This is a genomic window from Sporosarcina gallistercoris, from assembly GCF_050459885.1.
Taxonomy (GTDB): Bacteria; Bacillota; Bacilli; order Bacillales_A; family Planococcaceae; genus Sporosarcina; species Sporosarcina gallistercoris_A.
On record NZ_JBCMNO010000002.1, the window covers coordinates 1 to 57,671 of the forward strand.

A 57,671-nucleotide genomic window follows, 5' to 3' on the forward strand; every position below is an offset into this window, starting at 1 on the left:
TTCCTCGGCTCGCTTTTTTGTTTGTTGTATGTTACTCGTCTTTAAGTTTTAAAGGGATAGTTACACGCTGTTTTTCTAAGAAAAAATATTTTTAGAATAAGTTGTCAAGATTTGATAAGGTTCCTGTATATCCTGGCTCTTATGCAGAACAGCTTCAGCAAGTAAAAGGAAATACTTACTTTCAGAGGTCCTCGCTATAAAGCTGACGTTTCACATTTTGCAAAGAATACAGAAATACGGCTTATGGAATTGATTGTTGTTCCCTTGTTGAAATCGATCACCTTGGAAAGTTTCGGAATCCAGCGTAAAGCCACTGCCGAACAAAAAAATATTCCAATAGTAGACCTTTCGCCCATCGTATGTAAGAGCCTGGATTATGAGTAGTATTTGTTATTTATCACTACAATCTTAAGGGGCGGGAACAAACTTGGAATTTATATCAACTGCCTATACACAGCAATTACAAACAAATACCCCCCAAAAAACTTTTGGGGGGTATCTTTACTCTATCACCATTGGTTGAAGGATTTGTGCTCTGAGTAATGAAGGAATCCTTGTTGTTGGGAGAATTTCATGCTTTTCGCATGTTGTGAAAATGAAACCGTGAATACCTTAAAGTTATGCTCTTTTTGCAATTGTTGAAGGGCATTAATTTGATTTTTGGACCACTGATCTGTGGAAACCGTCTTATACTCAAAGTCCTCCCACATTATTGCGTCCATATAGGCGGCGGTTTCCTCTTTAAATAGTTCAATACCCCAGTTTTGAATCTTAGAAAGATCGGGGTGTTCACGTTCTAACTCGTCCAGGAAGGTAATGAAACCTTTCGTTTGTGCCTTATATTGTTTCGGATCTTTCACGAAAAACTGATCTTCCATATCTCCGACTGTATCAAAGAAGACTCCATCAAATCCTTTGGCAACGACTTGGGTTTTGATGTCGTTCATTAAAACGGATCGGTAGTGGGAGGATGTCATATCCATCAAATAGGAATCCCATTCTTTGAAATGGATGCGTTGCCCATTTTCAGTAAAGAAATCCTGAGGTTGCAGTGAATTGACGCGTACGGTATTCCAAGTGTCCGATTCCATTACCGATACATATGCATACAATTTTGTTCCTGACTTTTGTAACTTGGATACAAGATCTTTTGTATAAAAGGCTGGTTCTACAATAACCAGGTCATATTTTTTCATTTGACGTTGTACTTTTGGGGTAGGCTCATCGTAAAAGATTTTATAAGATTGAATGTGGTCTACCGGCGTAGGTTCCATTGAAGCAAAGGTCTCCTTTCCGGAAACAATAGTAACGACCAAGAGGCAGAGGAACAGGACGGGGAAAATTTTTCTAAACACAAAAAGCCCTCCTAGGCTATTAGAAGGGAAGGGAGGTTAGCAGATTGGCGATCGGTATGCTTCCACTAGAAGCATCGACGACCCATATCTTTGCGCCCCTATTTTTCAATAGGTTTGCCCTTCACAACCCTCTAATGGGTGGTTTTAGTTAGCCATCGGCTCCTATCATCACTATAACTGCTGAAGTTTTGTCAAGTCAATTTAAAATTTAAAGTATAGGAATTATAATCCTATAACGTTGACGATATCGACACACAAGTCATCTTCAATCTAATTAGAAAAGGTATCGTTATCTCTTTGATAAAGTCTTTTTGTTAATATCGTGAAGAATTTCCCGTTTTCAGGCGGATGTGAGTTTTGAAAGGCATGAGCATCGATAGTTTGTAGAAGTTTGGCGAGCCGATACCCTGCAAAAAGGAATGCACTTGCTGCACCAATACTAAAACTCAGACCATACGCCCCAGTCCCGAGAGGCAGTAGAGCAATTGTAAGTAACAAGATACCAAAGAAGAAAATTAAGGAAGTATAAAAAGCTCCTTTATGATCTTCAAAGTATAGCAATAGCAGTTGGAACACCAGCATACCTGCATTTGCAAAAGCACCTAACAAAGTTAGTCTGAATATGGAAACAAACTCTCCGTCCATATGGATAGTATTTCCAATCCACCCTGCTAATAGAATGAGCAATCCTGTAATCAATGCCTGATTTCGTAACATTCTGTAGAGCATCTGTTTCAAAACACGTTGCATTTGAGATTTGGATGTCTCTATCTGCTTTAAACTTCCTCCTTTGTTGATAAAGCCGTAAAACGTTCTGTATTTATCGTAAAATCGAGTTTCAACAGCAATGACAAAGTACATGAGCATGGGGATAATGGATAAAAAGCTCCAAAATACAGCTGTGTCGTAAACGGTGTGATAACGGAAGAAGCTATATAACTCTGAGGATCCTTCACCGGACCAGATCACCCAATTTGCAATCCATAATCCGGAAGTATAGAAAAACCCAATGCCTACAAACATCGGGTATTGATCAAACGTTTGTAAATAGGAAAGGGGATATTCGCATGATTTTACTTCAAAAGCTCTTGCAATAGAAGAGAAGATCATTAGAAGCGTTGTTGTCATCCCAAAGATGAATGGCAGCAATAAGTATGCAGATGCTTCTACTGTGGAAAGTGTCTGAAAGGAAACAAAACGAGTGAATAGAAATACGCCGAGTCCTGCAATAAGTCCTCCAGTAGCAAAAGACCATGCAATTTTTTTGTAGTTGCGCAGTGCGGATACAAAGAGAAAGCAATTCCAGTTCAATAGCATGATGTAAAAGAAGATAATTGTCAGTACTTCAAAGTAAAAAGGTAGCGATGACATTATGACAAATAGAATTGCGGGAACCGTGCCAGTTAAGACTGAAGTTTTAGTTAGTCCTAAAAATGCTGGGAACAGCTTGTGATACCGTTTTCCGAATAACTCATTTGCTACGTATCGTGTCATGACGAGTTGCTGAATACTGAACAGCACCTGAGAGAAGATAAAACAGTAGGCAAGTGTAATATTAAAAAGGCTCGCTGTTTCAAAAGAGATAGCTAATGTGTTACGTATTAACCACTGAGTGAGGGTAATTGCAGTGATAATCGTTAACCATGGACCGGAAGTGACCATGAGAGAGAACCCATATGCTTTTAGTCGAGATGAATAATGATCCTCCTTAAACAACTTTTGAAGTTGAAACCCGATCCCTGCCATTAGTAGGTCACTCCTTTTTTATAGAGTATTTGATAAGCAGATAGCATCTGAGTCTGCAGATATCTTTTGGAAACACGTTGTCTAGCAACTATCCCCATTTCACATCGCAGTTCTTCATGCTGCATCAAATGGATGATTGCTTCTGCCATCGCCTGCGAATCAAGAGGATTTACAACGATGCCAGCATCTCCAGTTGTGTCAGTTAACGTTCCTTCAATTAACTCCCGGCATGATCCAACGTCAGTTGCGATACATGGAACGCAATAAGAAAATGCTTCAAGTATCGACAAAGGCTGTCCCTCTGAGAGACTTGAAAGAACCATTAAGTCAAAAGTCGGAAGATAATCCTTAACATTTACTTTACCGGTAAATATGACATCTTTACTTAACTGAAGTTGATCAAGCAATTCCAGACATTCGGCAGCGTATACAGGATTTTCAGACATTGGACCAAGAACCTGCCAGTTGAATAGAATACCGCGATCCTTCAATTCGCGTGCTGCATAGAGCATCGTTTTAATATCTTTTATCGGAACGACTCTTAGAACCGAGCCGATCTGAAACGTTTTGGATTCCCTTGTCACTGAAGGTTTACCTGCTGGCAGCACAACTCCATTCGGAATAATGGATAGTTTTTCAGTGGGGGCGCCGTTAGCTTCCTGAAGTCGGGAATTCTGCTCAAATAATGTAATGACAGAATGAGCGTGTTGATATGCATACATTCCAAGATGTTGAAAAAAACGTATCCAACCAATTTTAAACGACTCAGGGATCCAATCACTTAACAGAATGTCCTCTTCTCGTTCACGTGTATAAATACCATGCTCAGTGAGCAGGAAAGGTATCCGCTGATCAGTTGCAATCCGAGTAGCGAGTAATCCGGCATAGCCAGTGGAAACGGAATGGATGACATCTAACTTAGGCATCGGTTGCTGTAAAATCGTGAGTACGGGTAAGTACATGCCCTGCAGCATATAATAGTATTCTATGAAGTTTGCGTTTTGTTCTGCTTTACTACATCGCTTAGCAATCTCATAAAAAATATCACTCTGAAAAAATGAGGATGGAGAAACGTCTTGCAATAATGCATGCAGCAAGTGCAGTACTTCGGCAGATGGATTGTTGCGTTCGAAAAAAGAGGCGATCAGGTTGAATTCATCATCAGTCAGTGAAAAGCTTGGTTTTTTAACGCCTGATCTCCGCTCGAATTGAATCGGAATATCAATAATAGTATCTACATTAGGGGGCAACTTGTATTGGAGTACTTGGTCTTCCGCCGCAGGGATGATTGCGAGGATGGTGAATCTGTGTTCAGGCATCCCTTCAATAAGTCCTTGCGTCCAGCTGGAGACACCCCCGCTTACGTAAGGATAGCTCCCTTCACAAACTAAACCGATTTTCATTTTGCATCGACTCCTTTTGAGATTGGTAAAACCACAGGTACTTTCCTGATCTCGAGTTGATAGGTTGAACCATCATCCCCTATAGGATAAACCGTAACGTCACTAGATTGTGTGTGCTCCAACTGTTCGCCGTCATTCAAGCGGATGAGTAGGCGCATCGGAGTAGGCATATCGGTTGCACCGATCGATATTGAGTCCTCCGTGTGCTGGATGGATACGGTCCCTTCTAAGAAACTTCCTAAATAAGCAGTAGCTTGTGTAGCAGTGTAGGGAGAAAGTATAGGGTATGCAGTTTTAAGTTCCGCCAGAAAAGAAGTAAACTCGACCTTTAGCTGTTCCCACATGAAACCATTCGAACGGGAACTGATCAGATCGTCGGGATGGACGAAATGACTTACCATTCCCAAGTGTCCAAGGGCATCCACCGCCCCCAGCCTATTGGATTCATCCACATGGAATCCACTCGAAAAGCGCGGGAGGTTGAATAGTTGAGGGTGCCTGTTATCCATCCCTATTTCTTGGATATAGCTTCCTGCCACTTGCCCGTCATATACAGAAGATATCGTACGCAGATCCGGAAGCTGTGATTCAAGAGCGGAAATGCCCGTTTCATCCAATATGTTCGATGGCGGCACATATGTTTTAAAACTCGACGTAGGATAGTACTCTTTCAGTAGATGCTGCATGTACTTTATTCCTTCTGCCATCGTTTCCTTGTTCTCCCAAGGTGTGTAGCCCAGGGTTCCATCAATGGCCTCGCTGCCTAGCAGTAAAGGCTGGTGATTGTATCCGTGTAAGCCGACCTCGTGTCCGTGGTGATAAGCATCACGGGCGTAGTAAGAAAGCTCTTTCCGATTTTTTTCAACCAATTCTTTACCACTTGCGTTAATTTTATCTTCATAAGTTCCAATCATGACAGTGGTATAGAGAAGATCTTCTTCTGATGCGATATCCTTCATATCTGCCCACCAAACGTTTTGAAGAAAAGATTGTGGTGACATGGCGTAGTACTCTTGATAGGCAGTTTGGTCGGCTCCCCATTTTTCTGGAAATGGTGCTGGAAAGTCATCGATGTACACCACTTCAACACCTGTAAGAGCAACTACAAAACGCTGAGGGACGAGTTCCAACGTTTGTAGGAATAGGCCTCGTGAACTTTTGGATGAAAGCCAGGTTCCATTAAAGAAGCCCACTCGTCCATCACCATAAGAGTTCGTCCAAAACAATGGTGTGCCTTCACTTTCCATGTACAGCTCTGATTCGTCTGCAATTGTCACTTTCATGCTGTTATTGACGATAGCTTCAACAGCCGGTAACTTTTCATAAATCGTATTCCATGGTTTCGTGATATCAATTCCATGAACTGAACTTTGTGAGAATCCTTCGTTACTTTTAATGCCTGCCAACGCATTGAATTGGTTTTCATTGAACCGTTTTCCAACATATAGATTGCCTCCGTTTTTTACAAAGGAAGCGATGTACGTTAGCTGAGAAACCGATAACTTTTCAGTAGCGGTGATCAGCGTGTGGTAAGGGGAGGGTTTTAGAGAGGCGAGCTCTCTCTCTCCGATGATCGTATAGGGAAGTTTAGCGTATTCCAACGTTTTTACGAATTGATGGAACTGTCCTTCGTTGGCTTCGTGAATGTCCAGAATATAATAATGTGGTATCTCAGCTCGTGAATTTGCAGTCGCTGAACCCGTCAGCAAAGAGGACTTCTGATGTTCCGCAGCTACGTCTTCTGATAACTTCGGGATGAGCCGCTGAGGGTGGTTCCGGGAAAACTGGATGACTATGATTGTGAGGATGAGAAGCACTCCAGTCAGCAACAACAACTTTTCTAACTGCTTATTTGGGGAGTCCATAGTGATCGGATAACCTCCTGAAACTTCTGTGTTGTGGCACTTAACTGGTCACGTTCTTCCAGACTGGCAAGTAGCCGGGTTGCCTCTTTCCAATTGTCTTGGTATATCAACGTTTCAATCAGTTTCTCCTGGAAGACAAGTAGGTCGGGAAATCGGAAGATCGCTCGTCGATAATGAATCATTACCCGACGACTATTCTTATCCTGTATTGTAAAAACTTCACCGAGTTCACGGTAGGCATCAGAATCATCAGGGTCAATTTCAATAAGTCGTTCTAGTAGTCGTGTTTGCTTCTGAAGCAATCGCTCTTGCTCGATTTCACTTAGTAATTCACTGAGCCAGTATGCGCGATAAGCCTGGTACAAGGATGTCAAATGCTGATGCTCGTCCGCAACTGGACGACTTTCCAGTTGCTGAATCCGTTGCAGATGACGATCATTCAGTAAGTGGTATGTCGTGGAGGCATAGTGTGCAAGCTCAGGTCGAGTACTGGCATTTTGCACCGCTTTTTTTAAATACGTCCCTTGTCCTTTTGTAAGCAAATGAATGTGCCGAATGATCAATTCCCGGCTGACATCTGGTCTTCCGCTTTCTATGCTAAGTGCAATCGGCATCACTGTGATAGAATGTGCCGCATCGTTGCGCCATTCATCATAAGGAAGTACATCGAAACGAAGTGTTTCCTCATAGTCCAGCAAATCGGTCGCATCCGTCTCCAGTGAATAACGGAATAGGAGAGCACTTCCGACTAGGCCAAGAATGGGTACGACCAAGGAGACGATGGTCAGCCAGTCTAGAACTCCGTAGGCCTCAACCGGAGTCAAGGTTTTCGCGCCCCAACGAACCAGTAGGACAATCACAGCGTATAGGATATACATTATGATGATTTGAGATGCGTCCATTCAGATCGCCCCCTCTAGAAGGGAGTTGGCAATACGTGACTGAATGACATCGGCATATCTTATATCCGTACCGGGCAGCAGAAATAGTAATTGATGTGTAGAGGGATTCCAGCATATGATATCCATTTCACGTAATTCATCTCTCAACAGTTCATATATTTTTTTCAGATTGATAGGTTTTTTAGGAAGGGCGACGGTAAAGGTCGAGTATGGTTGGTTGAATCGATATTTCCGCTCTTGATGAATGGCGAGCATATCGCTGTAATAAGAAGATGTATAAAAAGGTGTACCGGGAACAAGCATGTCTTTTCGCCTTACTTCCTCTTTCTGTAGGGCGTCCGTGAGGGGGTCAGCGACAAAACGAAGAATCCATTTAAGTGTTTCGAGACCGTCGAGTGTCACTCGGAACAAATCAACTTTTCGTATTACCAATACATATTTCACGGTGGTTCCGGTATAGATGGGGGCACAGATGAGTGGACCAGAGGCTTCAGGGTTATCAAGTGATCGCATATACAGCTCTTTTTGTGTAAGGACCCTTTTGAATAGAAAAGGATGATCTTCATAAAAGTAAGAAGACGGCATATATTCTTCATTGGAGCTTCGATGGACTTTAAGACGCCAAACTTTGCTGGAATGATCAACATGGTATATACCAAAAACTTTTGCACCATAGTGTTCCTGGATGATCCGTATTGCTTCGTTCAGTATTTTTTCAGAATGTCCTCGATTCAATAAGTTTGTAATGGCATAGATACTTGCGAGGTTTGTTTCATTTTCGACTATTTTTAGCTTGAGATGGTCATTCGCCTCTCGGAATGCTGTGAGGGTATCGCCGGATTGCTCATACTCTTGCTGTAATTCCTCTTTTTCGTAATAGAGATCCTGATACCGTTCGTTCAGTGAAGTCCGAAATGTTCCGCTTAACAGACCGATAACAATCAGAGATAGTGAAAAGCGGAAAAAATCAGGTTCATAAAAAAGGATAATGGGATCATTGCCAGCCTGGGTGCCATAAAACAAATAGAGGCAGCCCCCCCAAACAATAGCAACTAATGAATAACCAATTCCGTAGCGGATACCGAACAAAAACGCAGTGACCAGTAAAAACGTTCCAATCCATTCAAGATTCAGCACCTGGTAACTTGCCGCAAACACGAAAAATAATGAAACTACAACGAATTCTATCAAGATAACCCAGGTTTTTTGGGGGCCATAGATGATTGACCGTTCACTTCTCATACCGTTTCACGTCCTTTCTGGAGACCTCTCCAGTACTCAGACACTCCATCTAGAAAACTATAGCGAGGTGACCAATTGAGTTGTTGGACCGCTTTACTATTGTTTAAGGTGCTATGTTCCAAATCACCTAGCCGTTTTTCTGCGTATTCTACTGTCATGGGGAAAGAAGTATGTTCCAGGCAACGGATAACTTCTGAAATTGCGGTTTGAATTCCCGTGCCGATATTCAGCGTAACGTTCTCCTCGAGCTCCATGGCGGCAATATTTGCAGCGACAAGATCTTTCACATAGATGAAATCCCGCGTCTGATGACCGTTTCCAAATACCGATACTCCACGACCATTCAACTGCCGTTCTGTAAAGATTGAAATGACCCCTGCTTCCCCGTTACTGTCCTGACGTGGACCATAGACATTCGCATAGCGTAGAATGGAATGGGAAAGATGATGCTGGGTGCAGGTCAGCCGAATATAAAGTTCACACGTTTTCTTCGATAAACCGTATGGGGATAGTGGTTCGAGAGCATGCTCTTCTGAGATGGGCAATGACGTCGGTATTCCATATACAGCCGCGCTTGAGGCGAATACGAATTTTCGTACACCCACATGGACACATGCGGTTAACATGTTTAATGTACCCATGACGTTGATGGCGGCATCTTTTACTGGATCCTTCATAGAGACGGAAACTGAAGTTTGTGCTGCGAGATGATAGACTGTGTCTGGAAGAAAAGATTCAAGCAAGGACATGATGTCGTCAGTTTGTAGGACATCCAGCTGAGCAAAAGAAGCGTACGGATTCAGATTCTCCCTTTTCCCTGTTGATAGATTGTCAATAACCAGTACTTGATGGCCAAGTTCTAAGAGTCGGTCGGTTAGATGGGAGCCGATGAAGCCAGCCCCGCCAGTCACTGCAATTCGCATGTGCAATCTCTCCCTAATAGTGAATTTTTTTGAAATTTTCAATAGGGTCATAGAAGCGGAAGATTGGGCCCAGAGCATTCGACAAATGACAACGTGGTTAGCAAGTGCTTTGGCGAAAATCGGTACAAACGAGAGGGAAAGGTCTGAAATCTAGATAATATGTTGAGTATACATCTTTTGTGGGATAAAGTAACTAAATATTTTAAAAATAATCAAAATAATAGATTGAATATAATTCTTACGTCATAGTACCTAGTTTGAAAAAGGGGGTTTATTATGAAATTGGGACTTAAGATATTTGAGCGATTTGTAAAAGAACGATTTTTTGACCAGGCTGCTCAGACTGCCTATTACTTATTGTTATCCATGTTGCCATTTTTCATCTTTGTAATATCGCTGCTGAACTTATTTCCGGTAAATGAAGAAATCCTGTTCCGGTTTTTACGCCCTTTCATCCCGGAGCAATCATTTGACCTCATTGAAGACAATGTGCGTGAAGTGTTGCGAAACGGTAAAGGGAAATGGCTGTATTTCAGTTTGGCAGGGGCCTTCTGGCTATCGTCTGTCACGGTACAGTCTTTAGCACGTTCACTGGACTTGGCGAACGGGTATATACGTAGAAGAGGGTTTTGGTTATCGCTAGTTCGTGATCTGGGTGTTACGCTGCTGTTCATGCTGGTTGTACCGCTCTCGATTGTACTTCCCTTCATTGAAAACATCCTCCATCAAGTAATTGCTTATTATGATCGGATCGATGATTGGAAAGGCTGGCTGTTTTTATGGCCGAAAATTAAATGGGGACTGGGCACGTTGTTTCTGTTTGTCTTTTTCCTACTCTTCTATAAAATTGTTCCAAGTGGTAAAGTAATGTTGCGACAGGCGGTTCCAGGCGCATTGCTATCCACGATCGGGTGGCAGCTGTTTTCCTATCTGTTTGGCGGGTGGGTGACAGCTGTGGATTACACGCGGTTATATGGTCAGTTAGCCGGAATCATTATGCTTGTGATTTGGTTTTACATGACCGCTGTCATCATTTTGTTTTCCGGATTGTTGAATGCAGAATGGAGTAAGTCTAAAAAAGGAAGTGGAATGGATGTTAACGATTTTAGCGGTCGATGATGACCCGAATATTCTAGAGCTGGTACGCATTACCTTATCAGCAGCCAGCTATAAGGTGATGAAAGCGAAAAATGGGCAGGAAGCGCTTGAAATTATGGAACGGGAGGTACCGGATCTTGCGGTGGTCGATGTCATGATGCCTGAGATGGACGGCTATACACTGACGAAGAAATTACGTTCGGAATGGGATATTCCTGTTCTTTTGCTCACGGCAAAAGGGGAATTGGAGGATAAGGAAAAGGGATTCCTGGCAGGATCTGATGATTATCTTGTGAAACCATTTGAGCCGAAGGAATTGCTGTTCCGCATCCGTGCCATCCTGAGACGGTATGAAAAAGCGGTCGATGTCTTTATCCAAGCAGGACCATTGGCCATCAATCGTCAAACATACGAAGTGTCTATTGGGAAAAAAGTGTTGCTGCTGCCTTTGAAGGAGTTTGAACTGCTGTCGGTTCTAGCGTCGCATGCAAATCAGGTGCTGACGCGTGAAGTTCTACTGGATCGAGTGTGGGGATACGACTATGAAGGGGACGAACAGACGCTGAACGTGCATATTAAGCGATTGAGGGACAAGTTGGAAGGCCTGCCGGAACAAGTGAGCATCGTGACCGTACGGGGTGTCGGCTATAAGCTGGACACGGGTTCTGTATGAGATCGCTCTATGGAAAGTTTCTGCTTTATACAGCAGGGATCATGGTGTTCAGTGCGCTCACAGCGTTTTTATCGGTCAATACGTACTATCATCAAAACTTAAAAGGCTCCAATGATGAAAAAAATATGACTATCGTGCGACAGCTTGCGAGATACATCGAAGAAACGTCGCCTGAAGATTTGAATCTGTATTTGAAAACCCAAGCGGCAGCGGGATACAAGTTGTTGCTTGTTAACGATGACTTAACAGGTCGGCGCTATGGCCAGGCTTTTCGTCTCGATAACTTAGATGAAGAAGACGTGATGTCCGTACTTCGAGGAAAAGACTATCACGGTATGAAAGACTATCCGACAGAAACGTTTGTCACCGGCTTCTTTTCGGATGAAACCGCGAATACTGTCGGCGTCCCCTTTACTTATAAGGGAAAAGAGTATGCCTTGTTTTTGAGGCCGGACATCAAGCTGCTCTTTACAGAAGTGCATTTCTTGTTAGGTGGAATGGTCATAGTGATGGCGATTGCGAGTCTACTTGCGATGTTGATTGTCGCAAAGAGGCTCATCCGCCCGATTACACAGCTCACGCTAGCGACCAAGAAAGTCGGGAAAGAAGAATTCAGCGGCATATTGCACATTCATCAGAAAGACGAAATCGGCCAGCTCGCAGAAAGTTTTCAAAAAATGACTGAGCGGCTAGGAGAGAATGACTTGATCCGCAAGAAGTTCATCAGTGATGTTTCCCATGATTTTCAATCCCCTTTACTGAACATTAAGGGATATGCAGGTTTGCTGATGGATGAATCGCTTCCGGCTGATGAACGTGCGGGGTATGCAAAAGTCATCCAGTCAGAGACCGATCGATTATCTTCTTTAACGAAGCAGTTGCTGCTTTTGACATCGCTCGATCAGATGATGAGCCCTTTGAAACCTAGTAGGTATGACGTGAGCGAACAGCTGAGAGAGACTGTGCGCAGATACCGTTGGCTCCTTGAAGAAAAACAGATTTCACTCTCCATGGAAATTGAGGATGCAGAGCTGATTGGAGATCCTGCGTTTCTTGAGAAAGTATGGGAGAACTTAATGTCCAATGCACTGAAGTATACGCAGGATTATGGCACGATTGAAGTGTCCTTAGTGTCGGATGAAACCTCGGTAACTGTAGAAATCGGCGATTCCGGAATCGGCATTGCAGAAGAGAACCTGACGCATATCTTCAATCGTTTTTATCGGGAAGACGATTCCCGGACAATTGCTGCTGAAGGGACAGGTCTTGGATTATCGATTGTCCAGCAAGTGATTGAGCTGCATAATGGCACGATCACGGTCAGTAGTGAAAAAGGGAAAGGGACCACAATCAAGATCGTCCTGCCCAAATTGTAACATGCTGGACATCTTGCGTTCATGTTGAGAAGGTATGATGAAGATAATCAGAACGACACAGGAGGAATGCAACATGCAGGAGAAATGGAGTATACGATTAATACGAATTGCTGCGATATTCGGGTTGGTTGGAACGGTGCTTGGTTCGCACATGGCGGGATCAGGATCCTATGCATTCAAACCAGTCCACGCACACATTTTACTAGTAGGCTGGCTATCCGTATTTTCATGGGGCGTGTTTTATAAAATTTATCGCGTTCGCGCAGCAAAACTAGTAGCAGTTCATGGCTGGACAGCAATTATTGGATCAATTGGATTGACTACAGGGATGTGGCTCCAATTCCTCCGTCCGTTTGACATTAATGAGACATTCGCGCTTGTCTTTTACATCGTCGGCGGCACGATTCTATTACTCGCTTTTGCGCTTTTCGTAGTTATGACGTTCTTAATAGATCGTACGGAAAAACGATAAGTCAACCTATTTGGCCGCCCCTATTTGCTGGGGCGGCTTTTTTGTACGCATAGGCAAGGGGGAGTCTCACTGTTATCAGGCCCATTTAGGTCCGCCACCCGCTCGTAACACGAGGGAACCCGCCCGTTTCAGTCCGCCCCCCGCTCGTAACGCGAGGGAACCCGCCCGTTTCAGTCCGCCCCCCGCTCGTAACACGAGGGAACCCGCCCGTTTCAGTCTGCCCCCCGCTCGTAACGCGAGGGAACCCGCCCGTTTCAGTCCTCAACACGCTCATTCCCAAAAATCTATCCAAAATAAAATACCTGCGGATCTATCATCAAACAGTGACAGATCCGCAAGTATTCATCTATTCATTTATTCACGTATGCGGTAAACTCACAGCCCGCGATATCCGGTTTCCGCCTTGAAACGAACTTCTGCATATGCAACTTCAGCTTCTTCGTGACGTTTTGCTCCAATATACGTCCCGATGATAGCAGCTAGGAATCCTGCTGGAATCGAGATGATCGCGGGGTTCACGAACGGGAAGAGTGGATCTCCCACGAAGAACGCAGCTCCTGGAACAGGGTTAATCACGTTAGGGCTGACCGCAACGAGTACGAGCGCGGTGATCAGCCCTGTCAGCATGGAAGCAACCGCACCCGTCGTATTGAATTTGCGCCAGTAGATCGTCATTAAAATCGTAGGTACGTTTGCGGACGCAGCGATACAGAAGGCAAGTGATACGAGGAAGGCTACATTCAGTTTTTCAGAACCAAGCGCCAACAAGATCGATACGACCCCGACGCTGATTGCGGCGATACGGGCCGCTTTCACTTGTTGCTTCTCCGTCACTTTTCCTTTCATGATAATTTCGGCGTATAGGTCATGGGCAATAGCGGAAGCACCCGATAACACGAGTCCTGCCACTACTGCGAGAATGGTAGCGAATGCAACAGCCGCAACGAACGATTCTAATGCATCCCCGCCCAGTACGCCTGCAAGCATCGGGGCAGCCATGTTACCAGCAGCGTTCTCTGCAATGATCGCTTTCGATCCAACAAACTTCGCTGCACCAAAGCCAAGGAAAATTGTCAGCACGTAGAAGATTCCGATAATCCATACAGCATAGACAACTGACGAACGCGCAGTCTTGGCATCTTTCACCGTAAAGAAACGCATCAGTATATGAGGAAGCCCCGCAGTTCCTAGCACAAGTGCAAGCAACACGGAAATCAAACCGATCGGATCTTTATATACAACTCCTGAGTGCAGGAATGACTCCCCATGATCCGTCGCGTTCCGCATAATATCAAACATGCCCACAAAGTTGAAGTCGAACTTCATCAGCACGAGGAATGAAATCACAATCGTTCCGATCATCAGCAAAATGGCTTTAACAATCTGAACCCAGCTAGTAGCGGTCATTCCTCCGAACAGTACATAAATAAGCATCATAATGCCCACAATGAGAACAGAAATCCAATAATCGATGCCGAACAATAACTTGATCAGCGCGCCTGCCCCTACAAGCTGTGCAAGCATATAGAACAGAACGATTGTAATGGTATTCAATGCAGCAGCTCCGCGGACTTTTTTCGCCCCAAATCGCGAACCGATCATATCTGCCATCGTATATTTCCCCAGGTTGCGCAACGGCTCGGCAATTAAGAACAAGACAACCAGGTATGCTGTCAAGAACCCGACACTGTAGTAAAACCCATCAAAACCATTCAGTGAAATTGCACCGGCAATCCCAAGGAACGAAGCAGCAGACAAATAGTCACCAGCAATGGCCATGCCGTTCTGCCAGCCGGTCAGTGAACCGCCTGCGGTATAAAAGTCACTGGCAGTCTGCGTTTGTTTCGCAGCCCAGTATGTAATATAAAGTGTCAATAAAATTACAGCAAAAAAGATTGCAATGGAAATAAAACTCATAAACGGAATCCCCCTTAGTCCCTAACGTGTTTTTTGATGATCTGATCCACATCTTTATCGAAATCACGGGCTTTTTTCACATAGATTTGAGTAAATACCCACACCATCACAAACAATCCGAATGCGTACACCCATGTCCATGTCATCCAGCCGACAGCACGTGTTTCTAGAATCGATGTGTATCCTGTCAAAATAGGCAGCATGAGATAGATTGCGAAAAATGCAATGACATAGGGTGTTAAAAAACGATTCTTCTTTTTGATCAGATGCTTAAACTCAGGAGTTTCTATGATTCGTTCATAGTCCAATTTCCCATCCGCCGTGCGCGGCAGCTCATGTTCACTGCGCAACTCCGTTTCTTTCAACTCAATCGTCAATTCTCCATCCCCTTTATGGATTCAATTGAATTAGTTGGATGTCTTCAGAACTCATCCCCCAATGAATTCCAAACAGTGAATCGCTTTCCAACAATCCTGTCCGTCCAACGTATCAAATAGACAGAAAATAAGCAATATTATTTTTATATAAGGTGGGTGTCTGCCATCAGATAAGAGAGTTAAAAACCGTGAATGCCTTGGGAAAAGGGATTCACGGTTCTATGAAAAAAATAACGTGTCACTTACGAATAAAATCATTCGCTTATTTAAGGATTTTGGGGACGGAAGGTGATTAACGAAGCATCAGTCACTCGTAGCCACTGACCCATTTTCAGTTTCACTGTGCTTTCGGTGCGGCCTATCGTCCCGCCAATCAACTCATATAAAATCGTATCCTTTTCTTTCTCGAGTATTTGTAAATACCCATAGCCGTGGTCCAAAGATATCGTATAGGTTCCGGCTTGGATGTCTGTGCCTACTTCCCATACGCCGGCAGTCAGTTCAGTAAGGAGAGACGTGGGTGAAAGAACAACTTCTACAGAGTCATACCCTCCGTCCGCTTGAATAGTATAGGACTCTTCCACAGAGACTGTCAGGCTTCTAGCACCTGCATAATCTCCGACAATCTCCCGTAGAATCAGCTCACCTTCAGAATCGAAAATGGAAATATTACCAGTAGGATAGCCTGAAATCATGTAACGGCCCGTCTTTAGTTTCAAAACCTTACCGGACTTAGGGACAACAGGAACCGATACTGCCTGTGCTTCACGATTGTTGCGATCCACAGTCGTAAAGATTGCAGGGTTCACTGATTTGATCAGTTCTTCTTTCTCATCACCTGTCACCTCGGAGTTCTGTTCATATCGAACTGTTTGTTCAGTGGCAGGGGTCTGTTTTGCCTGACAACCCGCTACCAACACGCAGACAAATAACATCATGCCCCCATTACGAAAAATATTTTTCATAATACTCCACCGTCCCAAGTGGTCCTACAGTCAGATTATGCCGATAAAGGCCAAGTATTCGCTCAATCCATCGTGTTTGTTCAGATAAGGTTAGACTGTCCATAGGGATACAGAGTAAATGCTCTGCAATGTACATATGTGCATCGGGAAGTTCAATTGTAGTCTTCAGTTCATGGTAATCAGAGGGGGTCATGTGTGCCTTTAAATAGATTTCACGATCTTCTGTAAAACGCTGTTCGTGGACAATTTCACCTTCTTTTAAGAAGATGACCCGGTCTGCATATAGATCGAGATTTTCCAACAAATGTGAGGCGACGAAAACTAATTTCCCTTCTTGTTTCATGTCCAGCAAGCACTCTGAAATCAGGGCGACATTCGTAACATCGAGTCCATTCATCACTTCATCCATCAGCATCACCGTTGTATCTGCAGCCATCATCATTGCAAAGCAGAGCCGCTGGCGCATTCCGAGTGAATACGTTTTTGCTTTCTTTTTTACGTAAGGGCTCATTTGTAGTTTATCGATGACGGCGGGAACGTGTTTTGACGTGCCATTCCACATGGATGCATACAGTTTCAAATGATCGGTGCCAGACAGTTCATCAAACAAATCCTTCTGTTCAGGAAACGTCGTCAAGTGTTTGTGGATTAAAACCTCTTCCTTCTCATTCCGGTACGTATATTTCCCGTCAAAAACTACCTGACCGGTATCGGGTTTCGTATAATTCGCGATAATATTGAATAATGTCGTCTTTCCTGTACCATTCGGCGCAGCGACTCCTATGATTTCTCCCTTTTCAGCATTGAGATTCAGGTGATTCAGTACAATTTTGTTCTGATAGGCGATTGATAGATTTGTAAGCTTCAGCAATGCCGTCCCTCCTTTTTAGTTCGCATTATCGTGTCCTGATCAACGGGGGGTGTATTGTAGTTTGTTCTTCATGTACAGCACAGCATTCACGGCGAGTGTGAAGCCGAAGAACCATAAGAAGGCATGCTTATAGTCCATAGATGTGCTTGCGAACCTCATAGCAGCCTCTCCGCTTAAAACAGCACCGATATCAATCATGGCAAGCGGTCGCAGCCAACTACCATCAATGCCTGCTGAAAGAAGCAGGGAGGGCAGCAGTAACAGGAAAACGATGAATAAAACGGTAGTGTACAGGTTTTTGGTTATTCTGCTTACTAAGACGGAAGCAACTAATAACAGCAAACTGATGAGCAGAAACGCTAGTAGTTGTAAAAGTACGTAATGGACAGTTGAAACGGCTGTGAAATCACCACTTGAATAGAGGAGAACTGGTGAGGTGAAACTGCCCCAACCAGTTTTCAATCCCACATACAGGCTGCAAGCGCCAATTCCTGCAACGAGGAAAGCGAAGATTAGGAACAGATGAATGACCACTTTGCTGACCACTTTCTGTAAGAAGGAAACAGGCAGGCCTATCATTAAAGAGCGATTCTGCTGGTCGTGTAACAGCATACTGCTGCCGATTAGCAGGACAATGAGACCGAATGGCAATCCGCTGATTGTATCGAGTGCCGCTGGAATGTAATTACTTGCAACGAACGGATCGGGAACGATGGAAATATGATGCTTCTGGTAATAGTCCAACAACGCCACTTCTTTGTGGATCTCTTGTTTCGGGACAATGTAATTTGGATGGATCCCTTTGTTTCCAGCTTCGTGCATGTCAAGCCGGAGTTTATTAAGCCTAAGCCCATCCGTAATGTATAAGTCGTTGTCTTCTTCATCCCAAAGATAGAAGCGTTGCATGTTGATGAGAGAGGCTTGCTCGGTAAGGTTATCGTAAATCTCCTGCCCCTCTTTCGTCTCTCGCATCTCTTCAGGAAAGGCTTTGAAAATAGAGTGGAATTGCTCTGCTTCCTCGTTTTTCTGATCTTGCAGCGTTTTGATATCAGTTTGACTGTATTGCAAATAGTAAATCGGGAAGAAGAGGATCAATGCGATTCCGAGTAACCAATTCTTCCGATTGTGCACTAACATTTTTATTTCAAAAAGGATGTAGTTCCATCTCATAGTTGTCTCATTCCTTATCAGATGATTTCATCGAGATTGATAGAGCCTTCGTTTGTTGACTATACGAGAGAGGACAAATAGAACTGCTTCGATGATTGCAGCTGTTACTAGGAGAACAACAACCCCTTTAGCCAAGCTAATCGTCTCCGTGTTTAATAAGAAGTTCTTTTCTCCCGTCACAATTTTTCCGAAGTCAAAATACGTTTGCGGAAAATAGCTGATATCAATTCCTAAAATTTCCCGAGTCGTCCTGGCATCGAAAAGACGCTCCGAAAAGATCACTAATGTGCTAGACAAGAGTACGAGCCATTCGTTTTTCATGAGCAGGCTGAATATCACGTTGAGACGTATGAAAAGAAATAGTAACAGGGGGAGGGCGGAGAGGGATATACCAACAAATTTCCCCAGGCTTATTACGTCATAGTCATCAGCAGAGAATGTACTTTGGGCAGTCATAATGGGAACGTGCAAATTGGAATAGCCGAATCCAAATTGAGCGGATAAGACTAAAAAGCCTGTAAGAAGCACAGTTACTAAAACGAGAAGTGTATAAGTAAATGCAGCCAGTGATTTCAGATTCAACTGTCGATACCAGGATAAGGGCAGCCCTTGTAACACCGTCCGATGGGAGCGATCGCGTGACAAAATATCACTGCTGAAGTAAACTGCACAAAATAAGAAGAAAAAAAACCCGTACGTATGCAGAAATGTCTGCAGCGATTGGAACCCTGTCTTTTCAAATAGCAGAGCTTCCGTAATGCGCCGATTATTCATCAAGTAATCTTCATAGCGGAGCATCGTCTGATGATAGAGATGCTCCCGGTCTTTGCCGGGATATGGAGAAAGTTTGAACAGGTTTTCGTCTTGCAGATAAACGGAAGGATCAGACTCAAGATAGTAGGCGCGCAAGTGGAGATAGCGAAGATAATTACGATCTTCATAGGAGTGGAGCAGTGCGCTGAACAATCCATGGTGATAATCGTTTCTCGCAAAAACGGGATCTCCCGTCATTAAAACAATTCCAGTATTACCACTCTTCAAGCGCTGGTTCTGCTCCACTTCCAACCGGGTTAAGTAATCCTGTATTTCTTCAGGGTGAAACGTTTCCTTAGTTTCTCGATTTGGAACGAGGAGGAAACAATAACTGATAAGTACCACGCCGATGAAAAGAAGAAAAGGAATCGTTCGTTTGCTTTTGGCGGTCCGTAAAAATTCGTGTATCAAATAGGTGCGATTCATCCGAGCTGCCCCTTTTTAGTAAACTGATCATAGGTTCACTGTAAGTTTAATGGAAATCTATGTATCAACTATACAGTGTATTCTAAAAATTTCAACTCCTAATCAGTTGCAATTTTTATCTTTGAAAAGGTGGATGAGCGTTTCGCCATGCTTTAAAATCTTTAAATCTCGATTTTCCAATCCACGCCGCTTCCATTCACTAAGTAGGCGATTCAGCGCTTCTTCAGTCGTGTCGTCAGCTAGATAGAAGGATCCATAGTGCATGGGAATGAATACCGAAGCCCCGACATCCATAAATGCTTGTATCGCTTCTTCAGGTGTCATATGTTGAGTTCCCATGAACCATTCAGGCTCATACGCTCCAATCGGCATGAGTGCGTATGTAATATCAGGGAATTTCTCGCCGATCTCACGGAATCCTTGGAAATACCCGCTGTCACCGGCAAAGTAGATCGATTCGGATCCATGTATCGCTTCAGAAGAATTTTCCTCATGCCGTCGAATGATCCATCCACCCCAATGCGACGTATTCGTATCAGTCAGCGTACGTTTCGTCCAATGTTGAGCCGGTACGAAGTGGAATTCCACAGGACCAATGCGTACCTGACCCCACCAAGGAAGTTCGTACACTCGATTTACCTTCATCAGCTTGCGTACTTTACGTCCAAGTCCTTCAGGAACGAGTACGGCAGGAGTCCCTTTCAGCTTCCTCAGTGAGGGGACATCCATATGATCATAGTGCGAATGGGAGAGCAAAATAATATCGACTGAAGGGATTTCATCCATTGAGAGGCCTGGCTCTTCCAGCCTACGACCAACCCCCATCCGGCTCGCCCAAACGGGATCTGTCACAATCGTCAAACCAGCAAGCTGTATGAGAAACGTCGAATGCCCGATCCAAGTAATCGTTAACTTATCCTGATTCGTGTGGAGTAGTGCCTGCTGCTTATCGGGAGCCTGTCCAATCATGAAGCTCATATCTTTCTGTTTCTTAAAGCGCTCTTTTTGCCAGCGCACCAATTCACTAAATGTGGCGGGGCGTGCTGTCGGGTCTAAGTTCCGATATCGTTTTCGATTCATCTGTCACCACTCCTTCTACAAATAAGTGTAGTCGACTTGTCGATTACATGCATGTGGGACGCAGTAAACAGAAAAACAGGCACCCAATTTGGGCACCTGCTACTTCCATTACAGTTTATAGGACTGAAGTTTCCTCGTCTTCACTCGGCTTCGCACGGTACACAACAAACGACAGAACAACAGCGACTAGCGACATCGCAAACGCTATGAAGTATACCAGTTCAACACCTGATACTAACGCTAGATCGATTGTTGCAGGATCTGTCGGAGTCGAGGATTTCTGTAACACATGTAACTGGCGTGCATTCATAATGCTGATGAACACGGAAACCCCGATCGCTCCCGCAACCGGTTGCAATGTCGACATCACGGCAGTCCCATGCGGATAGAGACGTTTCGGCAATTGGTTCAATCCGTTTGTTTCAGCAGGCATCATGATGGCAGAAACGGATAGCATAATGAGGATATAGCTGACCACCACCACCCATACAGGTGTATCGACAGTCAATTGACTCATCATGAACATCGTGCCGCTTAACACGAGTGTAGCGGGGATCATTAAGACGCGCGGCCCGAATTTATCAAACAACGCACCCATGAATGGCGACATGATGCCGTTTAAAATACTTCCTGGCAACAAAACCAATCCGGCTGTCGCTGCAGTGAGAGCGAGCGGACCTTGCATATAGATCGGCAAAATGATTTCCGAGGCGAACATCGCCATGATGATGATCAAAAACATCACGACAGCATGTGAAAACATCGGATAACGGAATACGCGCATATTCATGATCGGTTCGTCCAGCTTCAACTGACGCCACACGAACAGTGCGATGCCGATGATTCCCATGCCGATGAACAGCCAAACAGTCGGGCTTGCAAATCCCTCTTTACTTTCCCCGACGGAACTGAAGCCATAGACAATGGAACCGAATCCGATTGTGGAAAATAGCAGGGAGATGACATCGATTTTAGGCTTCGTAACTTCGGACACATTGACCAAATACTTATAGGCAAACACAATCGAGAATAACGCAAACGGGATGACGAGGATGAACAAATAGCGCCAGCCTAAATATTCAACAATGACGCCGGATAGTGTGGGTCCAATGGCAGGAGCAAACATAATGACGAGCCCGATCATCCCCATCACTTTTCCGCGTCGTTCAGGAGGGTAGATCAATAGGAAGACGTTGAAGATAATCGGCATCAATAAGCCGGTTCCTACAGCTTGGATCAAGCGCCCAACGAGTAAAATCGAGAATGTAGGAGCACTCGCGCAAATAATGGTACCTAGCGTAAACACAGCCATCGTTCCTAAAAATAGCTGCCTCGTTGTAAACCATTGAAGAAGCAGCGCAGAAACGGGAATGACAATGGCCATGACGAGCATGAATCCAGTCGCCATCCATTGAACAGTACTCAACGAAATCGAGAACTGATCCATGAGGGTGACGAGAGCGATATTCAATAATGTTTCGTTTAGAATGGCGAAAAATGCGCCGATAATGAGTGTTAACATAATGGGAAGCACTTTCACATTCGGGTTATCCGCTAAGTACTCATATTGTTTCTGTTCCATGCAAAGACCTCTTTCATGTTTGTGTTTTTTTGGCGCAACTCCTATTGATGATGCTTTCGGATAATCCCTAGCATTTCAATGAAAGAGGCAATTTCCGTTTCTGAAAATCGTTCTTCAATTTCAGCGATAGCCTGATTCAATGGTTGGTCCAGTTGTTTGTAATCGTCCGCAATTTCAGGACTGACATTTAAATAGCTGACGCGCTTGTCAGTGCTGCTTGGTGTTTTTGTAACAATCCCCTTGGACACTAATTCATTTACTTTTACAGTTACCGCAGAGCGTGCAACGTGCAGTGTATCCGCAAGAAAACTAGCCGTACAATTCTTGTTGTACAATATGATTTCCAAATACAGCAAACTATTATAAGTCAAATTCCCATATACCTTATTTTGGTTCATCTCCCGGAGGTTTTTCAAGATTTGCTCATAATAAAATTCGTCTAACGCATGCAGCAGTTTCATGAGCACACCTCCTATATATTAAGTGAAACTAATTATAATCGTTTAACAAAAACATGCAAGTGTTAGTGCTTTATAGGAGAACGACATGCTATTTCGACGTTGGGAACATATTGTTGACGTTCATATTCCTTTTCAACGCGTACATGTTATAGTGCTATACATAAACAGAAATTCTTACGGACTTTTAAATAGGTGGTTATCATTCAAACTATAGTGAGAAGGAAGGTGTAATGATGGGAATTGGATATATAGTATCGTTGATTTTATCCATTACAGTCGTCATCAATCTTTTATTGTTGGTGGGAGTATTGTTTTTTGAAAGACGGGATATAGGAAATACATGGGCATGGATATTAGTGATGGTGTTTATCCCCATCGTCGGATTTTTCATCTACTTATTCCTCGGACGAAATATGAAGCAGAAGAACTTCTACAAGCTGACGGATGAAGAGAGAACGGAAATTGACACGGAAGTGGATCAGCAACTATCAACAGACTACCTAGAGACCATACAACAGTCTCCATTGCTTAAGAGCCATGCTGAATTGATACACATGAACTTGATATCGTCGGATGCGTTATTATCCACTGGTAATGACGTTCAAATCTTTGATGACGGCCATCAGAAATTCGATTCCCTCATCGCAGATATCCAAGCAGCTGAGAAGGAAGTTAATATTCAGTATTACATCATCCAATCAGACGCATTGGGAACTAGACTCCGTAATGCCTTGACAGAAAGAGCGAGGGCGGGAGTGAAGGTCCGGCTCTTATACGATGAGGTCGGGTCTAAAAAGACATCGCCTAAATTTTTTGATGAACTGCGGGCGGCCGGTGGGGAAGTCGAAGTATTCTTCCCATCCTTTTTCAGATTGATCAACTTCCGTGTGAACAACCGGAATCACCGGAAACTGGTCATAATCGATGGTCGTATTGCATACATTGGCGGATTCAATGTAGGGGACGAGTATCTCGGGCTGGACAAAAAGTTCGGGTACTGGCGGGATACACACCTTCGCATCCAAGGGAAAGCCGTCCATCACATTCAAGGTAAGTTCATATTGGACTGGCATCGGGCTGGCAATAACAAGCCGGGCGAATGGGGGGAGTATGCATTCAGTCAAGTGCCAGCACAGGGGACGAGCCCAATCCAAGTGGTTTCGAGCGGACCGGATTCCGTCACAGAGCACTTGAAAAATATGTACATAAAACTGATAGTATCCGCAAAGAAAAGTATCTACATCCAAACACCTTATTTCATTCCCGATCCGAGCTTTATGGATGCGTGTAAAATAGCGCTGTTGTCCGGAGTCGATGTACGAATCATGATTCCGTGTAAACCTGATCATCCCTTTGTCTATTGGGCAACATGGGCGTATGCAGGAGATTTGCTGGATTACGGAGCGAAGATCCTGCTTTATGAAAATGGGTTCCTGCATGCCAAAACAATTGTCGTAGACGATGAAGTGGCGGCGGTGGGGACAATGAACATCGACTCGAGGAGTTTCCATTTGAACTTTGAAGTGAGTGCGATCGTCTATGAAGAAAACGTGGCGAAACAGCTATCTGTATTGTTTTTGAAAGACATGGAGGTCAGTTCGGAACTGACACCTGAACGGTATGCAGAGCGGTCAGCCCTCATCAAATTCAAAGAAGGTATTTCTCGCCTTCTGTCGCCAGTGCTGTGACCTGAAGGCATAAACCCGAAGCTGTACTCCGTTTAAGAGTGGCTTTCGGGTTTTTCTGTACGTGAATGTATGAAAAAGGAGAATTGAAACTATGTGTATCCTGGGAGATTATCCCTATGGGTGCATTATTCCGGTTCGACGTGGACATGTACGTCATACACACCATATTCGTTTATCATCACTTTTTCAACTTGACTGGCAATATCGTGGGCTTCTTGAATATTCAAAGAGGAATCCACGATAATAATAACATCCAGTACTTCATTGTTTCCATAGTATCTGCCTTTAATACCCTTAATATCCACAACGCCATCGACCTCGTTAATCACGACACGATAGAGCTTGATTTTGTCAACATCAAATCCATCTGAAAGTTCGTGCGAAGCGAGTTTGAAGATATCCCAAGCGGTTTTGCATATCAATAGGCCGACAATGATCGCGGTGAGCGTATCCAGCCATGGCATGTTCAATTGTGAGCCGAATATCCCTGCAGCTGTTCCTATACTGACCCAAGCATCTGAAATATTGTCTTTTGCAGCCGCCATCACTGCTTTACTATTAATTTTTTCAGCTAACTGTTTGTTGTACCGGTACACAAAGTACATCACAATTGAAGAAAAAACACCTACGTATGCAGCCCAAATATTTGGACTTTCTTTCCCCTCTTGAAACATGGAGGAGAATGCATCATTCAACACTTGAATGCCAACCGCTAACATAATGAATGAAGCGACCATGGAAGCGATTGTTTCACTTTTCCAATGACCATAACCATGATCTTTGTCGGCGGGTTTTTGGGACATTCTCAATCCTACGAGAACAGCAATGGAGGCAACAATATCAGTGGCATTGTTCAATCCATCTGCCTTTAATGCAGCCGAGTCACTCATATATCCGAAAACCAGCTTCACTATGGAAAGAAATAGATATGCAATAATACTGATCATAGCCCCGCGTTCGCCCAACTTCAGATCTTTATACTTTTGATCTTCCAATACGTTCACTCCGTTCTAGTTCCTCAATAGGTAACAAGCTATGTCTGAGATGATTGTACGATTACCTCATTTTACGAATATCCTATTTGAAGCGGAATTCTTTCCCTCAAGAAACAAAAACCCTCGACTGATGATAGTCGAGGGTTGGGAAATTTAAAATATAGGTGAAGGTCTGACGTCAGATGTCTCATTTTTATCACTCTTTTGAATTAAGGCGTTTTCCAATTCTAGCATGGGCACGAGCAGTAGGCAATTTAAATGAACAGAAACGGATTGTATGCTGTGGTTAAACGAACACTAAGTTCAATTTGCCTTCTTTCAATTCAAGCATGGCATCGAATTTCTGGCCGTTGGAATTCGTAAATCCTTTGATCACATTCGTTTTACCGGTTGTACAAAGCAGTTTAACTTGTGCTTGTGTCAGTTTCTTTTTCAAAAACAATCCTGGGAACGTCTGCTTACAGCCATTTTTGTAGTTACTGCAGCCGAAAAATTCTTTTCTTGCGACGATCATCCCGTTCCCGCATTTCGGACAGGGGGCAACTTCTGTCACTGTATAGGATTTTCGGCTGGATGATTTCGACGGGGGGAGTACAATGTCGATTTTTTGTTGTTCCAGCTGTACCGGGACGTCTTCTAGGAGTTTATAGATGAACTTCGACACACTGCCTAAAAAGTGTTGGCCCGTCCCTTCACCATTTCCTATTTTCTTCAAATAGGTTTCCCATTTGGCGGTCATCGAGGGGCTTGCAAGCAGGCTGCCTTCAATGGCCTGACAGAGGACACGTCCTTTATCGGTGATTGACACAATATTTTTCGTAACAGAAATATACCCATGCTTCTTTATCGTCTCGATAATGTTACTGCGTGTCGCTTCTGTCCCAAGTCCTTCAATTTCTTTCAAAATATCCGTTTCCGTCTGGTCTTCGACAAGCTTTCCGCACGTTTTCATCATCGCGATCAGCTGACCTTCCGTATAGGGCTTAGGCGGCTGAGTCGCCCCTTCTTTAATCCCGATTTCGCTTTGAACCGTTTCGTTTTGGACGAGAGGCGGCAGAGCAGGTTCGTCCGCTTCCTTCCCTTTTTTCGGAGGTGCAGCAAACAGTTCCTTCCATCCTTTGTCTATCTCCGTTTTCCCGGTTGTAAAGAAGGGAAGTCCGTTGACGTCCGTCGTCACTTTTGTTTCTGTATATAAATAATCGCGGTGGAACATCGCGAGTGCAGTCCGTACGACTTCTTCATATAAGTTGCGTTCCAATGGGGACAGTCTTGCAATCACAGCTGCCGTGGGAACTTTTTTTGTCGGGATAATGGCATAGTGTTCCTGTACCTTGGAACTGTCAACAAACCGCTTTTTCGGTGTCTTCGAAGCAATGGAGAACGGCTGGCCGATGAGCTCTTGGTATTTTTCAACAGAAGCTGCTAAGTAATTAAATTCACTCGGCGTGATATGCCGTGTGTCCGTACGAGGGTACGACACGAGTTTCTTCTCATAGAGCGTTTGCATCGTCTTCAGCACAGTGGCCGGACTCGCTTTCCAGCGTCGGTTGGCAGTTGCCTGCAGCGTGGAAAGGGAATGCAGCTGGGGAGGCGGCATGCGCTTATCCGTTGTTTTCAATTCCGTGATGGTACCCGGTGTCCGTTTCGTGATACCGCGACTATTCAACGCCTCCGCGATCAGTTCCCGCTTCGGCTCTTTCAACTTGGCTTTTCCTTTATACGTTCCGTTCGCCGCTGTAAACAGGGCCTCTGCCTCAAAGAATGGTTCCGACACAAACGTCTCAATCTCGCGCTGCCGCTGATAAATCAAATACACGGTAGGAGATTGAACGCGCCCGATCGGGAACACTTCCTCGATTCCTTTCGCTTTCAATAACAGCGTATACAGCCGCGAGCCATTCATCCCGACGAGCCAGTCACTGATCTGGCGGGACTTCGCTTCTTCATACATCTGTAAGTCTTTCTTATTGTCACGCAGATTCTCAAACCCTTTGATCACTTCATCGGCTTCAAGAGAGTTGATCCACAAGCGTTTTATCGTCTGCCCGCGAGCTCCCGTCTGATCGTAAATACTATAGAAGATATTGGATCCTTCGCGATCCACGTCACATGCGTTAATGACAGTATCCGTGCCCTTAATAAGCTTCTTCACGACTTGGAACTGCTTGAACTTGCCCTTTGATACTTGGAACTCATAGCGTTCCGGCAAAATCGGCAAGCTTCCGAGTGACCAGCGTTTCCAGGAAGGATTATAGGTATGCGGTTCTTTCAATTCCACCAGATGCCCGACACCCCACGTCAAAAAAGCCCCCTCCGGAAACGTCGGGCATGGGTGGATTTCCATATAGCCTTCGTGTTTACGGGCAGTGAAGGCATCTGCGTAGGCTTTTGCTTGGGACGGTTTTTCGGCTAGTATGACGGGTTTCATGTAGGCACCTCGATTTTCGTGTTTCATACGTTAGTTCTGTTAGGTGTATTATCGCATAAAAATAGGATGTTATCTAATCCGTTAGAAGTTCCTCCTTCAATCCTGCAGCGAAGCGGTAATCCTTGTCCACAGACCACATGCTCCTTACAAAAGTGAGTATCTAGGAGGAGCATCTCTTCCGAATTCTTCTCTTAGCGCATTACAGAGGATGCCATTCTGACATACGTATGCCGTCTTCCACGAATCACAATTGAATACGTCATGATGTTTTCTGGTACCGCAATCCCGTAAAAACCAGCATCTCCGATATGATAAATATCGGCACCAGCCATTTTGCTGTTCAGTGCAATTTGCCGGATCGTTGCCTCGTCTGCACCTTCTTGACTTGTTCCGATTGTGAGCATGGCTAATGCACCTTTTGAATGGACGAAACGGACGTGTTTTTCAGCGGTATCCACCGTGATGCCTGGCACCGTTCCAGGAGCGGGCATTAATATAATATCTGCGCCTGCTTCAATAAAGCTTGAAAGAGTATCCTCTGAAATAATGCCACTGCCTGTTTCGTTTGCAACACCAGCCCCATGCATCTTCCCAGCGATTATTAATCCCTCGTTGCCAAAAACCTCTCGCGCTTTCCTAACGGCTACGATCGTTTCGGCGTTTGTCACGCCTGTTTTAGGGTTTCCTGTTAAACAGATGAAGTCAAAGCCAAGTTTTTTGGCTTCTATTAACGTCGCTTCGCTAGCCGTTCGCCCGATTGGAATCGTATCCAGTTTTTCTAAATGCTTGGCATCGAGGTCCACAGGTTCCAAATTCAGCCCGACAGGACGCCCAGTCAATTCTTTCACCTTTTCAATAATGGACTCATTCTCAGCACAATCGTATCCTTCGACAGCAGGATTGAATACATCAAATAGGTTCAATAACAATAAATCCGCGCCAAAGGAAGCAGCCAGTTCAGCGTTTGTAATACCGGGATAGAGCGGAGAGACAGAAGTCATCGTCTCGGATAAGATCACTCTGCCTTCACACGCTCGGATCGAGTTCTTTAAATCCTGACCATTCATCTTTTGAAAATCGGAAGCGGTGCAATCCAATAGTCTTTTCATAGAAGTTCCTCCTTTTTCGATTACCCTTCACATTGCGCGACCAGCACCTCATGATGCGTTTATATTTTTTCTATAGTTTAGCAATGTTTGACTAGTATCAGTATCTCATATATTGAAGTGCGCAGCTACGAGGCATCTGGTTTCAGTTCACAGAGTAGGTGGACAAGGAAACGGATAATACAGAATATTGGTGGACATGTCGATAGGATGTGATTACGATAGTTATAATCAGGCGGGAAATGCATGGAAAAAGAACGGTGAGGATTCAAGAGGGAGGGACAGTGAATGAACAGGAGGATCTATCTTGACCCGGATGTGGATTTGCATACGAATGCATTTGTTCAAGTCATCATTGAATTCAGGATAAGTCCTGCACATGTTGCAGCAGCAGCTGATCCTTTTTTGTCTTTGGAACAAGCAGAAGAACAAGTCGAGCAAAGTCATACAGAATTTCAGAGAGAGCTTGCCACAGTATTAGCGGGAAATCAGTATCCATATACAATCATGCACTTGTATAAAAACAGTTTGAACGGCGCAGCGATGGAGATTCAAGGATTGGCTATTCAAAAGTTGTTGTCTTCCCGAGTGATCGGAGCGATCTATCCCAACCGTGAGATGAGGATTCCAGAAAGCCCCATAATGTGATTGTCCATTTATTAATAGAACCAGCCTTTCTGCGTGAAAGAAAGCGCAGATGGATTGATTTGGCTTAAAACCGATGCGGTTCCTCATTGAATATATCATCTGAAAAATCATACCGATTGGGAAACTACAAAAATGAGTACGTAAACGCAGGAACGGCTAAATCGTTGTAGGTTCTATCACATTCGTCACTATATTTTTCTGTTTCTCTTCAGTTTGCAGGACGTAATAACGGACTGTTTAGAAAACAAGGCCAAAGTGTTTCCTTTAGCAAAGTTAAGTGCGGAAAGTTCCGGCTGAAATAGGAAACAGAGAGCAATGCAGCGACTGTCCGTTCAAAAGGGGGAGCGGATATTCATATCCAAGAAGATACATGATGAGTGTTTCCGATTTTCAGATAGGGTTACCAGTGCTCTGGATACATACAATAAAACCTGCTCCGTCCTTGTTTCTTAACTTGCTTTCTCTCCTATAAGGTCTAAAATAGAAAAGTACTTTATTTGGAGGAGACCCATTATATGAGAAATTTTATTCAACCTGTATTTCAACGTTATTGGAATCCTTATGTCGTCTTACTGATTGCAGGGATGCTTAGTGCCTTATACTTTGGTCTGACCTCGACAGTCTGGGCTGTCACTGGTGAATTCACTCGACTCGGTGGAGATCTCTTGAAACTGTTCGGGGTTGATATTTCCGGTTGGGCATATTATGACATGGTCCACCTGAAAGGGACGACCTGGAGCCGTCCGGATGGCTGGATTGTCTGGGGGATGTTTATCGGTGCTTTGATGATGGTGTTATTAAGCAATAACTTCAAGATCCGTCTTCCGCAACAGAAACGCCGATATGTCCAAGGGCTTGTCGGTGGAATCATTGCGGGATTCGGTGCACGTCTGGCACTCGGCTGTAACTTGGCTGCATTTTTTACCGGAGTACCGCAGTTTTCATTCCACTCTTGGATTTTCATCGTGGCGACTGGAGTCGGCACGTTCTTTGGGGCCAAGTTGACAAAGATGCGCTGGTGGAAAGGCAAGCCGACGTTAACGCGCGGTGCTGCAAAACCAACTAAAGTGAAAAAACGTGTCATCCAGCCTTATGTGGGAGTCGCGATTGCACTGGTCTACCTGGGCTTGATGATCTATTTCTTCGCAACTGGACAAAAACTGCTTGGGCTAGGAGCACTATTCGGACTTGCATTCGGAATTCTCATTGAACGCGGTCAAATCTGCTTCACTTCCGCTTTCCGTGATCTGTTCCTCGTAGGACGGAGTGTCATGGCAAAAGCGATTATCGTGGGGATGGCTATCAGTTCCGTACTAACGGTGATTATCATTTCCGTATATGACGTAACACCAATCACTCAAATCGCAGCGCTAAGCACATTTGTCGGTGGCGTATTGTTCGGTCTCGGTATTGTCATGGCTTCTGGGTGTGAAACCGGTATGATGTATCGGCTCATGGAAGGACAAGTCCTGTTCTTACCTGTATTTGCGGGGAATGTCATTGGCGCCACTTTGCTTGCGTATGCATGGGATCATCTAGGCGTCTATAATACTTTGGTCAAAAGTGGAACAAAAATCAATCTGCTGGATTCGTTTGGACCTGTCGGCGCTATCCTTGCAACACTCGCAATGTTAGGCGTACTATATGCAGTAACGGTTTATCGGGAAAAACGCTATCATCGCCAGTTGGCTATGAAAAGAGGAGGAAACCAACATGCAAGCTGACAAAGAAGCCGATTTCACACTTGATCTGCGTGGTGAATCATGCCCTTATCCGGTCATTTACACACTCGAGGCACTGGAAGGCATGAACAAAGGTGAGTTGTTGCAAGTCATCACGGATTGTCCAGGCTCTTTCCGTAATGTACCGGAAGAAGCGCTTGCCCATGGGTACACGTTTGCACAAGATCCTATTAAGAACGGTCAGGAGTATCTTTTTTATATCTATGCTTGAAGTAGAACGTTAACCTATTTCAAGGTTTGACATAAGTGTTCAAGCTGTAACATTTAAAAGAGCTGTCATCCAAAGTCACTAGTTGACCTTGGATGACAGCTCTTTTAATAGTGAAATGGATTTCACTGTTTAATCATCCTCTCTAGGTTTTTGAGAATCCCGTACGTTTTTTTGTACCGTTAGTGAAATGGATTTCACTGTTTAATCATCCTCTCTAGGTTTTTGAGAATCCCGTACGTTTTTTTGTACCGTGATGGCTGCAAAGATACTCAAGACAAAGGCCATTCCAAAAAAACCTTTTTCACTCAAAACGATACTTCCCGCATTGTATAGCCCGATTGCCATGAGCGAAATTGCTACAATGAGAGCAAACCAACTGAGCCCATAGTAAATTGGGGTGACAGGGATGTCCTCGTCCTTATCTCTAACTACTTTTTGCAAGGAGACCGCGGCGTAAAGTCCAAATATCAAAATTGCAAAGTAGTACCCTTTTTCATTGAGCTCCATTGCCGCATTGAACAGGCCAATGAGATACGTACTGACGCCGATGACGAGCGCCAACCAGGAGGCGCCTTTAAATGCTGGAGTAGGTTCTCCGTCTTTTCGTTCTGGTTTCAGCTTTGGACGGTTCTGTATTTCTTTATCAAAAAAATCTTTTGGTTCATTCGACATTGATATTTTCTCCTCCTCTTTTTAAAAGTGCGCGATAGCAACCATTTCTGTACCATTCAGTTAGTTTCTTGGAATAGAGTACTTTTGCACATGGTGCAGTATATGTGAGGAAGGTACAATGTGATTCCTTTTGGATTTTAAGGAGCGAGAAGAGCGGAGTGGCAGTTAGGGGAGCACCTTTGACAATCAATTCAACCAATTAGTGAATGCAAAAAAAGATTAGTGAAAAAAGCCGGTCCAGGCTTCCTCACTAATCTTTCTAGTTTTAACTTAATTAGTTTCGTCCAAATGTGATTTCATTTTCTGTTGCACTTGTTTCTCGATTTTTTCGACCTTGGCGTTGTTCAGCTTGCGTCGAGGTTTAGGGTGGAACCATTCCAGCTTTCCGTGACGCACCAATCCTTTGTATTCCTCACCGTCAATCAAGAGCTTGAATTGATGGGCTTCATGGACTTGCTGATCAAACATGGTCGTCACTTCGAACTCATCAAGTTCTTCATCAACGGGTTCGGCTATATTATCATCTAACAATCTGAGTACTTCGGATTCAACCCACATCAGCTGTTCTTCTCCTAAGTCTTGTTTAGGATGTGGGTTAAGCCACTGGATTTCGCCTTCAAGGTAATCACCTTTATACTCCTTGCCATCTAGAGAAAAACTGAATTGGTTTCTTTCATAGATACGATTATCATAAATCTTTTCCACTTCAAAATCGTCAACCATTTCTAAACCCCTCCTAAAAACGGATACATTCACTTTCCCCTTAAGTTGAAGTATAAATAACTGATAACTTTAGTGCAACTGATTAAAATCGAGGACCCGATCACATATTCTTTCTAATAATTGTTTTTCATGGCTAATTACAAGTACGCCAAGGGGACGCTCTTTAGCTATCTGAAGAATGGTGTGCCAAATTTGTGCTTGGGTAATTGAATCCAACATGGATGTCATTTCATCGGCAATCAAATACTCTGTATGAGGTCCTAGAGCGCGGGCCACACAAAAACGCTGCAATTCGCCGCCCGATAGTTCACTTGGATAGCGTGTCATCCAGGAAGGGGCGATTCCTAAAGCATCCAAAATGCTTGAATCCACATTTCCCCCTTCAGCAAGTACCTTATTCATCTTCCATCTTGGGTTAATTGCTTTTTCAGGGTGCTGCCAGACTAACTGTACCGGTGATGGACCTGTAAATTCCACTTTTTGCTCATTCACTTTCACGATACCTTCTGCAGGCTCCAAATAATTTGCTATGACTTGGGCCAACGTGGTCTTCCCAGAACCACTTTTTCCATAAAGACCTACAATCTCGCCAGGCGCAATGCTCAAGGAAAGGTTTCGAAATAACCAAGTATGTTTTGTGTGGCGATAACTGACTCCTTCAACTTCAAGCATGGAAACACCTCACGCTTCCACCGTCAACCGTTCTTGCATGGGGTTGCTGCTGTTCGCACAGCTCGGTTGATAAAGGACACCGGGACCCATACACACATCCAGTCGGTGACTGCCTAGAAAATCGCTGTACTTCGGAGGCGGGAAGAAATTCGTTTTGCGGCAATGCATTCCAAAGTGCTCTTGAGTAGGGGTGCCGAAGCGATTCACCTTTTCCTGAAAAGTCTTTGGCATCAGCGACCTCAAGGGTTTGTCCAGCATAAAAGACCGCAACTTTATCCGCAATACTATGTGCTGCATCGAGATCATGGGTGATGAACAGGACCCCTTTGCCAGAATCAGAGAGGTGTTTGATGAGTGTTAGAGTTTCATTGCGTGCTTCAGAATCTAACCCTGGGGTGGGTTCGTCTGCAATGATCAGCTTTGCTTCACTTGCTATTGCCATCGCAATAAGTACCCTTCTCGCCATTCCACCTGACAATTCAAATGGATAGAGGTCCGCGGTTTCGGGGGATAGACCTAGGTTTTTGAAAATGTTTCTCCGTATGTTCTTCCTATCCTTGCTCTTAATAACTACTTCAACCTGTTTACCAGCCTTCATTAATGGATCTAATGCATTAACGGATTGCGGAATAAGGAAAATTTCCTTACCGCGTAACTGGATCTGTTTTTCAATAGTAAGCTCTTCACCATCAAAATATAATTTTCCACCAAGTTCCGCATTCTTCGGTAGTATTCCTAAAATGGAGTTGGCAAGTAGACTTTTACCTGAACCACTTGCACCGACAACGGCTACAATTTCTCCGCGATGGAGAGTCATATCGAAGTTCGTTATTGTCTCAGCCTTCATTTCCTGCAATCCTTTACCATATTGATGGAAATGTAAGGATAACTGACGCACTTCCATTAGTGGATGCTGCGCTTGTCCGATCATCCTATATACCTCCTTCCTGCTGCAAGCCTATCTTTTATAAGTGATCTCCTGAAAAGGGGTCAATCCACTTTTGGAGTTGACGACCGAGTATGTCGAAGATACCGACCATAACTAAAAGAGAAAATCCCGGAAAGAGTGCCAACCACCACATGCCTGTCGACAAATATCGCATGGCCTCCGATAAGATGATGCCAACCGCCGGTGTTTCGGGTGATAAACCGAATCCGAGGAAAGTAATGGCCGCTTCATGTAAAATAGCGTGTGGAAACAAAAGGATAGCTCCAATCAGCAACTGCGGAAGCAAATGTGGCAATACATGATGTGCGGCAACCCATGCTTTGGTTTTGCCTAGCTTCTGGGAGATTGCGACATACTCAGTCGTATTTATCTGTAACACTTCTGCTCGTAACAAACGGGTCAGGCTTGGCCAATGCGTTAAAGCGAGACCAATGACAACTCCTTTAAACCCCCCGCCGAACGTGAAGGATATTAATATTAACAGGACGATGTGGGGGACGCTAAGGAACAAGTCGATTAACCACGTAATGCATGCATCCACCACTTTGTTCGTCATGGTGAGCAAGCTTAACAGTAGCGCTATGAAAGTACTGATAATCACAGATAGCAGACCGACGGCAAAACTTAATGACAGTCCTTTCAGTGTTCGCGCAAGCATGTCGCGTCCGAGCCAATCCGTTCCGAAAAGATGTTCCAATGAGGGCGGGATATTTCTCTGCTGTAGATCGACGCCCAACGCATCTTTATTAATAAAAATACCAGCGATGAGCATGCCTAACAATATAAAGAGCGATACTGAAATGATGACAGTGGATTTCACTCTGAGACTCCACATGTTCTTTCGTTTTCGTATGATGTTGTTCGAAGCACTCATGTGGTTGTTCTCCTTCTCACCCTTGGGTCAATCACTTGATATAACAGGTCGGCAATCAAATTTCCAATAAATACGAATAACGCACTAAAGAGGACGATACCTAAAAGAAGGGGCACGTCACCGCCAAGACCTGCTTGAACAACGGCCTGGCCAAGACCTGGATAAGAAAATACCTGTTCTGCTAGGACCGCTCCGCCAAATAGTTCACCAAACGATGCAAAATGTAAGGAGATAGCCGGCAACGAAATATTTCGAATCCCATGTCGCCAAAGCAATGAAAGGGAGCGCTCTCCCTTTGCTTTAGCAAAACGGATGAATTCACTATCCAGTACATCGATCAATTTTTGTCTCGTATGCAACGCGACATTAGAAATTCCTACAATGCTCAGTGTCAGTGCAGGTAAAAACAAATGTCTGATCCGCTCAAAAATGGTCACGTCCTCATTCAATATTCCAGCGGGTGAGGCCAGTCCAACAGGAAACCAGCCAAACCATACCGAAAAGCACATCAATAGAAGTAAGCCGAGCCAAAATGCTGGTGTGGAAGCGATTGTGAAGCAGAGTCCTTTTATGGCCACATCTATCCAAGTCCCTTTTCGCATTCCGGCTAGTATTCCGAGCAGATAACCGAGAATTCCGGATATCCCCCATGCGATTCCCATTAAAGCTAGTGAAGCGAAAAAGCGCTCCGCAATTACATCAGCAACAGAGGTTCGAAAGGTCAATGAGGTACCAAGATTGCCATGTAAAACCGCATTTGCCCAATGGAAAAACCGCGTTGTAAAGGTATCGTTCAACCCCCAATAGTCAGCAATGTTTTCTCGTTGCTCGGGACTGACACTTGTCATATCTGCACCAATATAGGCTTGGATAGGATCCACAGGTGAATGGCTGACAAGTGTGAAAGAGATAATACTAACTGCGACTAATAATAATGCTAACTTAAGTGTGTTTTTTACAATAAACAAAATTCCTTTTTTAGCATACAACGTATATCCCTCTTTCTACTCTTTCCAATGCCATTGTGAAATGTAATCAGTCATTGGCCAGCCGTGCCCATGTGGTTGGATTTTTTGTGGCCCTATTTCTAAATCATCGCGTACGAAATAAAGGTGTTTCATATTAAGCAGCCATACCCAAGGCGTATCCCCTTGTGCTGAAAAGCCCGTTGAACCATCCCACTGTGCTTTTTTCCAATAGTCATTTGCTTTGACGGGATCTTGGGAGTTCATAGCTTTTTCCATATAGTCATCGACAGTCGGATTAGAATAATAGTTCGTATTATAGAAATCCTGTCCCCTCGTCGTACTGCTGTATATATTATACATTTCAAGAGGGCTATTACTGCCCCATCCCATCATGACAGGATTCGAATACATTACATGGACAAGTTCGTTCCAGTTTTCGCCTTTGGTTGTGATATCGATACCAAGCGGCTTCATTGCATCCGAGAAAGCGAGAGATAGGGATTGACGAATTTGATCATCTGCAGGGTAGTACAAAGTAAGTGCTGCTTTAGTTCCATCTTTCTCTCGGATTCCGTCTGCGTTTTCTTTCCAACCGGCGGCATCTAGAATTTCTTTTGCTCCTTCTAGATCTCCATCTGCAATCACTGTTTCAGAATTCCACCACGGCAAATGATCCGCTACAGAAAACGCTTTCGTTCCAAAACCTTCAACGACACCGTCCACCAAATCTTGCCGGTTGATGGCGATATTTAGCGCTTTACGGATCGCCTTTTCAGCGGTGACATCATTACCAATTGGATCTCCATCTGCTGTGTGTTCACCAGAGGGAACATAGGGAAGAATGATCCCTCTATTATCGGCACTATCCAGTTGAACAAGCGTCATACCCGGAATTTTTTGCTTAGCAAATGACGGTGTGACAGATACTATGTCTGCTTGCCCTGACTTCGCCGCTGCAAATGCCGCGTCTTCTGACAAAAAGAGGAAAGTGAGCTTTTTGAAAAAGGGCTTTTCTCCGTAATAAAGAGGATTCGCCTGAACGATTAATTGCTGACCTTTATTCCATTGGACAAGCTCGAATGGACCTGACCCGATTGGGTGTGTACGATACGAATCGTCATAAGCATGTTCAGGGACGATTCCCATTGTTGCAAGCGAATAGAGAAATGTGGAATTGGGCTGTTTCAAGGTGAAAGTGATTGTATTTTCATCTACTTCATCTATTCTTTCGAGGTTCGTCAAATCGACAACGGATGCGCTGTTTTTCGCCGTTTCAAACGTGAAGTGAACATCCTTTGCCGTCAGCGGCTCGCCGTCAGAAAATTTGACATCATCTCGGATATCTACGGTCCAAATCTTTCCGTCATCGCTGACATTGTAGGCTGTAGCCAAATCATTTTGTATATTAAAATCTTTATCGAACGTCAGAAGCGTACTTTGAAATAACGGGGAGCCATAGTGACCCCATCCTGTTGTTGGGTCAAAACCTTCCTCGGATTCTCCGCCAATGGCCAGAGTCAGAGCATCGTTCTTTTTAGTGGATGTGTTGGATTGGTCTGAAGGCTTCTCTGTATCCGAACAGGCTGCCAATATACTAGCGATGACCAGGGAATTTAATAATAGAAAAAATTTCTTATTCATAGATCTGCTCCTCGCATATGTTGTTGTACCTAAATGAGTGCTGCTTAACATAAATAACGCAGAAAAAAATACAACTCCCAGCAGAGTGCCGGGAGGTTTTTTTGAGAATCCAGTTGATTTAATATTTTCGCAGGGGACTGGGCTCAGTGCCGAACCATTCTTTGTTGACTAAGTGATGGCAATCTTTAAAGATGTTCTCAATCACTTGCGTTTTGTTTGCCATTACCCGGATTGACAGTCCAGCTTTCGTTAACTGGGAAATGCCCGCCTTGAAATCTCCGCATTGTCCGTTAATAACCTCAAATAACTTTTCTTCCAATTCAGCATCGGACTGCTCACCGACAATTAAAAATGAGCCCAGATGTGTGTATCCTTCCATCAATCCGATTCTATCCATCGATTTTCCATCAGGATTCAAGTGGATATGATCAAAAACAATGAGTTCGTTCTCTAGAAAGACTTCTGTTTTCAATCGTAGTGAATCATAGCTGAATGCTTCTCCATCAGGTGACCATCCAGGCGTTAGAATATCTGTATACAATAGAGACGCACCTTTATCCAATCGGAAGACCGTTTTTTGATAATAGCTAGCTCCTTTGTATGCAATCAAGGGGTCAGGTAAATATTGGAGGTGACTTCCTCCTTGCAGAACAATTTCGGCTTCCTGATATGCGTGCTTATTCGGTGTTCGATATACTTTTGTAGCAGATTGGGTCGTCAACGTAACCATTGCCTGCTCACCAACTGTTACACGCATCCGGTACGTATCGCCATCCAAATACCCACCACCAGGGTTCAATAAATAATAACAAGGCTGATTGGAACCGTTGTGATAAACAGGACGCATCACTTTAAAGGCCCCTTGAAAAAACAGGTTTTTAGTAATAGTTTTTCCGGATTGACTTTTCTGAGTGTCAAGTTCCAGAACACCAGTCCAATCAGACATTTTTCTCCAGACCTTTGAGAAGTGCGTGGTGATTGATCCAATCGAGAACATCTTTGAGTCCATCTTCGCTCTTAAGATTGGTAAAGAAAAAAGGCTTATTTTTGCGGAATATCTTTGTATCGGATGCCATCACGTTCAAATCTGCGCCGACTAAAGGTGCCAAATCGGTTTTGTTGATGACGAATAAGTCGGATTTTATCATCCCTTGTCCACCTTTTCGAGGGATTTTTTCCCCTTGGGCGACATCGATGATATAAATTGAGAAGTCCACCAATTCAGGACTGAAGGTGGCTGCTAAGTTATCCCCGCCGCTTTCAACGAAAATAAGTTCCACTTCAGGGTGTCTTTCTTGTAATTCTTCTATCGCAGATACATTCATTGAAATATCTTCACGAATTGCCGTATGCGGACAGCCGCCTGTTTCTACTCCAATAATGCGGTCTTCAGGTAAAATACCGTTCTGTACTAAAAACTTTGCGTCTTCTTTTGTATAGATGTCATTCGTGATGACCGCCATGTTAATCTCATTATTTAAATGTCTAGTGATCTTCTCGATGAGCATCGTTTTACCTGCACCTACAGGCCCACCTACACCAATTTTTATAACTTCCATCTAACAACACATCCTTTTGAAAAAGTAAAATCTTCTTTGTCCGATAAATAACAATCAACAAGTACGTAATAGTTCACGTCGTATAGAGACTTGCAATTCTTAGGAAGAAAAAATACGTACATGAACACGCTCGTGCTGCATCTGTGCTAATTCGATACCAGGGGAGACGATACCCAGGTCATCCTCTTCTAAATGATTAATCTTTTCGACGGTTGCAATCAGATTATTTTGCAGTGAATAGATAATTTGCTGTCCCGCTGTTTGTCCAAGGGGGATAGCGCGTACTGCATTTTGTACTAAGTTGATGATCGACGTATACATGTAATACAAAACAGTCGTATCACGATCCACTTTAAGGAAGTGTCCCGCAATCGTGAAGACTATAGCAGGATGACCGAAGGCAACGTTTTTCTTAATACGTTCTTGATATACGTTTAGCATAGGGGCTTCATAGAGTTTCGCAGCCATTTTAAGCATTTGCACACCTATGCGATGAGTCCCTTCCCGTGTCTCTCTAGCCAGACACTGGATTGTAAGGAGTCTATCCAGTTCCCATATCTTGTCATAGTCCCCGGAGCTTAGCGCATCATATACGATTCTCGCTGCCAGACCATCCGAGTAAGTGAGTTGTTCTTCCAAGTACACGTGCAGCCAATCGGAAAACGTTTCAGCATCGTGGACAAGATCCTCCTGAATGTAGCTCTCCAATCCGAATGAATGACTGAATGCTCCCGTTGGAAAGTTTGAATCACAAAGCTGGAACAGGGATAACGTTCGATTAGTCATCGTGGCTGTGTCCGATATGGCGGAAAGCTTGCTTTACTTTTCTTTCTTCACGTAAGTAAGGAATCGCCAATTCATTTAATAAGTCTTCTACAAGATAGTCGTATTGAACAAGCATTTCTTCTCCTTCAAACTGTGCGGGAAGATGACGGTTGCCTAGTTGGTGTGCGATTTTACCCATCTCATAGATGCTGCGTGGCTGAATAATCAGCAAATCATCTGACAGCACATCGATGATGATCATATTCTTCTCATCCATAAAGAGTACATCGCCAGCTAGCAAGTCTTTGGGCTCTTTCAAGCGGATGCCGATCTCACGTCCATGGTCTGTAGTAATTCGCATGACACGTTTTACTAAGTGATCGCTTTCCAAATATACCTTTTCTTTATGCCGTTTCTTCAATTCATCTTGTGACAATTGGTCTATATTGGTCACTACTTTTTCTATGATCATCAATTATTCACCTCAAAATAAGAAATAGCGTTGTCCCATAGGAACTTTATCCACGGGGTCACATGTAATTTTTTCACCATTGATACGTACTTCATATGTCTGCGGATCCACTTCGATATGAGGAGTCTCCGAATTCAATTTCATGTCTTTTTTTGTAAGGTCACGTATACCTCGGACAGGACGGATCATTTTTTCCAGACCGAGTCGTTCATGTACTTTATCGTCATAGGCTGCTTGGGAAATAAAAGTCATTGAACTTTTCGCTAATGTTTTACCAAGTGAAGCATAAGAAGGTCGATAGATCATTGGTTGAGGGGTTGGAATCGATGCATTAGCATCGCCCATTAAACTGTTGACGGTCAGACCGTTCTTAAGAATCATTTCTGGCTTGGCACCAAAAAATTTAGGATCCCATAAAACTAAATCTGCCATTTTCCCAACCTCAATTGAGCCGACATACTCGGAAATACCATGTGTAATGGCAGGATTGATCGTGAATTTTGCGATATATCTTTTCACACGATTGTTATCCGAGTAGTCGAAATCACCTTTCATGATGCCAAGCTGTTTTTTCATTTTGTCTGCAGTTTGCCACGTGCGTAATCCTACTTCACCTATTCGTCCCATTGCTTGTGCGTCTGAGCTCGTCATACTGAACACGCCCATGTCTTGCAATACATCTTCTGCAGCAATGGTTTCACTCCGGATACGAGAATCTGCGAAGGCGATGTCTTCTGGAACAGAGGGATTTAAATGGTGGCAAACCATCAGCATATCGAGATGCTCGTCAATCGTGTTTACGGTATAAGGCATCGTTGGGTTTGTAGAAGAGGGGAGTACGTTCAACATCCCCGCGGATTTGATCAAATCCGGAGCATGACCACCACCAGCTCCTTCTGTATGATACATGTGGATCACGCGATCTTTTACCGCACGCATTGTATCTTCCATGAAGCCACCCTCGTTCAGTGTATCTGCATGAAGGGCTACTTGAACATCAAATTTGTCAGCGACGGTTAGTGAGTAATCTAATGAGGAAGAAGTCGCGCCCCAATCTTCGTGTACTTTCAGACCGATAGCACCCGCACGGACTTGTTCCGCTAATGGTTCTTCAGCCGCAGCATGTCCTTTGGAGGTCAGACCTACATTGATAGGTAGCCCCTCTACAGCTTGTAGCATCGTGTGTATGTTGTATGGACCAGGTGTTACGGTAGTAGCACGGGAACCAGCCCCTGGACCCACTCCGCCGCCAATGAGTGTTGTAGTACCAGCGGTAAGAGCGACATTCACTTGCTCTGGATTAATAAAGTGAACATGTGTATCAATGCCGCCAGCAGTGAGGATTTTCCCTTCACCAGCAATTACTTCAGTAGATGCTCCAATCACTATATCGACATTATCCATAATCAGCGGGTTTCCAGCTTTACCAATGCCGAAGATTTTCCCATCACGAATAGCAACATCCGCCTTATAAATACCTGTGTAGTCGAGGACAATGACACTGGTTATGATGACATCAGGAACGCCGTCGCCGCGAGTGACGAGAGGATGCTGTCCCATCCCATCACGTATGACTTTTCCTCCTCCGAAAACGATTTCTTCTCCGTATGTCGTGAAGTCCTTTTCGATTCTTATAAACAGATCCGTATCTGCGAGCCTAATGGAGTCTCCAGTCGTTGGACCGTACATTTGTGCGTATTGCTCCCTTGACATTTTAAATGTCATGTTAATTCCTCGCTTTCTAAAGGACCGTCTACTAGATTGTTGAATCCATATACTTTGCGTTCGCCAGCATAATCGATTAGTTCAATTTCTTTCTGATCACCAGGTTCAAAACGTACAGCAGCGCCAGCTGGAACGTTCAAGCGTTTACCATAAGCTTTTTCTCGGTCAAATTTCAAAGCGGGATTCACTTCATAAAAGTGGAAATGGGAACCGATTTGGACCGGTCGGTCACCTGTATTGAGAACAGAGACTTGAATGCTTTCTCTACCAGCGTTACAGATGATGGGGTCGTCTTTTAAAATATATTCTCCAGGAATCACTTTTCCATCCATCCTTTCCATTCACAAAACGTGTTGAATGTGTGTATTTCTAGTGGGTATTATCGAATCGGATCATGTACCGTTACAAGCTTTGTCCCATCTGGGAACGTGACCTCAACTTGGATATCATCAATCATTTCCGGTATTCCTTCCATAACATCGTCCCGTGTCAAAATAGTTGCTCCGAAAGACATCAATTCAGCAACGGATTTGCCGTCCCGAGCACCTTCCATAATTTCGTTGGTGATGTAAGCCATTGCTTCAGGATGATTCAGTTTTAAACCCCGCTCCTTTCTTCGTCTAGCCACATCAGCGGCGACGACAATTAGAAGCTTATCGATTTCACGTGGTAATAATTGCATGATTCTGTCATCCTCCTTATAGATAAAGCTTTCTACTCCTAGAATGTCAATATACCTTCTGCTTTATTCAATACAATGGGAAATGTGTAAAATAAATAATAGATTAATTGAATTTCAACGAATTTTAATAAACCTTCAGAGTAAGAAGGTTGAGAAATATTCATCAATTCGCAATATTCATAAGTAAGGCGGCTAGTGCTTATTCAGTTATAGGTTTATGTTTCAATTGTGCGTCGTGATTCCAACAGGTTGTTGACAGAGCAGGGGGCCCCAAAACGACGAAAGAAGTTACGGTATTATTAGCATGCATCGTGTAGGATGGATGATGCTGGTGTTATAATGGGGCGGTCGAAAGTTTGCGGTCGCTTGGAGTAGGGTTTTCATTAGTCACTCGTTGCAGCATAGGACGGATTGCTCAAACGAAGCCTTTTCCGGATTGGATTTCAAGTTAACCCAATATTATGCAATGGACTACGAAATGTTGAAACAGCAGTTAGGTTTGACCGTTCTAGACTAGTTTAAATATTATGAGCGAAAAAGCAAGTCTAACAACTTACTTTTTTATAATTCTTCCTAACTGGTTAGTGGGCTCGTCATATTGTAGGAAGTTGTTTGAAATTTTTATTTTCCTTTACAACTAATAGCATGAAAGGATACACTCCCTCATTTTTGAAAAGTAGAGGGAGATTGAATTTTCATATTAGTTTACGTCTATGAATACAGCTTTCATAACGGGTATATCGCGGTCATCCTTATTGGTATAGCTGCCATATATGGTAACCACGGTTCCATTTGGAATTTCCGTGCGTTCATTTAAACGAATATCGTCTATCCATAAAATCTCTTCAGAGGAATCGGTGACATCGTTCTTTAATCCATATCGCCCCTCTTCAGCAGCAAAGACAGTACCTTTGAAAGTGACTTTTGTGTTAGGTGGTACGCTTCCCTTTAAGACGTCTTCGTACTCGACTTCAGTAGAGTCCCCTTTTAAACCTTCCTCTAACCCCACCTGGTCTTCTGCTGTTTTAGAACCCGCTTGCTCTTGTGATTCGGCAGCAGATTTTTTATCGGAATCTGAAGTGTTCTCGGATTTGTCCCCATTGTTGCATGCAGCGAGCATTAGACTTGCTGCTAATAATATGAATGCTTTTTTCATTTTCATCGCCTCCCTTATTAATGATAATCAATTCTGTGTAAAAAGAAAACTGGAGAATGATATCGATTCAAAAAAACCTGTGAAGGGTATACCTTCACAGGAGTTGAGTTACTGAGTGTACATCGCTAATCTTTGATCTGCCAGAATAACTTCGCATTCTTCGGTAATTTTCCGAAGATGAAACTTGCAAAAGGTACGAAACGATGGAAGAACCAGATGATGAGATAGCACAGAATAACTGTAATCGTATACTGTAAAAAGATTGTAATATGCCAGGAGATTGGTGTGCCGCGTGTAGGCAAGTATTTCATCACTTGGAACAGCACGAGTGGGTGCATCAAGTAGAAGCCGAACGAATAATATGCAATGCTGCGCATCCGATGGACGGATTTCTGACTCGACCAACGCACTAAATACTCTGCAAAGTAGAAGAAGAACAAACTGCCGATAACTTTGAACAAAATCCCGATCATCTTGTAATAATCATCGTCAATTGGCAATCGCTCAAAATACGTATTGCGATAGCGGATGAACACATAGGTCAATCCGAGAAGGAGACCGCTGATTCCGGCAATCGTCATCTTCTTTTTCGTCATTTTTTCGATTATGGTCTCGTAATGGACCCCGATCCAGGCACCAAGCATATATGAACCGATGAAGCTGAACATGAGAGGCACTGTGACATAGTCGGTGTGGATTGAAAACTGGAAATAGGCATATTCTGCAAGAATCCCGAAGAGCCACAAGTACTTTCGGAATGTAGAGAATCTGCGGACCAAAATCATCAGCAAGGGGAACACTAAATAAAACTGGACAACGATGAATATGAAATAGAGTTGGTATTTGCTCTCCCCAAACAGGATTCGGTGTAGAACGTCCGATAATACAAGGGGTCGGTCCTGATAATGCCACATCTCCACTTCGTAAATGAGTGACCAGACAATGTAGGGAATGAGAATATACGTCACACGTTTTTTCCAATAAGTGAGCAGTACATCTTTTGTAAAGGGACGATCGCGATACATATAAAAGAATACAATCCCCATAATCATGACGAACATTCCGCCTTCAACCCGAACAATATTATTCAGAAAAAAATAAAATGTGTTCTGAATTGACGGTGCTGGAAACAGATGTCGGTATTGAGCTGTTGTATGGACTAGCACAACAAATAGCATTGCAAAAAATCGCACATAATAGATGGAAGCGATTTCTTTTTTCATCGAAATTCATTCCTTTTCCAGCTTATATTATGGATCACCTGACAGTATACCTTAAGAATAGAACGAATTGCAAAGTAATCCAAATTACAGGAATGGTATTTGGTATGCGAAATCGTGCTTGATGGTTTCCGTCCACTAAAGTAATAAATAAACCAAACTCATGCAAAAAAAATAGGGAGGCAATGTGCCGGTCGAATTCAGCATGAGCCACCTATTGAACGAGGATTCCAGCCAAGTGAATACTGGCTAGTGAAATAGTTATAGCGGGACCTGATGTTCACTTTTCAATTGGCAAGTTCACCAATCGGGAGTATTTTATTATCCCAGATAGTCCATGATTCACACACTAAAAGAAAGGGGATTCAGAGGTTTTGAGATGAAAGTCGCAGGAAACGCAAGCGACTTTCATGACTGAAGGGTGCAGAGTGAAAATTTGTCGTTGTCATCAGTTTTGAATACTGGAATGCTGGATGATGATAATAAAGAATTGGATCCAGGAGATGGTAATTAGGCTCACCTAAAGACAATAGGGAAGTGGGGAAAATGTTGAAAAAAGGACCCGAAACGGGTCCTTTTTAACATTGATTATGGATTTGTAGACCAAAGTCCAGCAGATTTCAATAATACGCGCGGGTGAAGTTTCAACTGTGCGACCATGACGTCTGCTAAGTCTTCCGGCTGCATGACTTTTTCCGGATTACCATCAGTCAATTTCTCGTCAAATGCCAAATCCGTTGCAACAGTGCTTGGCGTAAGCGCACTGACCCGGATATTGTGTTTACGAACTTCGAGCATAAGTGATTCAGTAAGCCCAAGGACACCGAATTTAGATGCGCTATAGGCGCTTGTAACTGGAGCTCCTTTTTGACCGGCAGTGGAGGCGATGTTAATGATGTCTCCGGACTGCCTTTCAATCATTTCAGGCAACACAGCTCTTGTCGTATAGTAAACGCCCATCAAGTTGACATCGATAATATTTTTAAATTCTTCCGGAGACAATTCCAGGAATTTCCCGAACTTCCCGATACCTGCGTTATTCACAAGGATATCAATCGGTCCAAGTTCTGATTTAACATGCTGAACGGCCGCTGTTATGGATTCCGGATCGGATACATCCGCCGAGGCAATCGCAACGTTCACGTTGTATTGACGCAACTCTTCTGCTACTTTTTCCAAATTCGCTACGGTCTTTCCGATTAGTCCGACATGGATACCTTCTTTTGCAAATGCGATTGCCGTAGCACGTCCGATACCTCGGCCGGCACCAGTGATGATGGCATTTTTACCTGTTATGGGTTGCATGGATTTGCTCCTTTTCATCTGTATTTCTGACTCCTGAAGTATAGCAAAAGAGAAGGCTGCATACTAAGAAAATGTCTTGGTTTTGATCTCGTCATACCGTTAAGGACAACGAGTATGAGTAAAGAAAGTGACTGTAGGGGAAAGATGTTTTCTTCACTCCAATAATCCAGCGTTTGTAAGAAACTCCCGTGCCACATCCTCAGGATTTTCCCCACCGGAGTTTACTCGGAAGTTCATATCCCGCATTTCATCATCCGTCACTTTACCCGAGAGCTTGTTCAAAACATCTTCCAGCTCGGGATACTTCTCGAGCGTTTTTTTCAACAAGAGAGGGGCCCCTTGATACGGTGGAAATAGTTCCTGATCGTCTTCCAGTACTGTCATTTCATACTCCTTCAATTCACTATCCGTTGAATAGGCATCCATTAAGTTGATGTCACCCGTTTCAATCGCCTGATATCTCAATTTGGGTTCCATTGTTTTCACAGAAGGGAACTCCAGACCATAAAGCTTTTGAATTCCTTTATAGCCATCTTCTCGGTCATTGAATTCAAGAGTGAATCCGGCTTTCACATTCGTTTCGACTGAAGCCAAGTCTGAAATGGTTTTCACACCCGTCTGTTCTTCAAACTGCTTGGAAATCGCCAATGTATACGTATTGTTATACGACATCGGTGGAAGCAATGTCATGCCGAATTGTTCGTCAAGGCCATCACGCGCTTGTACATAAACTTCCTTGCGATCATTGCTGACAGCTTCTTCTTTCAGGAATTCTGCAAGTGCCGTCCCTGTAAATTCGGGATACATGTCAATACTGCCTGATTTAAGTGCATTGAATACGAACGAAGTTTTCCCAAGACCAGGTTTGAGCTCTACAGTCAGATCAGTCTCTTCTTCGATAAGGAGTTTGTACATATTAATGAGGATTTCCGGTTCCGCACCTAATTTCGCACCGAGCACTAATTGCTTATTCGAACGGCCTGATAAAAATGGCAGTACAATGACAAGCAAGGCAACAATGAAAAATACGATAAGAGCGGTAGCAGCCCGTTTGAATGAAAGACCCTCGAACTTCTTAAGCAAAAAGTCGAATGCGAGTGCTAGAAGTGCTGCAGGAATAGCACCCATTACAATAAGGGAAGGATTATTACGGTCAATTCCAAGAAGGATCAGATCACCTAATCCCCCTGCCCCAATGAGTGCAGCAAGCGTAGCGGTCCCGACAATAAGCACCATCGATGTACGGATACCGGCCATAATGACAGGCATCGCCAGTGGAAGTTCCACTTTGACCAAGCGTTTCCACGTCGTCATCCCCATTGCAGTGGCGGCTTCTATCAATGACGGATCGACTTCTTTGATTCCCGTATAGGTATTGCGAAGAATCGGCAACAACGCATATGCAACGAGCGCGATAATGGCGGGTACTTTCCCGATACCGAGCAGCGGGATGAGCAATCCGAGCAAAGCGAGGGAAGGGATGGTCTGCAGCACGGCACTTGCACCGATCACGCTTTCTGCAATCCTTCTTTTGTTTGTTAGATAAATTCCAAGTGGAATGGATAGTAAAACTGCAAAAACGAGTGCAATTAAGGAGATTTGTATATGCTCTAATAGCGCACCCGCAAGTTCTCCTTTTCGATCTTGGAACACTTCAAAGAAATGGCTCATACCGTCGCCGTCCTTTCTTTCTCTTGTGCAGCTAAAAAGGCGAGCAGTGTTCCACGGGATAACGAGCCGACAATGACGTCATTGTCTTCGACAACCACCGCATCGGCGAGCAATAGCGCATCCAGCACACTACTCCATCCAGCGTCGATTGCTAACGACGGAGCCCCGGGTGTAGGGATCCCGGACGCAGGTGTCATGTGATCCCGGATGACAAACGGTTGAGTGCCGCCACTTCCGATAAATTCTTGTACAAACGGTGTAGCGGGGGCTGCTGTAATCTCTTCTGGTGTCCCAAGCTGTTCGATTTTGCCTTCCTTCATAATACAGATGCGATCTCCTAGCTTCATCGCTTCTTGAATGTCGTGAGTTACAAATACAATCGTTTTTCTAATCGTCCTCTGTAAATGCAGTAAGTCTTCTTGCAGCTTCAATCTGCTGATCGGATCCAATGCACTGAACGGTTCATCCATCAAAACGATATCGGGATCTGCAGCAAGCGCTCGTACAACTCCGATTCTCTGTTGCTGACCACCGGATAATTCACTCGGTTTACGTCCTCTGTATGTATCGGGGTCCAATCCAGCCATATTCAGCAATTCAGTCACACGCTTGTGGATACGTTCTTTTTTCCATTGTTTCAGTTCAGGAACAATCGAGATGTTCTCTTCGATTGTCATATGAGGAAACAAAGCGATCTGCTGCAGGACATACCCGATTTGCCATCGGAGTTCGTGAATGGCATAGTCACTGATCTTTTTATCATGGATACGAATGGTGCCGTCTGACAATGGGATAAGACGATTGATCATTTTTAATGTCGTGGTTTTCCCGCAGCCACTTGGTCCGATCAGCACAAAAAATTCTCCTTCTGCAATTTCGAAATTCACTGATTCTACTACGTTCGTTTTTCCATCGTAGGACTTAGATACATCTTTAAACTGGATCATCGGCACCGCTCCTTATTTTCCACAAACTCTTTTACTCTCTATTGGATAGAAATTGCTCTATACACCTATATCCTTAAATTAAGAAAAAAAACCTCCGCCGTACAGATAGTTGTACGACTGGAGGGAAGAATCTATGCTATTATTTCTTTCTTTCAATCGGATAGAGGTTCGTAAAGTAATCATTCGTCACTTCACGCACTTTCCCACTCAAGAACAATACAGCAATAACGTTCGGTACGACAACGATTGCGAGCAGCAAATCAAGGAATTTCCAGACGAATTGGAGTCCGCCAATTGCCCCGATGATAATGGCGATAATGTAGACGAAGCGCATCACTTTTGAAAATCCAGTGCCGAATAGGAACTCCGCCTGCTTTTCTCCGTAATAGACGATGACAACAACAGTTGTGATGACGAAAAGGAAAAGGACGACCGAAATGATGATGCCGCCAATGGTTGCACCAAAAACTGTGCTGTACGCTTCTGTCACCATGGAGGAGGCGTTGTTTGCGTCAATGACTTTCCATACACCTGTAGTCAATACTACCATCGCCGTCATGGTACAGACGATGAGCGTATCTACAATGACTTCGAATACTCCCCAAAATCCTTGCTTCGCAGGATGATTATTCACTGCGGCAGCGTGTGCAATCGGTGCGGTACCGATTCCTGCTTCGTTTGAGTAAAGTCCGCGTGCCAGTCCCCAGCGGATGGCTGCTGCAACACCAGCTCCTGCAAATCCGCCTGTCGCAGATAGCGGTTGAAAGGCATATGTAAAAATGAGTCCGAATGCGGCCGGTACTTCTGTGATATTGAAAGCAATTACAATAAGTGCGCTGACAATATAGACGACAACCATGGAAGGAATAAGTCGTTCTGTCACACGTCCAATTGCTTTAATTCCTCCGAAGGAGACAAGTGCTACTAAAAGTGCAACGAGAATTCCAGTAATGTATGGTGGTAACCCGAACGAACTTTCAATAGTGGTTGCGATGGAATTGGACTGAACCATTGTACTGGCAATAATTTCGATCATCAATGCAAATGCGAAAAGATAGGCAACCTTTTTCCAGCCAAGACCTTTTTTAATATAATACATAGGACCGCCAACGTAATCTCCTGCTTCGTTCTTTTCACGATACTTGATACCTAGGACGACTTCGGAATACTTCGTGCCAATCCCGATAAGTGCCACAAGCCACATCCAAAAAATTGCGCCTGGACCTCCAAGGGCAATCGCAACAGGAACCCCGACAATGTTAGCAGCGCCCATCGTAGAAGCGAGTGCTGACGTTGTTGCCTGAAACGGCGTTAGTGTCCCGTCTCCAGAGCCTTTCGACATGATTTTTCCGAAAGTCTGCCGAAGAATGTGCGGCATGTACCTGAATTGAAAGAAACCGAGACGGATGGTTAGAAAAAGTCCTCCGCCAATCAGCAGTACGATAATTGGCACACCCCATAAGAAATTTGAAATGACTTCGACCCATTCTGTAAACGTATTCAACTAATCCATCCCCTTTGATTGTTTGAAATCGTGCGTGGAAGTTGCCGGTCGTACATGCTGAACAGATTGTGAATTATGAATTCCCAATCTGTTTAAATACTATACTAGTGAAATAATAAAAGAGTTGTCAATCATTTATGTATAACAGAATATACTGTCTATTGAGTCGGGTAATGAAAATAATACTATTGAAAAAATCAAGCAGAAGATCGAATTTCGGGAATTCCTAGGAATATGTGTCATTGGGTTTCTAGTGGAAATCATGTAACGCTGAACTGTATCGGCGATATCGGAAAAGTATTGATAATATGCCGATTGTAGACCCGGGAGCGCTTTCTAATCAGGGAGTCATTAGAAGTAACTTCCTTTACCCTCGTAAAAGCCTATCTCGAGTTTGTTAACCACGGAGAAGATCGGGGAGATTTGAGACCGACCAATCAATTTGGTGACAAAAGGACATCGTTTTGAAATCAAAGCCGGCCCAATCGCTGGATAGTAGTCATAGGTAGGAAAAGTAAATAAGACCCCTCGCAAATAAATCGAAAGCGGGGGGTCTTTCATGGATGTTGTAAATTATGCGTGAACCGGAATAGAGCGCTCGAGTAACTCGGATAGATCTTCGGCACTCATGGTTCGAGCACCGCCTCCTTGTACTGATGACGCAGAGCCTCCGCCTTTTCCTTCTATTGCAGGGAGGGCGATGGAAGAAACCGTACGCATATCCTGCACAAGTGAATTCGTTCGCGAAACTACGAATTGCAACTTCTCGCCATCATCCGATACAAGCACAACAACTGCCTTCTCGCGAAGAGCAAGTGTTTTACGTGAAAGTTTTTGCAGCTCTTGCATGGAACGGTTTGTATAGGTTTGTCGGATGACGATAGTTTTACGTTCAGCAAGGGAGGCCGCTTCAAAGGCAAGCAACTGTTCGTTCGCGGCTTCTAGCTGCTTTTCCAGCATATGTTGCGCCTCCAGCAGTTTTTGTGTAGCTGCCGCCGCTTGTCCTAATGGGGCACTCAGTAGTCGTGCAACATCTGTAAGTTCGTCATGAACTGTCCCCAGCTGATCTAGGACTCTTCCGCCGCATACAAAATGGATGCGTGTAAGCTTTTTCTGCTTCTCAGTGGCGAGAATTTTCAATGAACCTATTTGTCCTGTAGTACTAGGGTGTGTACCTCCACAGCCATTTGTATCGAAGTCCGGAATGATGACGAGACGAATTTCTTCACCGACACTGACTTGTTTACGCAGTGCATAGGAGGACAGTTCTTCTTGTGTTACCCATTTCTGCTCAATCGGACGATTTTCCAGAATGATGGAGTTAGCGAGTGATTCGGCTGCATGTAATTCGTCAGCCGAGACATGCTCAGTCCCGAGGTCGATGGTCACAAGTTCGCGGCCAAGGTGAAAACTGACGGTAGGATAGTTGAAAAGCTCAACGAAAGCAGCCGTTAAAATATGTTGACCTGTATGTTGCTGCATATGATCGAATCTACGTGTCCAGTCGATTTCCCCTGTAATCATTCCGCCGATGGTAAGGGGACTTTCTAAATAGTGGCGAATCTCTCCATCCACTTCTTCCACATCCACAACTGCAATATCTGCAATATGTCCCGTGTCATGGGGTTGGCCGCCGCCTGTTGGGTAAAAAATAGTGTTTTCCAATACGGCATACGGTCTTGCTTGTTCATCGATGGCATGCTGCAACACTGTGGTCGTGAAACTGATGCGATAAGGATCTTGATAATATAAACGATTTTGTAACATCCAAAAACTCCTCTCGGGCGTGTCTCTTGATCTCTATATTCATTGTACGAGGTTGCTGTCCTATATGCAAAAACGTCTGGACTGCATTAGAGCAGTTCAGACGTTTTGTTTGGAGGACGTTTAAGTCGCCTTTGAGCGAGAGACGGTAACGTCATCCCGATTAATATAATGACGATCCCGATGATTTGTATAAATGTAATATGCTCTCCGACCAATACCACAGAGGCTGTCATAGCGACCGGAAGTTCCATGGCACTCAGAATCGAAGTCATGGCGGTTCCCACTTTTGGAACTGCAATGGAAAAAAGATAGATGGGAATGATAATCCCGAATAAGCCAAGAATCACTCCATATAATAACAGACTGGATGTGAACAATTGTCCCGTCCAAACGATTTCAGGCGATTGGAAAAAGAGGACTACAATCGCAGCGAAAAATGAAGTGTATAGCAGGCGGGTAGTCGTATCCATTCCTTCAATAGCTTTCTGGTTTGCCATCACAAATGAGGCGAAACTAGTTGCAGAAGCCAGCCCGAACGCCCAGCCTTGCCAAGGAATCCCGCTTAAGTCGACATTTAAGATACCTGCTGCAAATATCGTCCCTGAGAAGAGAAAAACGAGGGATATCAATTCAACCCTCTTCGGTAAACGTCGGCTGGCGATACAGTCAAACAACATGCCGATCCACGTAAATTGAAAAAGCATGACGACTGCCAATGAGGCAGGCATATACTCGATTGTTTTTCCGTACACGATGCCTGTTAATGCGGTGAATAGTCCTGCAAGTATAAGTGTCCAGCCTCCGCCGAAGCGGGGGCGTTTGTGTTGAATGATAAGGAAAAGTAGTACAGCAATCAGAAAACCGATGAAATACTGACTAGTAACAGCTTGAGAAGCTGAATAACCATCTTTAATAGCTAATTTGACAATAGATGAGAGAATGCCATAACTGCTTGAAGCAACGATTACGAGTAGCGGATATATCCAGAATTTCATAAAGCATTTCCTCCTAAGCTAACTAGTATATCACGCTGTTTACCATTTTGATATATGAGAAGTCAGACCTCTTAGTATTTCCCGGGAAATGAACACAGAAAAGACACCCTCAAATTGAGAGGGTGTCTTTTCTGATCATTACTGTCCGCTATACTTTGCTTCACTTGATGACTGATCCTTTGATTTACGATGGTTTTCTTGCTTTTCTTCTTCCCATTCCATTCGAGTGTCTTCAACTGGTACAGCATCAACTGTTTGCATGTCTTCATGCATATCGAAAAGGGATTCTTTGTCAGTTTTAACGGCATCAGGGTTGTCCAAGTAGGGCTGGATAACCTCTTTTCGATCTTCAGATGTGAAAGATTTCTTTTTGTTATCCATGAATACTCCTCCTTCTGGAGTTACTCCGCTTTGACGAGTTTCAGCAAAAGGCTGGACAGTGCTTTTTGCTCTTCCTTATCTCCGACTTTCCAAAGTTCTTGAAGTACGTATTGTTCACGGTTTTGAGGTTCTTCGTGTTTTGCCAGATAACCTGCAACGTATTCAGTTGCTTTTGTCAGCTGTTCATCACTGAGTCCTAACTTTTCACCCTTGTTCACTTTGTCTGAGAGATAATCTTTAAACAATGTAAAGTTCTTTAGGATGTCTTCTTTCTTTTCACTGTCCATTTTATTCAATTCGCCTTCAACTTTACCTTTAACGTCCATAGGAAGCATTCACTCCTTCTATTTGATACTAACAGTATTGACTAATCGACAAAAAATAAACCTTACAAAATAAGTGTTTCTAAAAATGCTGAAATGGGGAATACATATTACACATGAAATCAGCAATTGTGTGAGGAAGGGAGTGAACGAATCATGAAGCAAAAAAGGTATGTGGGGACGTTTCATTCAATTGATAATGTGCTGATTAAAATCATTGAACTCAAATCATTCGGCTACGCAAAAGACGAAATTTTAGCTGTGTCAAATTTAGAGGATAATGATCGAATGCTGGAAGACCAAACGGATATTGTATTGGCCACCAGAGAGCAGGATGGTTTTCTTGGACGTATGAAATCCTTCTTTACAAATGACCAGCCGGCAAAAGATACATTTGAGCAGCTTGGTTTTAATGACCAGCAAACGCAGGATTTTCACAATGAAGTCAAAGAGGGTGGAGTTGCTTTGTTTGTGTTAGATGATCCGGAAATACCTACTCATCCAGATCCATCAAGCGGGAGTAATAAAATTGAGGTTCCTAAATCCGACAGCTCTGGCGGGATTTCAACTAGTGGCGTCCCGCTTGAAAATGCAGGGGAAGATGCGGAAGTTGAAGAGAATGCGGGCAGATATCCTCGAATCGGTACAAATAATCTTTAATAGTGAAAACCGACTCAAGACGAGTCGGTTTTTGTATGTACGAATACTTTAGTGGGACAACCCGAATACATAGTGTGTAGAGGTTAGCAGTAGTTCAACTTGGATAACTGGCATTCTCATCATTCCATGAAAAAGAGTTGCTTGAACATCAGTTTTACCTGATGTTCAAGCAACTCTTTTCTTCATTTAATGGCGATTGTCTTTCATTTCTCCAACTTTTTCTTGTACATCGCCTTTCATCTTATCCAGCTTACCTTCGGCTTGTTTTTTAGTATCGCCAGTCGCATTACCGTATTGGTCTTTTGCTTCGCCCTTGGTTTTGTTGACTGCACCTTTTACTTTGTCTGAAAAACCGTGATCTGCCATTTCTAAAAACCTCCTAAAGTTGTATGTAGATATTTTATACCCCTGCCTTCGATAGGTTAAACACCAAATGGATTCGGGTATAGATATAACCAACTAAAAACTCCTTGAAGAATGCGTCTTCACTCTTAAGGGAAAATAGGTCGAAGCAAGCTGTTGAAAACTTATAAGTATTTGTATACTTATAGATATATATTTTAAAACTTTTACGAACTTTTCGGAGGTGATGAGATGATTCGCAAAGGGAGATTCGCACGTTGGAACGGAAAAGAATACGAAATCAGTTCTCGAAACAAACAAATTTACTTAGCTACGACAAATACAGATGAGCTGAAAAACGGCTTTTCACTTATAGGCGGCTCTACGACTTCACTGCTTCGAGCTGTGGAACTGAAAGAATTAGAAGATGCTTATGAAATCGTGCCCTACGCAACGCTGGGGGGGCATCGATTTGTAATTGAAGGAATCGATTCTCAAACTGGCATGGTAAAGCTTGTGACCAATAATGCTTTTGCCGTGAAAAAGTTGGAATTGCAACCATACGGTAGTGATGAATATATGATAGAACTGCCTTTTCAAAGTATCGTTGTTGAAGAAGATCGCATTCCGATACTTGGCTTTGAAAATCGATTCGTCTAAATAACGCGCCCCTATTTATAGGGGGTCGCGTTCAGACTGTAGACAAAAGGGTTGGAAATCGAAATGATTTCCAACCCTTTTGTTTTTTGAGCGTATAAATCCGCAACTGGTCAAGAGCCGTTGACCTCCGTTCCGGGCGGACGCTTTCCAGGGGGCTTGCCCTCAGCCAATCGAACGACGAAGAGTTCGATTGGCCGTATTTTAGCGAACTATGCTGAAATTAAGGCAGCACTCATCTCCCTCACTTTGCTCAGTCCAGGGTCTTCGAAAACACGTGCTCCTAACGCTTCGCTTTTACTCGCAAAAGCTGTTCTTCGTCACAGCTTTCGCTGATCCCTACGGAGTCGCCGCTCTCCGCTACAATCAACAGAATCTCCCAACTATCAAATGAGGTGATGGAAATGATGACGAAGAATCAAGTTAATGAACGGGAACAGATGGAAATGCTTACGAGTGAACAGTTAGTTCCACAAGACCATTTGGTTCGTAAATTAGATGCAGCAATTGATTTTTCTTTCATTTATCCATTGGTTGAAGATCTATATTCATTATTTGGGAGACCCAGCATAGATCCAGTTGTACTCATTAAAATGACATTCAATCAATATACCTTTGGTATTCGGTCGATGAGTTAGACTCTCAAAGAAATTGAAACCAATATGGCTTATCGCTGGTTTCTTGGATTCGGTTTTCACACAGAGGTTCCGCATTTCTCTACGTTCGGAAAAAACTACGACCGCCGTTTTGCAGATACAGATCTAGTAGAACAGATCTTTTATCGAGTACTAAAGGAAGTCGCAGATCGTGGGGCTACTTAGCTCGGAACATGTTTTTATCGATTCGACACACGTGAAAACAAATGTTAACAATCTGGATAGCGAACACAAAAAAGCAACCAGGGATATCCCCCAGCTGCCTATAGCGAATCTAGAGCAGAGCTTACTTTGAAGAACTGCCTCCTGCAAATGAGTCAAGTTGATTCATCATCTTATTCCTGGAATCTTCGTTGCGCATTAAGTATGCCACTCCAAGACCGATAGCCACCAGTGCCGTCTTTTTCATAATGAAACACTCCTTCCCATAAACATTCGATTCTCCTATAGCCTGCCCACAATCGTGGGAAATATACAAATAATTCGTGTTCTCATCATTTTCTAATGAATCCTTCATGGTGTTCACATTTCAGACTTGGAAAGTTGGATTGACATAGGGAAAACAATTGAAAGTGAGGGACTCACATGGCAATCGAGATATTTAGCAGAAAAGAACAAAGATATTTGATTACACGCCGGAAGTACGAAGAATTGGTGGACCGTATTGGAACTGGAATGCCGAATGATAAAAATGGGACAGACGGAAGATATTCCATTACTAGCTTATACTTCGACAGTCCGGAAAATCCATTTATTTTGAAACGAAAAACAAATTGAAGTATCGTCAAAAACTGCGTTTGCGTGTGTACGACGAAGCGGATTTGAACAGCACTGCTTTTTTGAAGTGAAA

At 43.7% G+C, this 57,671-nt stretch carries 57 protein-coding genes, 1 pseudogene and 1 riboswitch; of the genes and pseudogenes, 12 read left to right on the top strand and 46 right to left on the bottom strand.

Annotated features, from left to right (window positions below; translation table 11 throughout):
* Positions 1–509 precede the first annotated feature (509 nt).
* The 7 genes from ABE021_RS00500 to ABE021_RS00530 all read right to left on the bottom strand — a co-directional run bounded on the left by ABE021_RS00500 (position 510) and on the right by ABE021_RS00530 (position 9,436).
* Entirely contained in the window at positions 510–1,274 is a 765-nt protein-coding gene (locus ABE021_RS00500; RefSeq protein ID WP_430286202.1) for an endo alpha-1,4 polygalactosaminidase, read from the bottom strand.
* Positions 1,275–1,390: 116 nt separating this feature from the next.
* Positions 1,391–1,484: riboswitch (cyclic di-GMP riboswitch) on the bottom strand.
* Between the two features lie 141 nt (positions 1,485–1,625).
* Positions 1,626–3,101: an exopolysaccharide Pel transporter PelG gene (gene pelG, locus ABE021_RS00505; RefSeq protein WP_430286203.1), complete on the bottom strand. Its 1,476-nt coding sequence runs from the start codon at positions 3,099–3,101 to the stop codon at positions 1,626–1,628.
* On the bottom strand, positions 3,101–4,504 hold the full coding sequence (pelF, locus tag ABE021_RS00510) for a GT4 family glycosyltransferase PelF (RefSeq protein WP_430286204.1): 1,404 nt from the start codon (positions 4,502–4,504) through the stop codon (positions 3,101–3,103). Before pelF ends, pelG begins: the two co-directional genes overlap by 1 nt.
* Entirely contained in the window at positions 4,501–6,369 is a 1,869-nt protein-coding gene (locus ABE021_RS00515; protein ID WP_430286205.1) for a DUF2194 domain-containing protein, read from the bottom strand. The genes pelF and ABE021_RS00515 overlap by 4 nt, the downstream gene beginning before the upstream one ends.
* Positions 6,345–7,271, bottom strand: a complete 927-nt coding sequence (locus ABE021_RS00520; protein ID WP_430286206.1) for a hypothetical protein — start codon at positions 7,269–7,271, stop codon at positions 6,345–6,347. The genes ABE021_RS00515 and ABE021_RS00520 overlap by 25 nt, the downstream gene beginning before the upstream one ends.
* Complete coding sequence (locus ABE021_RS00525) at positions 7,272–8,513, bottom strand: hypothetical protein (RefSeq protein ID WP_430286207.1); 1,242 nt, start codon at positions 8,511–8,513, stop codon at positions 7,272–7,274.
* Complete coding sequence (locus tag ABE021_RS00530) at positions 8,510–9,436, bottom strand: NAD-dependent epimerase/dehydratase family protein (protein ID WP_430286208.1); 927 nt, start codon at positions 9,434–9,436, stop codon at positions 8,510–8,512. The genes ABE021_RS00525 and ABE021_RS00530 overlap by 4 nt, the downstream gene beginning before the upstream one ends.
* Positions 9,437–9,712: 276 nt before the next feature.
* Here ABE021_RS00530 and ABE021_RS00535 point away from each other — a divergent pair, with 276 nt between their 5' ends.
* The 4 genes from ABE021_RS00535 to ABE021_RS00550 all read left to right on the top strand — a co-directional run bounded on the left by ABE021_RS00535 (position 9,713) and on the right by ABE021_RS00550 (position 13,055).
* The gene (locus ABE021_RS00535) at positions 9,713–10,555 is read left to right on the top strand and encodes a YihY/virulence factor BrkB family protein (RefSeq protein WP_430286209.1); all 843 of its coding nucleotides are present in this window, start codon (positions 9,713–9,715) and stop codon (positions 10,553–10,555) included.
* Entirely contained in the window at positions 10,530–11,207 is a 678-nt protein-coding gene (locus ABE021_RS00540) for a response regulator transcription factor (protein ID WP_430286210.1), read from the top strand. The genes ABE021_RS00535 and ABE021_RS00540 overlap by 26 nt, the downstream gene beginning before the upstream one ends.
* Positions 11,204–12,583, top strand: coding sequence for an ATP-binding protein (locus tag ABE021_RS00545; protein ID WP_430286211.1), 1,380 nt, complete (start codon positions 11,204–11,206; stop codon positions 12,581–12,583). Before ABE021_RS00540 ends, ABE021_RS00545 begins: the two co-directional genes overlap by 4 nt.
* A gap of 73 nt (positions 12,584–12,656) precedes the next feature.
* Positions 12,657–13,055: a hypothetical protein gene (locus ABE021_RS00550; protein WP_430286212.1), complete on the top strand. Its 399-nt coding sequence runs from the start codon at positions 12,657–12,659 to the stop codon at positions 13,053–13,055.
* 85 nt (positions 13,056–13,140) lie between these two features.
* Here the strand turns inward: ABE021_RS00550 and ABE021_RS00555 are convergent, their stop codons facing one another.
* The 10 genes from ABE021_RS00555 to ABE021_RS00600 all read right to left on the bottom strand — a co-directional run bounded on the left by ABE021_RS00555 (position 13,141) and on the right by ABE021_RS00600 (position 22,717).
* The gene (locus ABE021_RS00555) at positions 13,141–13,347 is read right to left on the bottom strand and encodes a hypothetical protein (RefSeq protein WP_430286213.1); all 207 of its coding nucleotides are present in this window, start codon (positions 13,345–13,347) and stop codon (positions 13,141–13,143) included.
* A gap of 83 nt (positions 13,348–13,430) precedes the next feature.
* Positions 13,431–14,972 carry a solute symporter family protein gene (locus tag ABE021_RS00560; protein ID WP_430286214.1) on the bottom strand — a complete coding sequence of 514 codons (1,542 nt, stop codon included), beginning with the start codon at positions 14,970–14,972 and terminating at the stop codon, positions 13,431–13,433.
* A gap of 14 nt (positions 14,973–14,986) precedes the next feature.
* Positions 14,987–15,349 carry a DUF485 domain-containing protein gene (locus ABE021_RS00565; RefSeq protein WP_430286215.1) on the bottom strand — a complete coding sequence of 121 codons (363 nt, stop codon included), beginning with the start codon at positions 15,347–15,349 and terminating at the stop codon, positions 14,987–14,989.
* Positions 15,350–15,615: 266 nt separating this feature from the next.
* Positions 15,616–16,314, bottom strand: a complete 699-nt coding sequence (locus ABE021_RS00570) for a hypothetical protein (RefSeq protein ID WP_430286216.1) — start codon at positions 16,312–16,314, stop codon at positions 15,616–15,618.
* Entirely contained in the window at positions 16,295–17,185 is an 891-nt protein-coding gene (locus ABE021_RS00575; protein WP_430286217.1) for an ATP-binding cassette domain-containing protein, read from the bottom strand. The genes ABE021_RS00570 and ABE021_RS00575 overlap by 20 nt, the downstream gene beginning before the upstream one ends.
* Before the next feature lie 39 nt (positions 17,186–17,224).
* On the bottom strand, positions 17,225–18,355 hold the full coding sequence (locus ABE021_RS00580) for an ABC transporter permease subunit (protein ID WP_430286218.1): 1,131 nt from the start codon (positions 18,353–18,355) through the stop codon (positions 17,225–17,227).
* Positions 18,356–18,382: 27 nt separating this feature from the next.
* Positions 18,383–19,594 (bottom strand): hypothetical protein, encoded by a 1,212-nt coding sequence (locus ABE021_RS00585; RefSeq protein ID WP_430286219.1) that lies wholly within the window; start codon positions 19,592–19,594, stop codon positions 18,383–18,385.
* 102 nt (positions 19,595–19,696) lie between these two features.
* Positions 19,697–20,674, bottom strand: coding sequence for an MBL fold metallo-hydrolase (locus ABE021_RS00590; RefSeq protein WP_430286220.1), 978 nt, complete (start codon positions 20,672–20,674; stop codon positions 19,697–19,699).
* Between the two features lie 115 nt (positions 20,675–20,789).
* A complete protein-coding gene (locus ABE021_RS00595; RefSeq protein WP_430286221.1) occupies positions 20,790–22,256 on the bottom strand; it encodes an MDR family MFS transporter in 1,467 nt (488 codons plus the stop codon).
* Between the two features lie 41 nt (positions 22,257–22,297).
* Positions 22,298–22,717: a MarR family winged helix-turn-helix transcriptional regulator gene (locus tag ABE021_RS00600; RefSeq protein WP_430286222.1), complete on the bottom strand. Its 420-nt coding sequence runs from the start codon at positions 22,715–22,717 to the stop codon at positions 22,298–22,300.
* Positions 22,718–22,950: 233 nt separating this feature from the next.
* Here ABE021_RS00600 and cls point away from each other — a divergent pair, with 233 nt between their 5' ends.
* Positions 22,951–24,405, top strand: a complete 1,455-nt coding sequence (gene cls, locus ABE021_RS00605; protein WP_430286223.1) for a cardiolipin synthase — start codon at positions 22,951–22,953, stop codon at positions 24,403–24,405.
* Positions 24,406–24,530: 125 nt separating this feature from the next.
* Here the strand turns inward: cls and ABE021_RS00610 are convergent, their stop codons facing one another.
* The 3 genes from ABE021_RS00610 to ABE021_RS00620 form a co-directional block, all read right to left on the bottom strand.
* On the bottom strand, positions 24,531–25,400 hold the full coding sequence (locus ABE021_RS00610; RefSeq protein WP_430286224.1) for a cation diffusion facilitator family transporter: 870 nt from the start codon (positions 25,398–25,400) through the stop codon (positions 24,531–24,533).
* A 286-nt stretch (positions 25,401–25,686) separates the two neighbouring features.
* Positions 25,687–27,828 (bottom strand): DNA topoisomerase III, encoded by a 2,142-nt coding sequence (gene topB / locus ABE021_RS00615; RefSeq protein WP_430286225.1) that lies wholly within the window; start codon positions 27,826–27,828, stop codon positions 25,687–25,689.
* Between the two features lie 191 nt (positions 27,829–28,019).
* A complete protein-coding gene (locus ABE021_RS00620; protein WP_430286226.1) occupies positions 28,020–28,937 on the bottom strand; it encodes a haloacid dehalogenase-like hydrolase in 918 nt (305 codons plus the stop codon).
* A gap of 285 nt (positions 28,938–29,222) precedes the next feature.
* Here ABE021_RS00620 and ABE021_RS00625 point away from each other — a divergent pair, with 285 nt between their 5' ends.
* The 3 genes from ABE021_RS00625 to yedF all read left to right on the top strand — a co-directional run bounded on the left by ABE021_RS00625 (position 29,223) and on the right by yedF (position 31,535).
* Positions 29,223–29,582 carry a protease inhibitor I9 family protein gene (locus tag ABE021_RS00625; RefSeq protein WP_430286227.1) on the top strand — a complete coding sequence of 120 codons (360 nt, stop codon included), beginning with the start codon at positions 29,223–29,225 and terminating at the stop codon, positions 29,580–29,582.
* A gap of 515 nt (positions 29,583–30,097) precedes the next feature.
* Complete coding sequence (yedE, locus tag ABE021_RS00630) at positions 30,098–31,306, top strand: selenium metabolism membrane protein YedE/FdhT (RefSeq protein WP_430286228.1); 1,209 nt, start codon at positions 30,098–30,100, stop codon at positions 31,304–31,306.
* Positions 31,296–31,535, top strand: a complete 240-nt coding sequence (yedF, locus tag ABE021_RS00635) for a sulfurtransferase-like selenium metabolism protein YedF (protein WP_430286229.1) — start codon at positions 31,296–31,298, stop codon at positions 31,533–31,535. The genes yedE and yedF overlap by 11 nt, the downstream gene beginning before the upstream one ends.
* Positions 31,536–31,736: 201 nt before the next feature.
* On the opposite strand, the gene yiaA is transcribed toward yedF, so the two are convergent.
* The 24 genes from yiaA to ABE021_RS00755 form a co-directional block, all read right to left on the bottom strand.
* Positions 31,737–32,207, bottom strand: coding sequence for an inner membrane protein YiaA (gene yiaA / locus ABE021_RS00640; RefSeq protein ID WP_430286230.1), 471 nt, complete (start codon positions 32,205–32,207; stop codon positions 31,737–31,739).
* Positions 32,208–32,477: 270 nt separating this feature from the next.
* Positions 32,478–32,930 carry a HicA family toxin-antitoxin system gene (locus ABE021_RS00645; RefSeq protein ID WP_430286231.1) on the bottom strand — a complete coding sequence of 151 codons (453 nt, stop codon included), beginning with the start codon at positions 32,928–32,930 and terminating at the stop codon, positions 32,478–32,480.
* 69 nt (positions 32,931–32,999) lie between these two features.
* Positions 33,000–33,602, bottom strand: a complete 603-nt coding sequence (locus ABE021_RS00650) for an ABC transporter ATP-binding protein (RefSeq protein ID WP_430286232.1) — start codon at positions 33,600–33,602, stop codon at positions 33,000–33,002.
* Entirely contained in the window at positions 33,595–34,533 is a 939-nt protein-coding gene (locus ABE021_RS00655) for an ABC transporter ATP-binding protein (protein WP_430286233.1), read from the bottom strand. Before ABE021_RS00655 ends, ABE021_RS00650 begins: the two co-directional genes overlap by 8 nt.
* A gap of 34 nt (positions 34,534–34,567) precedes the next feature.
* Positions 34,568–35,425, bottom strand: a complete 858-nt coding sequence (locus tag ABE021_RS00660; protein ID WP_430286234.1) for an ABC transporter permease — start codon at positions 35,423–35,425, stop codon at positions 34,568–34,570.
* Complete coding sequence (locus ABE021_RS00665; protein ID WP_430286235.1) at positions 35,422–36,414, bottom strand: ABC transporter permease; 993 nt, start codon at positions 36,412–36,414, stop codon at positions 35,422–35,424. The genes ABE021_RS00660 and ABE021_RS00665 overlap by 4 nt, the downstream gene beginning before the upstream one ends.
* Before the next feature lie 15 nt (positions 36,415–36,429).
* A complete protein-coding gene (locus ABE021_RS00670) occupies positions 36,430–38,034 on the bottom strand; it encodes an ABC transporter substrate-binding protein (protein WP_430286236.1) in 1,605 nt (534 codons plus the stop codon).
* Positions 38,035–38,152: 118 nt separating this feature from the next.
* Positions 38,153–38,980 carry an urease accessory protein UreD gene (locus tag ABE021_RS00675; protein ID WP_430286237.1) on the bottom strand — a complete coding sequence of 276 codons (828 nt, stop codon included), beginning with the start codon at positions 38,978–38,980 and terminating at the stop codon, positions 38,153–38,155.
* Positions 38,973–39,593, bottom strand: a complete 621-nt coding sequence (gene ureG / locus ABE021_RS00680; RefSeq protein ID WP_430286238.1) for an urease accessory protein UreG — start codon at positions 39,591–39,593, stop codon at positions 38,973–38,975. Before ureG ends, ABE021_RS00675 begins: the two co-directional genes overlap by 8 nt.
* Before the next feature lie 99 nt (positions 39,594–39,692).
* Complete coding sequence (locus tag ABE021_RS00685; protein WP_430286239.1) at positions 39,693–40,379, bottom strand: urease accessory protein UreF; 687 nt, start codon at positions 40,377–40,379, stop codon at positions 39,693–39,695.
* The gene (gene ureE / locus ABE021_RS00690) at positions 40,372–40,830 is read right to left on the bottom strand and encodes an urease accessory protein UreE (protein WP_430286240.1); all 459 of its coding nucleotides are present in this window, start codon (positions 40,828–40,830) and stop codon (positions 40,372–40,374) included. The genes ABE021_RS00685 and ureE overlap by 8 nt, the downstream gene beginning before the upstream one ends.
* Before the next feature lie 12 nt (positions 40,831–40,842).
* Positions 40,843–42,555: an urease subunit alpha gene (gene ureC, locus ABE021_RS00695; protein WP_430286241.1), complete on the bottom strand. Its 1,713-nt coding sequence runs from the start codon at positions 42,553–42,555 to the stop codon at positions 40,843–40,845.
* Positions 42,552–42,875 carry an urease subunit beta gene (locus ABE021_RS00700; RefSeq protein WP_430286242.1) on the bottom strand — a complete coding sequence of 108 codons (324 nt, stop codon included), beginning with the start codon at positions 42,873–42,875 and terminating at the stop codon, positions 42,552–42,554. Before ABE021_RS00700 ends, ureC begins: the two co-directional genes overlap by 4 nt.
* Positions 42,876–42,934: 59 nt before the next feature.
* Entirely contained in the window at positions 42,935–43,237 is a 303-nt protein-coding gene (locus ABE021_RS00705) for an urease subunit gamma (protein WP_430286243.1), read from the bottom strand.
* 700 nt (positions 43,238–43,937) lie between these two features.
* Positions 43,938–44,393: a hypothetical protein gene (locus tag ABE021_RS00710; RefSeq protein WP_430286244.1), complete on the bottom strand. Its 456-nt coding sequence runs from the start codon at positions 44,391–44,393 to the stop codon at positions 43,938–43,940.
* 125 nt (positions 44,394–44,518) lie between these two features.
* The gene (locus ABE021_RS00715; RefSeq protein WP_430286245.1) at positions 44,519–45,616 is read right to left on the bottom strand and encodes an acyltransferase; all 1,098 of its coding nucleotides are present in this window, start codon (positions 45,614–45,616) and stop codon (positions 44,519–44,521) included.
* A gap of 585 nt (positions 45,617–46,201) precedes the next feature.
* Positions 46,202–46,918 carry a 3-ketoacyl-ACP reductase gene (locus ABE021_RS00720; protein ID WP_430286293.1) on the bottom strand — a complete coding sequence of 239 codons (717 nt, stop codon included), beginning with the start codon at positions 46,916–46,918 and terminating at the stop codon, positions 46,202–46,204.
* Between the two features lie 153 nt (positions 46,919–47,071).
* Entirely contained in the window at positions 47,072–48,589 is a 1,518-nt protein-coding gene (gene opuFB / locus ABE021_RS00725) for an osmoprotectant update ABC transporter permease/substrate-binding subunit OpuFB (protein WP_430286246.1), read from the bottom strand.
* The gene (locus ABE021_RS00730) at positions 48,586–49,536 is read right to left on the bottom strand and encodes an ABC transporter ATP-binding protein (RefSeq protein WP_430286247.1); all 951 of its coding nucleotides are present in this window, start codon (positions 49,534–49,536) and stop codon (positions 48,586–48,588) included. The genes opuFB and ABE021_RS00730 overlap by 4 nt, the downstream gene beginning before the upstream one ends.
* 139 nt (positions 49,537–49,675) lie before the next feature.
* Complete coding sequence (locus ABE021_RS00735; RefSeq protein ID WP_430286248.1) at positions 49,676–51,040, bottom strand: alanine/glycine:cation symporter family protein; 1,365 nt, start codon at positions 51,038–51,040, stop codon at positions 49,676–49,678.
* A gap of 573 nt (positions 51,041–51,613) precedes the next feature.
* Entirely contained in the window at positions 51,614–52,807 is a 1,194-nt protein-coding gene (locus tag ABE021_RS00740; protein WP_430286249.1) for an alanyl-tRNA editing protein, read from the bottom strand.
* An 86-nt stretch (positions 52,808–52,893) separates the two neighbouring features.
* Positions 52,894–53,802, bottom strand: coding sequence for an EamA family transporter (locus ABE021_RS00745; RefSeq protein ID WP_430286250.1), 909 nt, complete (start codon positions 53,800–53,802; stop codon positions 52,894–52,896).
* A gap of 138 nt (positions 53,803–53,940) precedes the next feature.
* Entirely contained in the window at positions 53,941–54,183 is a 243-nt protein-coding gene (locus ABE021_RS00750; protein ID WP_430286251.1) for a hypothetical protein, read from the bottom strand.
* Positions 54,184–54,203: 20 nt separating this feature from the next.
* Complete coding sequence (locus tag ABE021_RS00755; protein WP_430286252.1) at positions 54,204–54,509, bottom strand: DUF3243 family protein; 306 nt, start codon at positions 54,507–54,509, stop codon at positions 54,204–54,206.
* Between the two features lie 153 nt (positions 54,510–54,662).
* Here ABE021_RS00755 and ABE021_RS00760 point away from each other — a divergent pair, with 153 nt between their 5' ends.
* On the top strand, positions 54,663–55,166 hold the full coding sequence (locus ABE021_RS00760; protein ID WP_430286253.1) for a general stress protein: 504 nt from the start codon (positions 54,663–54,665) through the stop codon (positions 55,164–55,166).
* Between the two features lie 186 nt (positions 55,167–55,352).
* Here the strand turns inward: ABE021_RS00760 and ABE021_RS00765 are convergent, their stop codons facing one another.
* On the bottom strand, positions 55,353–55,532 hold the full coding sequence (locus tag ABE021_RS00765) for a CsbD family protein (protein WP_430286254.1): 180 nt from the start codon (positions 55,530–55,532) through the stop codon (positions 55,353–55,355).
* A gap of 228 nt (positions 55,533–55,760) precedes the next feature.
* On the opposite strand from ABE021_RS00765, the gene ABE021_RS00770 reads away from it, so the two are divergent.
* Positions 55,761–56,168, top strand: a complete 408-nt coding sequence (locus ABE021_RS00770) for a hypothetical protein (protein WP_430286255.1) — start codon at positions 55,761–55,763, stop codon at positions 56,166–56,168.
* Positions 56,169–56,569: 401 nt separating this feature from the next.
* Positions 56,570–57,071: pseudogene (locus tag ABE021_RS00775) on the top strand (transposase); the annotation flags it as partial.
* A gap of 36 nt (positions 57,072–57,107) precedes the next feature.
* Here the strand turns inward: ABE021_RS00775 and ABE021_RS00780 are convergent.
* Positions 57,108–57,230 carry a hypothetical protein gene (locus ABE021_RS00780; protein ID WP_263618293.1) on the bottom strand — a complete coding sequence of 41 codons (123 nt, stop codon included), beginning with the start codon at positions 57,228–57,230 and terminating at the stop codon, positions 57,108–57,110.
* A 176-nt stretch (positions 57,231–57,406) separates the two neighbouring features.
* Here ABE021_RS00780 and ABE021_RS00785 point away from each other — a divergent pair, with 176 nt between their 5' ends.
* The gene (locus tag ABE021_RS00785) at positions 57,407–57,598 is read left to right on the top strand and encodes a VTC domain-containing protein (RefSeq protein WP_430286256.1); all 192 of its coding nucleotides are present in this window, start codon (positions 57,407–57,409) and stop codon (positions 57,596–57,598) included.
* Positions 57,599–57,671: the final 73 nt, after the last annotated feature.

Coding starts and splice junctions, on each gene's coding strand:
- ABE021_RS00500 (WP_430286202.1), bottom strand. CDS start 1,274: ATGGAACCTACGCCGGTAGACCACATTCAATCTTATAAAATCTTTTAC.
- pelG (WP_430286203.1), bottom strand. CDS start 3,101: ATGGCAGGGATCGGGTTTCAACTTCAAAAGTTGTTTAAGGAGGATCAT.
- pelF (WP_430286204.1), bottom strand. CDS start 4,504: ATGAAAATCGGTTTAGTTTGTGAAGGGAGCTATCCTTACGTAAGCGGG.
- ABE021_RS00515 (WP_430286205.1), bottom strand. CDS start 6,369: ATGGACTCCCCAAATAAGCAGTTAGAAAAGTTGTTGTTGCTGACTGGA.
- ABE021_RS00520 (WP_430286206.1), bottom strand. CDS start 7,271: ATGGACGCATCTCAAATCATCATAATGTATATCCTATACGCTGTGATT.
- ABE021_RS00525 (WP_430286207.1), bottom strand. CDS start 8,513: ATGAGAAGTGAACGGTCAATCATCTATGGCCCCCAAAAAACCTGGGTT.
- ABE021_RS00530 (WP_430286208.1), bottom strand. CDS start 9,436: ATGCGAATTGCAGTGACTGGCGGGGCTGGCTTCATCGGCTCCCATCTA.
- ABE021_RS00535 (WP_430286209.1), top strand. CDS start 9,713: ATGAAATTGGGACTTAAGATATTTGAGCGATTTGTAAAAGAACGATTT.
- ABE021_RS00540 (WP_430286210.1), top strand. CDS start 10,530: ATGTTAACGATTTTAGCGGTCGATGATGACCCGAATATTCTAGAGCTG.
- ABE021_RS00545 (WP_430286211.1), top strand. CDS start 11,204: ATGAGATCGCTCTATGGAAAGTTTCTGCTTTATACAGCAGGGATCATG.
- ABE021_RS00550 (WP_430286212.1), top strand. CDS start 12,657: ATGCAGGAGAAATGGAGTATACGATTAATACGAATTGCTGCGATATTC.
- ABE021_RS00560 (WP_430286214.1), bottom strand. CDS start 14,972: ATGAGTTTTATTTCCATTGCAATCTTTTTTGCTGTAATTTTATTGACA.
- ABE021_RS00570 (WP_430286216.1), bottom strand. CDS start 16,314: ATGAAAAATATTTTTCGTAATGGGGGCATGATGTTATTTGTCTGCGTG.
- ABE021_RS00580 (WP_430286218.1), bottom strand. CDS start 18,355: ATGAGATGGAACTACATCCTTTTTGAAATAAAAATGTTAGTGCACAAT.
- ABE021_RS00585 (WP_430286219.1), bottom strand. CDS start 19,594: ATGAATCGCACCTATTTGATACACGAATTTTTACGGACCGCCAAAAGC.
- ABE021_RS00590 (WP_430286220.1), bottom strand. CDS start 20,674: ATGAATCGAAAACGATATCGGAACTTAGACCCGACAGCACGCCCCGCC.
- ABE021_RS00595 (WP_430286221.1), bottom strand. CDS start 22,256: ATGGAACAGAAACAATATGAGTACTTAGCGGATAACCCGAATGTGAAA.
- ABE021_RS00600 (WP_430286222.1), bottom strand. CDS start 22,717: ATGAAACTGCTGCATGCGTTAGACGAATTTTATTATGAGCAAATCTTG.
- cls (WP_430286223.1), top strand. CDS start 22,951: ATGGGAATTGGATATATAGTATCGTTGATTTTATCCATTACAGTCGTC.
- topB (WP_430286225.1), bottom strand. CDS start 27,828: ATGAAACCCGTCATACTAGCCGAAAAACCGTCCCAAGCAAAAGCCTAC.
- ABE021_RS00620 (WP_430286226.1), bottom strand. CDS start 28,937: ATGAAAAGACTATTGGATTGCACCGCTTCCGATTTTCAAAAGATGAAT.
- ABE021_RS00625 (WP_430286227.1), top strand. CDS start 29,223: ATGAACAGGAGGATCTATCTTGACCCGGATGTGGATTTGCATACGAAT.
- yedE (WP_430286228.1), top strand. CDS start 30,098: ATGAGAAATTTTATTCAACCTGTATTTCAACGTTATTGGAATCCTTAT.
- yedF (WP_430286229.1), top strand. CDS start 31,296: ATGCAAGCTGACAAAGAAGCCGATTTCACACTTGATCTGCGTGGTGAA.
- yiaA (WP_430286230.1), bottom strand. CDS start 32,207: ATGTCGAATGAACCAAAAGATTTTTTTGATAAAGAAATACAGAACCGT.
- ABE021_RS00645 (WP_430286231.1), bottom strand. CDS start 32,930: ATGGTTGACGATTTTGAAGTGGAAAAGATTTATGATAATCGTATCTAT.
- ABE021_RS00650 (WP_430286232.1), bottom strand. CDS start 33,602: ATGCTTGAAGTTGAAGGAGTCAGTTATCGCCACACAAAACATACTTGG.
- ABE021_RS00655 (WP_430286233.1), bottom strand. CDS start 34,533: ATGATCGGACAAGCGCAGCATCCACTAATGGAAGTGCGTCAGTTATCC.
- ABE021_RS00660 (WP_430286234.1), bottom strand. CDS start 35,425: ATGAGTGCTTCGAACAACATCATACGAAAACGAAAGAACATGTGGAGT.
- ABE021_RS00670 (WP_430286236.1), bottom strand. CDS start 38,034: ATGAATAAGAAATTTTTTCTATTATTAAATTCCCTGGTCATCGCTAGT.
- ABE021_RS00675 (WP_430286237.1), bottom strand. CDS start 38,980: ATGTCTGATTGGACTGGTGTTCTGGAACTTGACACTCAGAAAAGTCAA.
- ureG (WP_430286238.1), bottom strand. CDS start 39,593: ATGGAAGTTATAAAAATTGGTGTAGGTGGGCCTGTAGGTGCAGGTAAA.
- ABE021_RS00685 (WP_430286239.1), bottom strand. CDS start 40,379: ATGACTAATCGAACGTTATCCCTGTTCCAGCTTTGTGATTCAAACTTT.
- ureE (WP_430286240.1), bottom strand. CDS start 40,830: ATGATCATAGAAAAAGTAGTGACCAATATAGACCAATTGTCACAAGAT.
- ureC (WP_430286241.1), bottom strand. CDS start 42,555: ATGACATTTAAAATGTCAAGGGAGCAATACGCACAAATGTACGGTCCA.
- ABE021_RS00705 (WP_430286243.1), bottom strand. CDS start 43,237: ATGCAATTATTACCACGTGAAATCGATAAGCTTCTAATTGTCGTCGCC.
- ABE021_RS00710 (WP_430286244.1), bottom strand. CDS start 44,393: ATGAAAAAAGCATTCATATTATTAGCAGCAAGTCTAATGCTCGCTGCA.
- ABE021_RS00715 (WP_430286245.1), bottom strand. CDS start 45,616: ATGAAAAAAGAAATCGCTTCCATCTATTATGTGCGATTTTTTGCAATG.
- ABE021_RS00720 (WP_430286293.1), bottom strand. CDS start 46,918: ATGCAACCCATAACAGGTAAAAATGCCATCATCACTGGTGCCGGCCGA.
- opuFB (WP_430286246.1), bottom strand. CDS start 48,589: ATGAGCCATTTCTTTGAAGTGTTCCAAGATCGAAAAGGAGAACTTGCG.
- ABE021_RS00730 (WP_430286247.1), bottom strand. CDS start 49,536: ATGATCCAGTTTAAAGATGTATCTAAGTCCTACGATGGAAAAACGAAC.
- ABE021_RS00740 (WP_430286249.1), bottom strand. CDS start 52,807: ATGTTACAAAATCGTTTATATTATCAAGATCCTTATCGCATCAGTTTC.
- ABE021_RS00745 (WP_430286250.1), bottom strand. CDS start 53,802: ATGAAATTCTGGATATATCCGCTACTCGTAATCGTTGCTTCAAGCAGT.
- ABE021_RS00750 (WP_430286251.1), bottom strand. CDS start 54,183: ATGGATAACAAAAAGAAATCTTTCACATCTGAAGATCGAAAAGAGGTT.
- ABE021_RS00755 (WP_430286252.1), bottom strand. CDS start 54,509: ATGGACGTTAAAGGTAAAGTTGAAGGCGAATTGAATAAAATGGACAGT.
- ABE021_RS00760 (WP_430286253.1), top strand. CDS start 54,663: ATGAAGCAAAAAAGGTATGTGGGGACGTTTCATTCAATTGATAATGTG.
- ABE021_RS00765 (WP_430286254.1), bottom strand. CDS start 55,532: ATGGCAGATCACGGTTTTTCAGACAAAGTAAAAGGTGCAGTCAACAAA.
- ABE021_RS00770 (WP_430286255.1), top strand. CDS start 55,761: ATGATTCGCAAAGGGAGATTCGCACGTTGGAACGGAAAAGAATACGAA.
- ABE021_RS00780 (WP_263618293.1), bottom strand. CDS start 57,230: ATGAAAAAGACGGCACTGGTGGCTATCGGTCTTGGAGTGGCATACTTA.
- ABE021_RS00785 (WP_430286256.1), top strand. CDS start 57,407: ATGGCAATCGAGATATTTAGCAGAAAAGAACAAAGATATTTGATTACA.